Origin of the sequence: Pseudomonas izuensis, assembly GCF_009861505.1 — a bacterium.
In the GTDB taxonomy this organism is placed as follows: Bacteria; Pseudomonadota; Gammaproteobacteria; order Pseudomonadales; family Pseudomonadaceae; genus Aquipseudomonas; species Aquipseudomonas izuensis.
This window is the reverse complement of sequence record NZ_WTFT01000020.1, coordinates 55427-110915: the sequence shown is the minus strand read 5'-3', so window position 1 is coordinate 110915 and position 55489 is coordinate 55427. Positions and strand designations below refer to the sequence as shown.

Below are 55489 nucleotides of genomic sequence, written 5' to 3'. Positions count from 1 at the left end.
GTGCGTGAAGGGCAAATGGTGAACAAGGGTGACACCCTGTTGCGCCTGGATGACACGCGCTACCTGTCGAACAAGGGCGAAAGCGAGGCCGACCGTTATGCACTGACCGCGCAGGTTGAACGGCTGTCGGCGGAAGCGGAAGGCCGCCCCTTCAAGCTGTCGGAAGAAGTGATCGCCAAGGCCCCGCAAGTGGCCGAAGACGAACGCTCGCTGTACGAACAACGGCAACGCCGACTGGCCAGCGAACAACGCACACTGACCGAACAACTGCGGCAAAAAACCCAGGAACTGGCGGAGTTCCGCTCCAAGGCGGGGCAATACGGTTCAAGCCTGGCCCTGGTCAACCAGGAGATGGCCATGTCCGAGCCACTGGTCAAGACCGGTGCCGTGTCCCCGGTGGAGATCCTGCGCCTCAGACGCAGCGCCGTGGAAATCCGCGGCTCGCTGAACGCCACCACCCTGGCGATTCCCCGGGCGGAATCGGCGATGGCCGAGATCAAGAGCAAGATCGACGAGTCGGAACAGACCTTCCGCTCGGAAGCGGCCAAGGAGCTGAATGAGAAACGCACCGACCTGTCGAAAATCACCGCATCGAGCATTGCTATCGACGACCGCGTGACCCGTACCACGGTGATGTCGCCGGTCAAGGGCATCATCAAGGTGCTGAAGGTCAACACCATTGGCGGCGTGGTCCAACCGGGCAGCGACATGGTGGAAATCGTGCCCCTGGAAGACAACCTGTTGATCGAGGCCAAAGTGCGGCCGCAGGACGTCGCATTCCTGCATCCGGGCCAGAAAGCCATGGTCAAGTTCAGTGCCTACGACTACACGATCTATGGCGGCTTGAGTGCCAAGCTTGAACTGATCGGTGCCGACACCATCACCGATGAAAAGGGCAACAGCTTCTACCTGATCCAGGTGCGCACTGATAAGAATCATTTGGGTGGGGATGTGAAACCGTTGCTGATCATTCCGGGGATGGTGGCGACGGTGGACATCATTACCGGGGAGAAGACGGTGCTGGATTACTTGCTCAAACCGGTGCTCAAGGCGCGGACTGAGGCGATGCGGGAAAGGTAGTATCGATCAGAGATTTTTTGGGTGATTGTTCTACCGCCATCGCGAGCAGGCTCGCTCCCACAGGGGATCGCATTTCTACCGGAAGAACCCAGTCAAATGTGGGAGCGAGCCTGCTCGCGATGAGGCCAGCACAAACAACCACTATTTTGGCCCATGATTACGCAGGAAGGTCTCCTCACCCATCGCCGCAATCTGCCCTTCGATCAACGCCTCGAACGGCTTCAACAACGGCTCGAATGAAGCCGGCGCTTCAAGCACCTGCAACGCCTGCACAATCGCCTCCACTGTCGACAGCGCTCCCGGCCCCGGTGCCTTGCGCAGCCGATAACGGGACACGCCGCCCCCGGCCAGGGCCACTCGGGGTAACGCCGCCAGCAGCGGATTCAAGTGCAGCATTTTACGCGCCTTGCGCCAGGTGCCGTCCGGGACCACCAGCAGCAGTGGATCATCGGAGGCGGTGTACGCCTGCATCGGTTGCGCATTGTCGGCGGGAAACAGCAACCGTGCCTGATAACCCGGTTGATTCAATAGCTTCGGTAAATCCTCGAACACCTCGCCGACAATCAGCTCGGCATTGTTCAAGCCCAGCGCCGCCAGCCGCGCGGTGTTCAGCGCGTGATTCACCTCGCTCGGATGTTGCAGCAGCAGCACCCGGGTGCGGCTTTCGAGGCTGGGGATCAGTGGGCACAGGCAATGGCTTTGCGGACGCAGGCAGCGCGGGCATTGAATTCTGGACATCGATTTTATTCCCTCAGGCAGCCTGATTCAGTTGCGCCTTGAGCAGATCGCGGAACGTCTGGATCAACGGCTCGCGGCTGCGGCCCCGGCGCACGATCATCGAGAACGGTGCCTGATACCCGAAGGTCGCCGGCAACAGCACACGCAAGTCGCCCTTGTCGGCCCAGGCCTGGGCGTAGTGCTCCGGCAAGTAACCGATGTAGGCGCCGGACAGCACCAGGATCAGCTGCGCCTCCATACTCTCCACCGTCGCGGCGCTGTGCTTGAAGCCATGGCGAGCCAGTTCGGCCTGGCTCCAGTAGCCGCGACCGACCATGCGCTGCTGGGTGATGACCTGCTCGGGAATACGCCGCTCGTTGAACAGCGGATGCCGCGTGCTGCAATACAACCAGTGCTGTTCACGGTAAAGCGGCATGTACACCAGACCGCTCATGCGCGTGGAAAACGCGCCGATGGCCAAGTCGAGGCGGTTGTCCTGCACGCCCAGTTGCAGTTCATAGGGGCTCATCACCGACAGATGCAAGTGCACCGCCGGGTGTTCCTGGCTGTAGGCGCCGATGGCTTCGGCGAACGGCAAGGCCTTGTCGCTGACGGTGGAGTCGATCACCCCCAGGTTCAACGTGCCGCGCAATTCGCCCTTGAGCGCGGCGGCGTACTGTTCGAACCCTTCCAGCTCGCCCAGCAGGCGCAGGGTTTCCTGATGGAACAACTCGCCCTTGCTGGTCAGGCTGAAACCACCACGGCCGCGATGGCACAGCACCAGGCCCAGTGCCGACTCGAGCTGGCTCATGTAGGTGCTGATGGCCGACGTCGAGAGGTTGAGCTCTTGTTGGGCGTTGGCGAATCCCTGATGCCGCACCACGCTGACGAAGATGCGCAATAGTTTCAGGTCGGGTAAAGCGTTGGCCATGGGATCTGCGAACTCCGCTCGATGCAAGGTCAGATTGGTGGCAACCATTCGGCCGCCTTCGCTGGCAAGCCAGCTCCTACAGATGATGCTGTGCACGACCCAAAACCTGTAGGAGCTGGCTTGCCAGCGAAAAGGCCATTCGACACACCACATCAGCTGCGGAGTGAAGTCTAATCCTCCCCGGACCATTAGTTTAGAAAAATCTGAACTAAGTATTTGCCCGTAGCGATTCTTCCCGGCCACTACATTTCGCAGAATCGGCTCAAAGCGGCGCCCGTACCTTCCGTGAACGGCGTGCCTGCATAAATAAAACAACGACGATGAGGCCTTACCCGTGGAAAAGATTCTTCACCAACCACTGGGCGGCAACGAAATGCCGCGTTTCGGCGGCATCGCCACCATGCTCCGACTCCCCCATGTTCCTACCGCTGCCGGCCTGGACGCTGCCTTCGTTGGCGTGCCCCTGGATATCGGTACTTCGCTGCGCCCCGGCACCCGTTTCGGGCCGCGTGACATCCGCGCCGAATCGGTGATGATCCGCCCGTACAACATGGCCACCGGCGCTGCTCCGTTCGACTCGCTGTCGGTTGCCGACATCGGCGACGTGGCAATCAACACCTTCAACCTGCTGGATGCCGTACGGATCATCGAAGAGTCCTACGACAACATCCTCGAACACGATGTGATCCCGCTGACTCTGGGCGGCGACCACACCATCACCCTGCCGATCCTGCGTGCCATTCACAAGAAGCACGGCAAGGTCGGTCTGGTGCACATCGATGCCCACGCCGATGTGAACGATCACATGTTCGGCGAGAAAATCGCCCACGGCACCACCTTCCGTCGCGCCGTCGAAGAAGGCCTGATCGACCCGGACCGCGTTGTTCAGATCGGTCTGCGTGCCCAGGGCTACACCGCTGACGACTTCAACTGGAGCCGCAACCAGGGCTTCCGTGTGGTGCAGGCCGAAGAGTGCTGGCACAAATCCCTGGAACCACTGATGGCTGAAGTTCGCGAGAAAGTCGGCGGCGGTCCGGTGTACCTGAGCTTCGACATCGACGGTATCGACCCGGCCTGGGCGCCTGGCACCGGCACCCCGGAAATCGGCGGTTTGACCACCATTCAGGCCATCGAGATCGTTCGTGGCTGCCAAGGCCTCGACCTGATCGGTTGCGATCTGGTAGAAGTCTCGCCCGCTTACGACACCACCGGCAACACCTCGCTGCTGGCCGCCAACCTGCTGTACGAAATGCTCTGCGTACTGCCTGGCGTAGTCCACCGCTGAGGATTGGTCATGACCGAACGCGATCAGGTCTTGAAAGCGGCCGCCGATCTGGTATCCGCCTTCGCCCGTAACGATCGCGAAGCCTACTTCGGCGCGTTCAGCGCCGATGCCAGCTTCGTTTTCTACACCCTTGAACAACCGCTGCTGTCGCGCGATGCCTATCAGGCATTGTGGGACAGCTGGCGTGCCGAGGACGGCTTCGAAGTGCTGTCATGCACCTCGAGCAACGCTTTCGTCAGCCTGCAGGGTGACGTGGCGATTTTTATCCATGACGTGGCCACCGAGCTGCGCATGCAAGGGGAGCAGCACTTTAGCCAGGAGCGCGAGACGATTGTTTTCAAAAAACAAGCGTCTGGCCAAGAACAACAAGGCCTATGGCTGGCCTGCCACGAACATTTGTCCGCGATGCCGGAAGGGCTGCCAACCCCTTAGCCAACACGGGTGACGCTCACGCACGATGAGCGCGCCTTTATGATCGGAGCTGATCATGAATAACAACAACAAAGACCAAAGCCTTACGCAAATTGAAACCCACGGGGTCGAGCAGATCCCGGACAACGAACGCACCGCCGGCCCGAAGGACCTGTTCCGAATGATCTTCGGTGGTTCGAACACTTTTGCCACCGCCGTGCTCGGCAGTTTCCCGGTGCTGTTCGGCCTGTCTTTCCAGGCTGGTGCCTGGGCGATTGTGCTGGGCGTGTTGCTCGGTTCGCTGATCCTCGCGCCGATGGGCCTGTTCGGCCCGATCAACGGCACCAACAACGCCGTGTCTTCCGGTGCGCACTTCGGCGTGCATGGGCGGATCGTCGGCTCGTTCCTGTCGCTGTTGACCGCCATCGCCTTCTTCTCGCTCTCGGTGTGGAGTTCGGGTGATGCGCTGATCGGTGGCGCCAAGCGCCTGATCGGCCTGCCGGAAACCGACCTGACCCTGGGCCTGGCCTACGGTCTGTTCGCGATTCTGGTGCTGACCGTGTGCATCTATGGCTTCCGTTTCCTGCTGTGGGTCAACAAGATCGCGGTATGGAGCGCCAGCCTGTTGTTCCTGCTGGGGGCTTTCGCTTTCGCCGGTCCATTCGATGTGAACTACGCCGGCACCGTGAACATGGGGCAACCGGGGTTCTGGGCGGCGTTCATCGGCGCTGCGCTGGTGGCCATGAGCAACCCGATTTCCTTCGGGGCGTTCCTGGGCGACTGGTCGCGCTACATTCCGCGTGACACCTCCAAGCGTCGCATCATGGCCGCTGTGGTGATTTCGCAGATCGCAACCTTCATCCCGTTCCTGTTCGGCCTGGTCACCGCCACCATCGTAGCGGTCAAGGCGCCGGACTACATTGCGGCCAACAACTATGTCGGTGGCCTGCTGGCGGTTTCGCCAAGCTGGTTCTTCCTGCCGGTGTGCCTGATTGCGGTGATCGGCGGCATGTCCACCGGCACCACCTCGCTGTATGGCACCGGGCTGGACATGTCCAGCGTGTTCCCACGCGTGCTGTCGCGGGTCAAGGCCACGCTGCTGATCGGTGTGATGTCGATTGCCTTCATCTTCATCGGTCGCTTCGCGGCGAACCTGGTGCAGAGCGTGTCGACCTTCGCCGTACTGATCATCACCTGCACCACTCCGTGGATGGTGATCATGATCATCGGCCTGTTGGTACGTCGCGGGTTCTACTGCCCGGATGACCTGCAAGTGTTCACCCGCGGCGAGAAAGGTGGCCGTTACTGGTTCACCCACGGCTGGAACTGGCGTGGCCTGGGTGCCTGGATCCCGAGCGCGGCCGTCGGCCTGTGCTTCGTGAACCTGCCGGGGCAATTTGTCGGACCACTGGGCGAAATGGCCGGCGGTATCGATATCAGCCTGCCGGTGACCCTGGGCCTGGCCTCGGTGGTTTACCTGGTCTTGCTGAGTCTGTTCCCGGAACCGACTGCAGTGTTCGGCCCGAACGATCCACGCAGCATGAGCAAGGATTCGCTCGTTAAACCGGCGATGCGACAAGTCGCCTGATAAACGCATTACCTGTGGTCAACGCATGACCTGTAGGAGCGAGGCTTGCCCGCGATGAACGATGACGCGGTCTGCCTGACAGACCGCGGCGTACTTATCGCGGGCAAGCCACGCTCCCACAGGGAACGATGTTTGCCCAGGAATTGATTTTTAGTTCCACATAAAAAAGACAATCGGAGACACGCCATAATGGCTTTGGATTTATTCGTCGTACTCATCTACGCCGCCGCGATGCTGATACTCGGCTACTACGGCATGCGCAAGGCCAAGACCAACGAAGACTTTTTGGTCGCCGGTCGTAACCTCGGCCCGACCCTGTACATGGGCACCATGGCTGCCACCGTCCTCGGCGGCGCGTCCACCGTGGGCACCGTGCGTCTGGGCTACGTGCATGGCATCTCCGGTTTCTGGCTCTGCGCCGCACTGGGTTGCGGGATCGTGGCGCTGAACCTGTTCCTCGCCAAACCGCTGTTGAAACTGAAGATCTACACCGTTACCCAGGTGCTGGAAAAACGCTACAACCCGATGGCCCGCTCCGCGAGCGCGGTCATCATGCTGGCCTACGCATTGATGATCGGCGTCGTTTCGATCCTGGCGATCGGCACCGTGCTGCAAGTACTGTTCGGCCTGCCGTTCTGGATTTCGGTACTGCTCGGTGGTGGCGTCGTGGTGATTTACTCGGCCATCGGCGGCATGTGGTCGCTGACCCTGACCGACATCGTCCAGTTCGTGATCAAGACTGTTGGCCTGATGTTCATCCTGTTGCCAATCTGCATGTACCGCGTTGGCGGCTGGGATCAATTGGTGGCCAAACTGCCGGCGGCGAGCTTCAGCTTCACCACCATCGGCTGGGACACCATCATCACCTACTTCGTGATCTACTTCTTCGGCATCCTGATCGGTCAGGACATCTGGCAACGGGTGTTCACCGTCAAGACCGCCAAAGTGGCTCAGGTTGCCGGTACCGCTGCCGGTATCTACTGCATCATCTACGGTCTGGCCTGCGCCCTGATCGGCATGGCCGCTCACGTACTGATCCCGGATCTGGACAACGTCAACAACGCGTTCGCCGCCATCGTGAAACTGTCCCTGCCGGACGGTATCCGAGGCCTGGTCATCGCCGCGGCACTGGCCGCCATGATGTCCACCGCCAGCGCCGGCCTGTTGGCTGCCGCCACCACCCTGAGCGAAGACCTGCTGCCGAAACTGCGCGGCGGTAAAGCATCGAGCCTGGGCCTGAACCGCCTGGTGACCCTGTTGACCGGTCTTGTCGTACTGGGTATCGCTCTGGTAGTGAACGACGTGATCAGCGCCCTGACCCTGGCCTACAACCTGTTGGTTGGCGGCATGCTGATCCCGCTGATGGGGGCGATTTTCTGGAAACGCGCCACCACCGCCGGCGCCATCGCCAGCATGAGCCTGGGCTTCGCCACTGCCCTGCTGTTCATGTTCAAGGACGGTCTGGACGCCAACACCCCGATCTACTACAGCCTGGTTGCAGGTCTGGTGAGCTTCGTGGTGGTCAGCCTGATGTCCCGTCGCCCGGCACTGGTGACCAGCGCCGCCTAAGCTGAACATAACGACTTGATGCTTTTCTTCGACGGGTGTGGCGTCGGTTGCCACACCCGTTTTTTTTCGTCTGGAGAAAACCCTTGATGAAAATTGTTTCTCGCGATCAGTGGTTCGAGGTCAAACAACTCAGCGACGGCATTCGTTTGATTCACGAGCCTTACATTCGCCCTTTCTACCGCTGCAATCTCTGGCATGTGCAGGGGCGCGACAAGGACCTGCTGCTGGACAGCGGTTCCGGGCTGGTCAGCCTGCGCGAGCAATTGCCGTGGATCACCGAGCGCCCCCTGGTGGCGGTGGCCAGCCACTGCCATTTCGACCACATTGCCGGGCACCACGAGTTTTCCGAACGCCTGGTACACCCGGCCGAAGCGCAGATCCTGGCCGCACCGGACGGCGAAAACGATTTGAGCCGGATGTTTGTCGGTGACGACATGTTCGAGGCGCACCCCGATTGCCCGTTGTGCTATGCCGAATATCGGGTCAAGGCCGCGCCGGCCACGGGTATGATCGAAGAAGGCGATGTGCTGGACCTGGGCAACCGGGTGCTGCAAGTACTGCACACGCCAGGACACTCGCCGGGCGGCATCAGCCTGTATGAAGCGGCCACCGAGACCCTGTTCAGCGGCGACATCATTTACGACGGGCCGCTGATCGAAGACGCTTATCACTCCAACCTCGACGACTATGCACGTAGCCTGCAACGCTTGCGCACCCTGCCGATCCGTACGGTGCATGGCGGGCATTTCGGCAGCTTTTCCGGGGAACATCTGCGCCACATGATTGACGAGTGGCAGCGCTCACACGGCTGAAGCCTGCTGTACTCAAGCCCGGGGCCACCAAAACAATAACGCCCTCGAAGATCACCATGAAAAAAGCTGCCGTTCGTGCCGCCGTGCATCGCTACATCAGCCGCCTGCTGGAAGGTCGGGATGACTTCGACGACAACACCAGTCTGGTGCAGTTGGGATTGGATAAATCGGATATTGAAGAGCTGATCTTCCATCTGGAAGACGAACTCGGCTTGACGGCGTTTACCGCCGAAGAAGACCGGATGCTCAAGACAGCCAGTACGGCGAACGACTTGAGTCGGTTTTTGATGGAGATCGGGCGGCATTGAGACTTGATGTCAAATGCGCCCTGATTAGCAATTAGAATTGATATGGCGAACACACAGCCCTGTGGCGAGGGGATTTATCCCCGTTGGGCTGCGAAGCAGCCCCAAGACCATACAATCGGGCTGTATCTGGCGGACCGCATAAAGCGATTTACGACTGCTTCGCAGCCGAACGGGGATAAATCCCCTCGCCACAGCAACCCCTTCGCTAAGCCCTTCGTGCTTATCGACGACGCTGCTGGCGTCGGCGTTGTTCATCGTCGGTGCGAATGGGCACAGGTTGCAGAGGCGGTTCGATCAAACCGAGCGCGACACCCAGGTCATGCAGCCAGTTTTGGATTTTCTCTTTCATGATGCCCCCTTCAGGGTAGTGCCGAGCGACCGGAATTCTGTAGCCGCTTGAAACTGATAATAGTCCGAAGTCCTGAGCAATGCTCGCCCAAAGTGGCAATGATCTGTTACTGAATCGATCACAATCCGATGGCATTAAATCACGCAATCGCGCGGACCAGGCTTTGCGCCGACGGAAAGAGCGCCTGTTGCTCCTCGATCCACGCATTCAGGTTGGCCCCGACCATGCCCTTGCGCCACATCAGCCAGGTGGTTGCGCTGGCAAACGGTTCAGGCAACGGATGGACCGCCACGCTCTCACGCCCCGGCAGGCTGGCAAGCATCGACTCCGACATCAGCGCCACGCCCGAGCCGGCAATCACACAGGCGAGCATTCCCGGATAGGATTCGATTTCAATCGCCCGGCCCATCGCCGCATGATCATGAGAAAACCAGGACTCCAGGCGCATGCGATAGGAACAGCCCTGACGAAAGGTGAACACCGAACGCCCTTCCACATCCCTTGCACTGAGCACGGGAGGATGATCGGACTCGCTGATCAGCACCAACCGTTCCTCACACAACAACACGCCATCGAGCACGGCCAGTTCCGGTGGTCCGTCCACCAGCGCCGCATCGAGCCGGCCGGTGAGCAAGCCTTCCAGCAACTCACCACTGGGCCCGGACTGCACTTGCAGGTTCACCGCCGGGTAACGCTTGTGATAGCGCGCCAGCAACGCCGGGAGGTGAATGGCGGCGGTGCTGTACATGGTGCCCAGTACGAAGTCCCCGGCCGGTTGTCCACCCTGTACCGCGGCATGGGCTTCGTCGTGCAAGGCAAACAGCCTGGCGGTGTAGTCCAGCAGGACTTTTCCCGCGGGCGACAATTGCAAACGCTGACGCTCGCGAACGAACAGTTCAACGCCCAATTGTTCTTCAAGCTGCTTGAGCCGGGTCGACAGATTGGACGGCACCCGGTGCAGCCGCTCGGCGGCACGGGTGATGGACTCTTCCTGCGCCACCGCCTGGAAAATCCGCAATTGGCTGAATTCCATGGCATTCTCCAAAAAAGAACAAGTCACCCACTATTATTCTTTTCTAGAGAATGTCAATCGACCCAGGCTGGACGGTGCTCAGGACTGCCCAAGCGCTCTGCGCAAACGACGACGCACCCACTGCTCGGCGCTGACAAACGTGATGCCCAAAAGCACCAGAATCGCGCCCATGACGAAGTTCAGGCTCAGTTTTTCGCCCAACAACACCACCCCGAACGTGACGCCGAACAACGGCGTCATGAACGAAAACACCGCCAGGTTCGCCGCCAGATAGCGGCGCAACAACCAGAACCAGATCAGATAGCTGAAGAACGACACCACCACGCCTTGAAACAGCACACTGGCCAGCGCCACGCGGGTCAGGCTGACGTGGGTGATCTGACCACTGAGCAGCGCGATCAACAGCAAACCGAAGAAGCCGACGATCAGTTGGTAAAACAAGGTCAACGTCACCGGTGCCTCCGACAACCGCGAAGCCCGCACCACGACTGTGGTCGCGCCCCACGCCGCCCCGGCCAGCACGCCCAGCGCATCGCCCATCAACATGCGGTAATCGAGATTGTCCCAGGACACACCACCGGCAAATGCGATGGCGATCCCGACGAATGCGAGGAAAATCCCCAGCCATTGCACAGGCCGCAAACGCTCGCTCGGCAACAGCCAGTGCACACCCAGTGCGGTGAAAATCGGCGCAGTGTAGAGGAACACCGACATATGCGCGGCCGTGGTCAATTGCAGGCCTTCGGAAATGAAGAAGAACTCCAGACCGAACAACGCACCGGCCAACAACCCGCCGCGCCAGGTGCTGCCAACCTGATTCCAACCGCCCTTCCAGCAGATCAACAATCCCACCAGCAATGCAGACATGCCCGAGCGCCCGGCCGCCTGCATGACCGGCGCGATGTCGGGCGCCGCCCACTTGATCATGACCTGCTGAACGCCCCAGACCAGGCACAACCCCAACATCACCTGCAGGGCGAATCCATCGGCGCTACGCCGGGTGGCGCTCACCGGAAAACCTCGACAACAACACGATCCATGGCAGTGACTCGGCAGTAAAAGCAAAACCCCGACACGAGGTCGGGGTGCAAATATCGATTATTAACCAGAAGTACAGAAATTACCCCTTGTAGGAGCGAGCTTGTCTCCGGGCGGCGCTCCGACGATGGAGGCCAACGATAACGCGGGTTGTCAGATGCCCAGCGGTGCCCTGAAGTCCATCGTCGGAGCGCCGCCCGGAGACAAGCTCGCTCCTACAAGTGTCGGTGTCAGCTCAGTTCAATGCGATCGGCATGAATGACAATCTGGCCATTCTTGTACAACGCACCAATGGCCTTTTTGAAGTTGCCTTTGCTGACACCGAACATACTGCTGATCACCGTCGGGTCGCTCTTGTCGCTGACTGCCAGGGTGCCATTGTTCTCACGTAACTTGGCGAGGATCTTCGAGTTCAGGCTGGTGGCCGCTTCCTGGCCAACCGGCTGCAGGCTCAGGCTGATCTTGCCGTCGGCACGAACTTCCTTGATGAAGCCCTTCTCTTCTTTGCCCGCGCGCATGAACTTGAAGATTTCGTTCTTGTGGATCAGGCCCCAGTGCTTGTTGTTGATGATCGCCTTGAACCCCATTTCGGTGGCTTCGGCAACCAGCAGGTCGACTTCCTGGCCCGGGGTGTAGTTGGCCGGGGTCTTGTCCAGATAGCGGTCCAGGCGAGCCGTTGCGGTGATGCGGCGGGTGTGCTTGTCGAGATAGACATGCACCACGGCGTATTCGCCGGCCGACATCTGGCGCTTTTCTTCCGAAAACGGCAGCAACAGATCCTTCGGCAGGCCCCAATCGAGGAACACACCGATGCTGTTGACCTCAACAACTTTCAAGCTGGCGAATTCACCGACTTGAACTTTCGGTTTTTCTGTCGTCGCGATAAGTTTGTCATCGCTGTCCAGATAAACAAAAACATTGAGCCAGTCTTCATCTTCGCTGGGAATATCTTTTGGAATATAACGATTAGGCAAAAGTATTTCGCCATCCGCGCCACCGTCCAGATATAAACCGAAGTTAGTGTGTTTAACCACTTGCAAACTGTTGTAACGCCCGACTAAAGCCATGTCCAATACCCTCATTGCGTGGGCGGCATTCTACCCGGTTTTGCCGGCCGCGTTCGGCGGCCGGCCCGGTGGCGCGAGAAAATCCTCCGAAGGCCTTAATTTTCCTGGATTTCGCCGTACCCGAGTGGCCGCTCGTCTGACCACCCCGACAATTTTCGACGCTCTCAACCCAGCCAAAATCGTTATTCTGTCGATCCATGTTTTTATTTAAAACAGCGACTTAGGGGATATTTTCCAATAATAATCCGCCTTTTATCCTGCACCCGTCGTGAATGCTCCACGGGATATTTGCCAAGCAAATTGCAGGTAATTCCTGTACGATGCCTGGCCAAGTTAATTTTCTACAGGTTAATGGCCGCCATGCGCGTAAAAGCATCCACCAGCAAAGCAAAGCCAGCTCCAGCCGTCGAAACCAGCGAATCGATCAATAACCAGATCGCTGCGTTCCTCAAATCCGGCGGTGAAATCCAGCAAATTGCCAAGGGCGTCAGCGGCCAGACGTTCGGCCCGTCCAAGCAGATCACCCTGGGTAAGAAATAAGAGCCAAGAAATAAGAGCCAAAACGTAATACCTCAGGCATCACCTGGTCCACAAGCGCTTTGAGCTTCGAAGCGCTTGGACTGGAACCCTCCCCGCAATCCCCCTCCCAATTCCGCCAGCGCTCATAAAAACCTGCTCAGCCACCAGGCCACGTACTCTTCTCGCTCGCCCTCCCTTGATCGGCTGAACTGCCGGGCTCATCCTGCGTTCACATGAGAATCAGACCCCGAAGCCAGGCTTTCGCAAGGATTCGCCCATGTCTCGCTGGTTAAGGCACATTGCCTTCGTGCTCACACTCATCCTCGCCCTCGGCGCATGCAGTCGAATGGGCCTGGCTTACCGCAACCTCGACGTCATCATTCCCTGGACGCTCAGCGACTACCTGGACATGAACGGCGAACAAAAAAACTGGCTGAATGAACGTCTCAAGGAACACCTGACCTGGCACTGCACCACGCAATTGCCGGGCTATCTGGATTGGCTGGACCGCTTGCAGACCATGGTCGCGACCAACCAGGTCACCGATGCCGCGCTGCAAGCGCGCACCGAAGAGGCCGAACAGGCCATCGCCGAGACCGCCCGGGAAATCACCCCATCGGCCATCGAGTTGCTGCAAGGACTGGATGACAGGCAGGTCGCTGAAATGAACGAGGCTTTCGCCAAGGACCAGCGCAAACGCCAGGCGCAATACCTCAAGCCGCCCCTCGAGCAGCAGATCAAGGACCGTGGCGAGCGCATGGAGAAACGCCTGGGTGATTGGCTCGGGCCACTCAGCCCCACGCAACAACAGCGTGTCGTCGCGTGGTCCAATGCCCTGGGTGACCAGAATACGCAATGGATCGCCAACCGTGTCCACTGGCAGAAACAGTTCAGTGCGGCGGTGGCGCAACGTCACGGCCCTGAATTCCCACAGCGAATCGAGACACTTCTGGTGAATCGTGAGCGCTTGTGGACACCGGAATACCGCCAGGCTTTCGCCAAGACCGAAGCCCTGGCGCGTTCGCTGTTTGTGGATTTGATGGCCGAAAGCACGCCAGAGCAGCGTCAGCGATTGCTGACAAAAATCGAGGGTGTGAGGAAGGATTTCAGCGATTTGAAATGCCTGAAGGCGGCAAAAAAAGGTTGATGGCAATACACATGACCTGTAGGAGCTGGCTTGCCAGCGAATCCAGACACCTCGGTGTGTCAGTGACACTGTCTTCGCTGGCAAGCCAGAGCTCCTACATTGGATTTTGCGTAGAATCAGGCAATCTGCGCCTTCGAAGCCACCTCATCAAACGTCACTTCATCCAGCGCATCCAGCTGCTCATCAAGCACCTGACGAGGGTGATCATTACCGGGAATGCTGCTGTCGATCAGGCTCAACAGCCTCGAACCACGCAAGGTCAGAATGTAGTTGGAGCCAGTGCCGCCCTGCTCCTGGGGCCTGGGTTCGATATAGCCTCGTGCCAACAGTAATTTTTCGTACTCACCGGCCACTGCTTTCAGGTGATCGAGGTTTTCAGGCTCCTCGCCCTGCGCAGCTTTTTCGGCCGCGTATCGCTCGGCATAGGCCCGTGGCGTGAAGCTGGCTTCGCTGTTCTGCACTTCGTGCAGCAAGCGTTCAATCAAATCCCAGTTATAAGTCGTCATCCTGATTCAACCTCCGCTGCCCGTGAGTGATAGGGCCTTCATAGTTTGTGACCGGCTCGCCCGGCAGCCGTTCAGCTCAGGTTTTTACTGCTACCGACCGGCGGTATGTCGAATTACGCCATGGCGAAACGACTAGGCTGTGTAAATCCCCTCCCAGCCCCACGCAGGAGAAATCATCATGAACATTCAGAATCATCCCGTCGTGTCCCGGGAAGAATGGCTCGCCGCCCGCAAGCAGCACCTGGCCCACGAAAAGGCGTTCACCAAGGAGCGAGACCGACTCAGCGCCGAACGCCGCGCCTTGCCCTGGGTGAAAATCGACAAGGACTACCGCTTCCAGGGCCCGCAGGGCGAACTGAAATTCGCTGACCTGTTCGGCGGCCGCAGCCAACTGGTCATTTACCACTTTATGTTCGCAAAGGGCTGGGATGAGGGTTGCCCTGGTTGCTCGTTCCTCAGCGATCACATCGACGGCGCCAACCAGCATCTGGCCCACCACGACGTAGCCGTGGTGGCGGTATCCCATGCACCATTCGACGAATTCCAGGCCTTCAAACGACGCATGGGCTGGACATTCGACTGGGTGTCATCGGCGGGCAGCGATTTCAACTACGACTTTGGCGTCACCGCCCGCGCCGAAGACGTCGCCGCCGACAAGGCTACCTACAACTACGAAAAAACCGACGGCTCCGAAGAAGAACTCCCAGGTCTCAGCGTGTTTTATCGCAACGAGGCCGGCGAGATTTTCCATACCTATTCAACTTACGCTCGGGGACTGGATTTGCTGGTCGGCGCCTACAACTACCTCGACCTGACGCCCAAGGGCAGGAATGAAGAGGAAATCATGGAGTGGGTGAGACATCACGATAAATATGAGAATGCAGAGAAATCCAGTTGCTGCCATAGCGGATAAACCGAGCACACCGCAGTACCCCTTGTAGGAGCGAGCCTGCTCGCGATAACGGACCGTCAGCCACATTGTTTGCGACTGATGCACCGCTATCGCGAGCAGGCTCACTCCTACAAGGATCGCTGAACTTTTTCAGTCCTTGAACCCTCAACCGGTTAACCCGCCTTAACCGGAACTGAGGCCTGACGAATGAAAATCCTGCTGAAACTCACCCTCGCCGCCACCCTCGCCTGCGCCCTGCCCGTCTGGGCCTGCACGCCGGAGGAAGCCACCGCCAAGCGCGAACAACTAGCGAAGGAAGTCACCCGGCTCACCGAGCAGAACCCGGCCAAAGCCAAGGAAATCAACGATGAGTTACAGAAGATGGACCTGAAGACTGCCGCCAAGGATCTGCCGGACAAGTGCCAGCTGATCGATCAGCGTCTGAAAGAGTTGGGAGCGGCAGAGAAGAAAACCGAAAGCTGACCGGGATTACACCTTCAAGCCAAGCTCCGCCGACAGCCGGGCCGTGACCCCTTTGATCAAGGGAATCAGCTCGGCCATTTTTTCCAGCGGCATATACGGCACGGTGCTGGCGATGCTGATGCCGGCGACAATGCGTTTGCTGGCATCGCGAATCGGCGCCGCCACACAGCGGATCGACGGTTCGTTATCTTCCAGATCGAAAGCGTAGCCACCGGCCACGTACTCGAGCATGCGCTGCTGAAACTGCTCCCAGGATTGCTCCGGGTGCTGTGGCCAGAACTGATTTTTCCCACCGGCAGGTAGACTGACTTCGTACAAACGCTGCCACTCTTGCGGCGTGTCGTCGAGCATCAGTGCCTTGCCTATCCCGGTGCGCGCCAACGGCATGCGATGGCCGACCCGTGAACGCATTTCCGGGCCGTTGCGCCCTGGATTCTTATGCAGGTACAACACCTCATCGCCTTCGCGGATCGCCAGGTGAATGGTGTCGCCGGTCAACGCCGACAGCTCATCCAGGTACGGCCCGGCCAGGGTCACCAGCGGCAACTCTTCCCGCGCCTGAAACCCCAGCTCGATCAGCTTCGGTCCCAACAAATAGCCGACTTGCGGCACCACCCGCAGGTAACGCTCATCCACCAGGCAACTGGCCAGGCGATGGGTGGTGCTGCGCGTGGTGCCGATCAGCCGGGCGATTTCCTTGAGATCGCGGGCGCCGCTGGCCACGGCCTGAACCACACCCAGGCCGCGAAGCAGGGTCTGGGTACCGGTCGGCGCGGTCTCCTTGGCGATTTTTGGGGCGTCTTCCTGCATATCCAGCCTTTACCGTTGAGCGAGTGAACGGGCGGCATTATGGTCGGCCTACCGCTGCCACTACAACTTGATACGCTCGACCTTGCCCACCAACAAGATGTAGGAAAGCGCACCGATCAATGCCAGAACCGAGACATAGGTAATCGCCGGAAAAGCCTTAGCGAAGGGCTTTCCAGGCAGCCACGTAGGCCTTGGCATTGGCCGCCACTTGCTCCGGTGTCATGCCCGGTTTGAACAGACCGGAACCGAGGCCGAAACCTTTGACGCCAGCGTCGATAAACGCCCGCATGTTGTCCGGGGTGATGCCGCCGACCGGCGCCAGGATTGTTCCCGTCGGCAGCACCGCCAGCCAGGCCTTGACGACCGCCGGCCCCATTTGCTCGGCCGGGAACATCTTCAGCACGTCCGCGCCCTCAGCCAGAGCCGCGAAGGCTTCGGTCGGCGTGGCGACACCCGGCGACAGGTACAGACCGGCCGCTTTCGCCGCGCGCAGCACCTTGGGATCGCTGTGGGGCATGACGATCACCTGGCCACCTGCCGCCTTCACCTGCTCGACCTGCTCCGGCGTCAGCACCGTGCCCGCGCCGATCAGGCAATCGGCGGGCAAGGAACTGCGCAGGATGCGGATACTTTCGTACGGCTCGGGGGAATTGAGCGGTACTTCAATGACGCGAAATCCGGCCGCGTACAGGACTTCTCCGACGGCGACGGCTTCTTGCGGATGCAGGCCGCGCAGGATCGCGATCAGACCGTTTTGCGCCAGTGCTTGTTTGAGCATGTCAGGACTCCAGTCAGGGTTAACGGGATGGGGTTGCGGCGACCAGCCCGGCGGCGACCGCCAATTGCCATAGCCCGCGTTCGGTGGCCTGCTCGGCCAAAGTTACCCGGGCAAAACCGCAGGCGCCGAGGGCACGGCTGTAGCGGCTGCACAGTTGGGCATTGCCGATCAGGATGATCGAAGGCAGGTGCACGCTGTTGCGTCGGCGGTGCTGAACGCTGGCCAGGGCCGAGAGCTCATGGCCGAGCAGCAGACCGGACAAATAATCCGCTTGCGCCGTAGCGCTCAGTTCACCGGTCAAGCCCAGGCTGCGGGCGCTGAACAGGGTCGATAGCACGCCGATTTCGCCGTCCGCCGACAAGGCGACCTGCACGCCACGATCGAAAGCTTCGCCATCGAACGACCCGCCGCGCTGCTGGGTGCGCCCCAGGATGCTGTGTTCACTGAGGACGGCGAAGACTTCGCCGGTCATGAAGGTGTCGAAGTGCACGATGCAGCCGTCGCTCACTTCCACCCATTTCGAATGACTGCCCGGCAGGCCGATCAACAGATTGGTACTCGCGTCTCTCGACAGGGTTTGCAGCACACCGAGCACCTGGGTTTCTTCGCCGCGCATCACATTGGGCAGGTGCGAACGCTGTATCACCCCCGGCACGATGTGCACATCGACACCGCGAAGGCTACGAACAATTTGTAGGGAGGTTCCGAGATTGGCAACGTTCGCCGGTGTATCGCGGTAGGCCGCTTCGCGCCAGCCCTGGGCGCTGCCGACCATGCCGCAGGCGATCACCGGCAAATCGGGTTGGGCGTCGAGCCAGTCACCGCAGGCCTCATCGAAGGCCAGTTCAAAACCGTCGGTGCATTCACGACCGGCGATGAATCGCGGCGCCTTGGGCAACTGCATGATCCCCGACGACAGCGAACGCTGTTCGAGCACCTGGCCATCTGCGGCAAGTTTGTAAGCACGTAATGAGGTTGTCCCCCAATCGAGTGCGATCAATTGCGCCAGCATCGCTTCACCTGTTCTGTTTTTTGGCAGTGAGTGAAGGGGACTATAAATCTGGAGGAAGAAAAATCTCAATATATAAATACCAATCCCATATATTGATACACAAACAAAAAAGATCGCAGCCTTCGGCAGCTCCTACATTTGGAATGCGTTCCCCTGTAGGAGCTGCCGAAGGCTGCGATCTTTTAAGGCCGATCAGTTTCCTTCAGCGAACTCGCGCAACACCTTCCCGTCCATGCGATAGCGAACCCACTCTTCCTGCGGCTGCGCGCCCAGGGATTTGTAGAATTCGATGGCCGGGGTGTTCCACTCCAGCACGCTCCATTCGAAACGGCCGCAGTCATTGGCACAGGCGATCTTGGCCAGATGTCGCAACAAGGTTTTACCCGCACCGCCACCGCGCTGGTCAGGGGTGATGTAGAGGTCTTCGAGGTACAGGCAGTTGCTGCCAAGCCAGGTGGAATAACTGAAGAAGAACACCGCGAAACCGATCGCCACGCCTTCACGCAGGCAAATCAAGCCATGGGCGGTGGCACCTTCGCTGAACAGGCTGCGTTCGATGTCGGCCACGCTGGCGATGACTTCATGCCGGGCACGTTCGTAGTCGGCCAGTTCTGTGATGAACGCGAGAATTTGCGGGGCATCACTGGGGGTCGCCGGGCGGATTTCGATCGTCATGGACGTGCCTTGTCAGAAATGGAAAACGCCATACTAAGTCGGCGCGGGATCTGTGGCGAGATGGCTCCGCATTTGTAGGAGCGAGCTCGCTCGCGATGGTCGTTAACGATTACGTTTGCGGCCTGATTAAACGCGGTGCCCTTGCGATTTTCGCGAGCGAGTTCGCTCCTACAGGGGCGTTTACTCCGGCCTGCGCTAATCCTGAAATCGTGAACCTCGGACCTAACATAAGCGCCTTGCATGATAGATAGATGACCTGTGCATTTATCAGGTCAAGGAACCGCGTCATGTCTACCGCAACACCCCCCGTCTCCGGCAAGTTGTTCGGCTTGTTTTGCCTGGCCAGTTACCTGCTCTCGCTGTCCTACGGATCGACCTTTTTGCTGTCGCTGCTGATCGGTTCGCGCGGGGGTAACGAGCACGATGCCGGCAGCGTGATATCGGCGGCGATGCTCAGCACTTTTGTTGCGGTGATTGCCTCCGGACACCTGTCCGACCTGCTTGGCGCGGCACGTTCGGTGGCACTGTTCGGCGTCCTGCTGGTAGCCGCCAGCCTGGGTTTCGCACTGACGCCGGGCTTCGGCAATCTGTTGCTGTTTTTCGGGCTGCTGCTGGGTTTGGGCTGGGGCGTGTTCTACACCCTCGGGCCGATCATCGTTGCAAGCCTGGTCACCCCCTCGCAGCGCGCCAAATACTTTGCCTTGTTGTCGGGCAGCATGATGACCGGGATCGGCAGCGGTCCATTGCTGGGACGCGCCGCGAGCGCCCTGGGCTATCCGGTGACGGCGGCGTTCTATCTCGCCGCGCTGGCGAGCCTGATTGGCGTGCTGCTGTTTTGGCAGTTGGATCGACACCTGAAAAACGCCTCGTTGCAATCGACCACGGTGTCACGGATTTCCTGGCTCGCCGCGGGGCAAGTGCTGTCGTCCCGGGCGCTGTTCCCGATCATCATGGTTGGCCTGGGCGGTTGTGTTTTCGGTGGGTTGTCGAGTTTCCAGACCAGCTACGCCGCGGCACGCTCGCTCGACTATTCGCTGTTCTTCCTCGGCTTCATGAGTGCCGCGATCAGCAGCCGCATGCTGATCGCCGGCATCGTGGTCAAGCGCGATCCGTTGCGTGCGTCGTGCGTGCTGTCGGGGCTGATGATGGGCTCGATCCTGCTGTTTGGCTTCGTGGTCGACAATGGCTTGAGCTACTTGCTTGCGGCGGTGATGCTCGGGGTCGGTTACGGGCTGACTTATTCGGTCATCAACGGCTTGGCCGCCAATGAAGCACCGAATGGCACCACCGCACAATCCTTGCTGCTGTTCAGTTTGTCCTACTTCATCGGTGTGTTCGGCTTCCCGCTGCTCGCCGGGAAAATCATCGTTGAGCACGGGATGGCAACGTTGTTGCTCACCGTGCTGGCGATCGCCTCGGTCAACTGGCTGATCACCGTGGGGCGCCTGATCTGGCGCAGGGTCGTCACCGCCAGGGCATTGCAACAGGCCTGAACCATTCGTCGTTCATCAGGCACCAATTCGAAACGGGGGCGGACCAACATCAGGTAAGGACTCTAAATCAAGGGAGACACCTCCATGATCTTGTCGCGGCTGACCGCCCTCACCCTCGCCGTCCTGCTGTCCCCGCTCGCCACCGCCGCGACCTACACGTCCGGTACCGGCCCGACCAACCCGGTCGAAAGCCCCAAGGCCCCCGCCATCCAGAGCGCCCCCGGCATGAACACCAATGGCACAGGCGTCGATAGTAGCCTGCCACCGTCCACGGGCACCGACCCGCGGACTCAAGGCAATGACGCGGGCCGTCAGGGCGGTTTGAACCTGCCGGATACTCGAACACCCGAAAACGCCGGCTCTGGCATCGGCTCGAAAATCACTACTGGTGGTTCGGACTCCGAAGGCGGCGTGAGCCAGTAATCGGGTTTGCCAACATAAGCCAGGAGAAATCCCATGCCTCGTGGAAGCAAAGACAAATACACCGCCGAGCAGAAACGCAAGGCCGAACACATCGAAGACAGTTATGAGCGCAAAGGCGTGTCCAGGGACGAAGCCGAGGCGCGCGCTTGGGCCACGGTCAACAAGCAGTCTGGAGGCGGCGAACGGGCCGGTGGTTCGGGCCGCAAGAAGCCGGCCAGTGCGAAGTCGGAAGATCGCAAGGAGTCGGCACGACGCGCGGTGGCGAGCCGTAAAGGGCATTCGCGCAATAGCCAGGCTTCGCGTGATACCCAGACCGTGGACAGTTTGAGAAAGGAGGCGCGGGCGAAGGATATTCCGGGGCGGTCCAGCATGCGTAAACAGGAGTTGATCGAGGCGTTACGCAAGGCTGGATAAAGCCAGATTCATGTGTTGAATTTTTGGGCCCCTTCGCGAGCAGGCTCGCTCCCACAAGGGATTTGTGTCGTTCACAGATCCCCTGTGGGAGCGAGCCTGCTCGCGAAAGCGATGGATCAGGCGCCGAAGGTATTCCTGATTAATTCGTCCACCTCAGCAGCCCCCGGCGAAGTCGCAGGCCCCCACCGGGTCACTGCCAACGCGGCCGCCGCATTCGCCCGACGCGCCGCATCGAACGCCGACAACCCTTGCGCCAACCCCGCCACAAACACCCCGGCATGGGCATCGCCAGCGCCATTGCTGTCTACCGCTTCCACCTTGAAGCCCGGCACATGTCGACGCTCGGTACCCTGACTGATCCAGCAACCTTGGGGTCCGTCGCGCACCACCATCAACACCTTGGCCGGCAGATGCCCGGCCAGGCGAGCCAGCGCTTCACCGATGTCCGACGCCCCGGTAAACCGCAGCGCCTCGACGCTGTTGCTGGTCCACAGATCAATGCGCGGCAACAAGGCGGTCATCAATGGCGCATCCGGCGAATCCACCAACGGCCCCGGATCGAACACCACGTTAATGTCGCTCGGCAGATCCAGCACCCAGTCCACCAGCGCCTGTGCCTTGCCGACATGCAGCAGGCTATAACCGCTGACGCAGACATAATCCCCCGCCTCGGCCGGCACGCTGGCCAGGTCTTCGGCCGTCACTTCGCCTTCGGCACCGATGTAGGACACAAAACTGCGCTCGGCTGAAGCGTCGGTGATCGCCACGCATATCCCGGTATCGCGCTCGGCGGGATGAGCGATACCGATGTGGATACCTTCGGCGAGCATCGCTGCGCGGGCCAGGTCGCCGAAACGCCCTGTGCCGTGACGACCGAGGTAGACCACCGGCAAGCCATTACGCTGCGCGGCGGCCATCACGTTGAAGCCGCCGCCCGCCTCGAAACTGGCGGACTGCGCCAGCGCGTCACCGCCTGCTTGCGGCAACTGATCCACAGCCATGACCAGATCGATGATGACCTGGCCGGTATACAACATCTTAGGCATGAGCATTCTCGACCCGCGCAGCGCGACGATCCTTCGCCCCGCCAAGTACACAGTAAATCCCGCCGGCAACCACAAAGGTCACGATCCAGCCGAGGCCGTTATGGCCCAACCAGGAGTCGGACAGGAAGCCTTTGAACCAGACATTTTCCGCCGTGGTGCCGATGGTGGTGAAGCTGAAACCGAGCACGATCGCCACCGCCCAGGCACCGAACGCGCGCCACTCGACGCCACCGCGATACCAGTAGGCGCTGCTCGGGCTGACGTCTAGCAAATCTACGGGGCTGTAATAATGGCGATGAATCAGGTCGACGACGAAGATCCCGACCCACGCCGTGATTGGCACCGCCAGCAGCGAAATGAAGGTAATGAAAGGACCGTAGAAACTGTCGGCGATCAGCATGAAGTAGATGGAGCCAGCGAAGATCGCGACGATATCCACCACCACCGCGTAGACACGCTTGACCTTCAGGCCGAGGGTCAGCGTGGTCAGGCCGGCGGAGTACACCGACAGGTTATTCGACAACAGCAGGCCGCCGAATGCGGTGATCAGGTACGGCACGGCCATCCAGGTCGGCAACATGTCGCGGATGGCGATGATCGGGTCGGTAGCCTGGGCCAGGTCGTTGTTGCCCACCGACAGCAGGCCGCCGAGGGTGATCAACAGGACCAGCGGAATCCCCGCGCCGAATGCCGCCGACGCCACCAGGCGCACGGCTTTGACGCTGCGGTGCTGATAACGCGACATGTCCGCGCCGGCGTTGGCCCAACCAATCCCGGTGCCAGCCGCCATGGTGCCGATACCGATGATCATCGCGCTCATTGGCGCAGGCGTGGCGTTGAACACCGCGCTCCAGTCGATGGTGGCGCAGAGGAAGCCGCCGACCAGGATGTTCAGCGCGCCGAACACGTAAGTCGCCCACTTCTGAATCACCAGCAAGGTGGCGTGGCCGAGGCCGGACACCGATAAGGTCAGGAGCACGAAAATCGCGATGAACACCAGCGTCAGCAGTGGCGCACTTTTCGCTTCCACCGGCGAGCCGAACAGGATCGAGCACAGCGACAGCAGCACGAACGCGGCCGTGGTGGTGTTGACGGTTTCCCAGCCCAGGCGTGACATCAGTGACACCAGGGTCGGGCCGATGTTTCCGCGCACGCCGAAGATGGCACGTGACAGCGTCAGGCTTGGAGCGCGGCCACGACGACCGGCAATGGAGATGATCCCGACCACCGCGAAAGAACCCGCAGCGCCAAGGATCGCGACGATGATCGCCTGCCAGATCGCCAACCCGCGAAACGCCACGAGGGTCGCGCCCAACGGTAGGCCAAGGATGGAAATGTTGGCCGCGAACCAGACCCAGAACAGCTGCAACGGATGACCCTTGCACTCGGCTTCCGGCACCGGTTCGATGCCACGGGTTTCCAGTTGCCCGGCGTTCTGCCCGGCGTTCGATGAACTCATGAAAAATGCTCCTGTTGCCATTTGTTGTGGTTGTGGGCAATGAGGGAAATCGACACAACGTCCCGGCGGTCCTGGCCGTGTTGGTGCGTTCCGTTGCGGGTTATCAAATTGGATCGGCGGTGCTGCCATCGCGGGCAAGCCCGCTCCCACAAGGATTGTGCAAACCTTAAGGTACACACCGTACCTGTGGGAGCGGGCTTGCCCGCGATGGCGCCAGTCCTGTTAACGCAATGCCAATAGTCCCTGCACCAGCGGCCCAAGCTCCAGATGATTGACGGCCTTGACCTTCTCGATCATCGCCACCGGCCAACACTCGAGCCCCAGGCAAGCCCCCAGCATCGCCCCCAGAATCGCCGCGATGGTATCGGTGTCGCCACCCAGGCTCGCCGCCATGCATAACGCTTCGAAGGCATTCATTTCGCCGATGGCCACTTGCTGGGCCAAGGCAAACGACACGACCACCGACTCCTGGGAAGCCACCGAGGTGCCGATCACGTCGTACAGCAAATCGGCGAGCATCCGCTTGTCACTGTCGACGCTGATGGTCCGCGCCCAGCTGATGCGCGAAGCAATGCGTCCACCGGCAACCCAGTGGCCACGGCTTTGCGCTTGCTGGGCGATGTGCTGGCCGAGGTTTAACGCCTCGCCCAGGTCCAGGCCGTTGATTCCGGCCGAGACCACCGCCGCCACCGCCGCCGCGCTGGAAATGCCCAGTGTGGTGTTGTGGGTGACCTGGCAAGCCTGCACCACGGCGTCGATGAAACGTTCGGGATCGGCCACGTCCGCGGCAATCCCGACCGGTGTGATACGCATTGCCGCGCCATTGGTGGTGCCGTAGCGCCCCGCCTCTTCCGGCGAATGGCCGGCGAGGATCATCTCGATCGCGCGTTTGGTCGAAGGGCCGAGCAGATCCTGCGAGCCCTTGGCCTGCATCTCGGCTTCCCACTCGATGAGCCGCTGGGCGAGCAGCGCCGGTTCGATCCGGCCCTTGCCGTCGAGCAACAGCTGACCGACCAGGACTGCCTGCTCGGTATCGTCCGTGATCGAGCCCTTGGGCATGTTGGCGGCAATTGGCTGATGGGGACCGGCATCCTGCAGGTCAATGATTTCGCCGAAACGCGCCTTGATCTCGTCGCGGCTCAGGGATTGCGTCGGCATACCCAAGGCATCGCCCAGGGCCAGGCCGTAGAACGCGCCCAGGGCACGATTGAACCCAGTCATTTCATCGTTCCAAATTGCAGGTGCAGACGAAAATGCACAGGGTCGAGCAAGCTTTCCACCTGCTCCATGAAGCGGTTTTGCCGGTCGTAGGTGGTGCGCAAGGCCTTGAGGAACACCGTGCCGACCGGACGTCCCAACAGTTCGGCGTCTTCGGCGTTCAATGGTTCGGCGCCGATCCATTGATCGCCGCGTTCACCGATATAGCCGTAGGCGGCCAGGGTGATGGTCAGGGAGTTGTCGATCAAACCGACCCGCGGCAGGCCTTCCAGGCCTCCGGTGGCGGGCATCAATGAGCGTTCGAGGGAGACCAGCGTGCCGTCGTTGGAACGGCGGCGGCGGTCGAGGGTGATGAATTGGTCGGTGCCGAAACGTGGCAGCAGGTCAGGACGGGTCACCGCCTCCAGCCGCAGCACTTCGGTATTGACCAGCGCGCCGCTGTCGGCCAGGGCCTGGGCCCAACCGCTGCGCTGGTCGAGCGCCACACCGTCGAACGTGACGATGGAGCCCACCCCGCTTTGCGTCGCGATGTAGTTGCGCCGTTTCAATTCGGCCAGGGCTTCACGCAAAGTACCTCGGCTGACTTTGAATTCTTGAGCCAACTGATGCTCACCCGGCAAATGAAAACCGTCTTCCAGTAGACCGCTTTCAATGCGCCGGATGAGTTCGTCGACCACCCGTTGTTTCTTGTCGAATCGTACCTGTCTAATCATGTACAAATTGATACCCGAATCGGGTTGGGGCGGGCAAGGGATATTTGGGGGGAGATGACGGAAGGAGTGTTGTTCGGGGAGTGCCCCCTGTGGGAGCGAGCCTGCTCGCGAAGGCGTCGGCACATTCAGCATCTATGTGTCTGACACTCCGCTTTCGCGAGCAGGCTCGCTCCTACAGGGGTTGTGGACTAAGGCTCAAGACCGATGCGGAAGAACTCGCCGCCGCTCCACACACCTAGCCAACGCTGCCCGTCGATCTCACGACTCACGGCCAGTTCCACCATCTGATAGAACACGTTGCGATGTATCAACGCTTCAAGGTTGCTGCGCACATGCACATAAGGCGCCGGTTCTTGAGTGTCGGGATCGATCATCACGCGAATCGGGTGCTCGGCACCGGCCTCGGCGGTCTCATCGACGTTGGTGGTGAAACGCAGGACTTGCGCCTCGCCCTCGCCTGCCACCTCCAGTGCAATCGCCACAAAGGGCGCGTCGTCGACCTTGATGCCGACTTTCTCGACCGGGGTAATGAGAAAGTAATCATCGCCGTCGCGGCGAATGATGGTGGAGAACAATTTGACCATCGGCTTGCGCCCGATCGGCGTGCCCAGGTAATACCAGGTGCCGTCGCGGGCGATGCGCATGTCGATGTCGCCACAAAAGTCGGGGTTCCACAGGTGGACCGGTGGCAAGCCTTGGGTTTTGGGGATTTGCCCCAACAGATCGTTGGCTTTTTGCGGGCCACTCATGGCGATCTCCTTGGATTACTGGTCACTGAGCCCTAACAGGCCACGAGCATATTGCTCAAGCGGCGGGCCCATCAGGTCTTCTGGTTTTTCATCGTGGAACGTCAGCAAACCGCCACGACTCTTGATACGTGCAGTATCAATCAAATACTGGGTGCTGGTCTCGATCAACATGATCTGAATCACACCGGTGTCGATGCCGAGGCGATCCAGGGCTTCCTGATCCAGCCACTCATCCGAGTTGCCGATACGGTCATCGGACTTGGCAAAACGGGTATAGAGCAAGTAATGGGCTCCGACCGCACGGGCTTCGCTCATGGCCTGGTCAAGACCTTCCGGCGTGTGCGCGCGGCGGACCATCGGGAAGTATTCGACAAAACCGTCGAAGGCGACTTCGGCGATCACGTTAGGTCGAGGGTAAATCGCGCTGCCCGGCGGCACAAAGGCGCCTTGGGCAATGTAGACAAACGAGTCCGGCTGAATGCGCAGATTATTCACGCGACGGCTATCGCTGTGATCCAGCAGACCTGCGTCGCTCATATGGTAGCGAGTCCCTTCGGCCATATCGCTGACATTCATGCAGCCACCGAGCGCCAAAACGGCCAGCAGCAAAACCAGGCTACGCATCCTATCCTCCAGAGGCCGGTGACGGAAAACCGGCGAATGGCCATTGGATGCAGCTTCCGCGCCAGCTCATGTTCATCACTGCCTGATAAAACGCCATCGCGGGCAAGCCTTGCTCCCACAGGATTCGAGCAGCCACAATTTTTGTGATCAACTCAAATCCTGTGGGAGCAAAGCTTGCTCGCGATGAGGCCCGATCAGCCGCCAATAATCTTCATGATCGTCGCACCACCGGAAAACGCTACTTCCTGCTTGTCACCCAGGGCTTTCACCAAGAGTCTCTGCAGGGCAGGCAATGCCTGATGACGCGGTTTGTCCAGTAAATCGCCGATATAGTGGCGGTTGCTCGACGACAGGCAGCCATGCAGCCATCCCGTGGAAGAAAGACGTAAACGTGAACAGGTGCGACAGAACGGCACGCTTTCGTTGGCGATCACGCCGAAATGCCCCAGTCCCGGAATTTCATAGCGCACCGCCGTCGCATCCACCGGCGCATCAGCCTGCAGATACTCATAGCGTTCGCCGATCAGGCTCAGCAACTGTTGAAGGCTGACGAACTGTTGCAGGAAAGCGTTGGAGTCGCTGGCCAGGTGGCCCATGCGCATCAGTTCGATGAAGCGCAGCTCGTAGCCACGCTCCAGGCAGTAATCGAGCAGCGGCATCACCTGATCGAGGTTCTGACCGCGTAACGGCACCATGTTGACCTTGATCTTGATGCCAGCCGCACGGGCCTGAACCATACCGTCGAGCACAGTGGCCAGATCGCCGCCACGGGCAATGCCGCGGAATGCACTGGCGTCCAGGGTATCGAGGGAAACGTTGATACGCCGAATGCCGGCATCCACCAGCAACGGCAGCTTTTTCGCCAGCAATTGACCGTTGGTAGTCAGGCTGATGTCTTGCAGCCCCATCTGCCCGACGGCGATCATGAAAGTTTCGAGTTTCGGGCTGACCAGTGGCTCACCCCCGGTGATGCGCAAGCGCTCGATGCCCGCGGCCTCGATCAGATAGGCCACACCGCGCGCCATGGCTTCGGCCGACAGCTCATCCTGCGCAGCCACCAGCCGCTTCCCGTTGGGCACGCAGTAGGTACAGGCGTAATTGCAGGCTGAGGTCAGGCTGACTCGCAAATTGCGAAAACGCCTGCCTTGACGATCAACGATCATGATCACTCCGGCGGAAGGATATTCGGACCGCTAAAACTTGACTTACAAATCAAGTTTTAGCAAGTCCCATGCCTGAGTATATTCCTGCGGTACGGCGCCAAGTAGCGAAATAATGGCGCCATCAGGCTGCTGAATGGCTCAGCTGCTCGGGGTGTCGGTGTCGCGCTTGCGCTTGTTGCCCATGCGCACGCCGATGTCCATCAGGAACTGGAAGAAGCCTTCCTGATCTTCCAGCACATTGCTCCAGAACGGCGAGTGGTACAGCGCCACGGCACCATGCACCAACGCCCAGGATGCGCAGTAATGGAAGTAAGGCGGCACGTCTTCGAGCTTGCCTTCGCTGATCCGGCCCTTGATCAGCAAGGTCAGGCGTTCGAAGTTCGAGGCACGGATCTTGTGCAGCTCCTCGATCATCTCCGGCACCTGGTTGCCCTTCACCACCTTTTCTTCCAGGCGATCGAACAAGCGATAACGTTGCGGATCGCGCATGCGGAATTCGAAATAGGCGCGGGACAGGGCTTCTTTGTCCTTGTCGACGTCGGCGGAGTGCAGCAGCTCGTTCAAATCGCGCTCGTAATCGAGCATCAGGCGCAAGTAGATCTCGGCCTTGGATTTGAAGTGCTTGTAGATCGTGCCTTTGCCGATACCGACGGCATCAGCGATCATCTCGACGGTGACGCTATCTTCACCTTGTTCGAGGAACAGCTTGAGCGCGGTATCGAGAATTTCTTGCTCGCGGCGACGAAACTCACGGACCTTACGAGGTTCTTTATGCATAAGAAAAGGTCTGTAGGGGTCAAAATTCGAAGCCGCGTATTATGCCTAAATTGCGCAAAAATGCACGGATCATCCGACCATATCTGTGTTTCTTGATGATTTCCCGCAGGGTCGCCACTGGATGAGAACTCTTCTGAAGCGCCCGTATTCCAAATTTGTTTAAAAACCGGGGCCGACAAACTGGACTCGGTGAAATACTGATCAATACTTGAACTGTCGGCGGGGCATCTCCCCCAAGTGTCGCGCCGATATTGGTACCAACGGACCGCGTACCATTGTTTTACTCCTAATGGTCTTAACCCGGATTCACCCCCCAGAACCCGGGTTTTTTTTGCCTGCGATTTAACCTTTCAGATGTGCCAGCGGGAACAGCCGCTTGAAATTCTCCGTCGTCTGCTCGGCAAATCGCTCATAGGTCTCACCCCGCAACATTGCCAGAAATTCCGCTACTTCGCGTACGTACTGCGGCAGGTTCGGCTTGCCTCGGTGCGGGATGGGTGCCAGGTACGGTGAGTCGGTTTCCACCAGCAACCGGTCGGCCGGCACCTTGCTCGCCACATCACGCAACGCGTCCGCATTGCGGAATGTGACAATCCCGGAGAGGGAAATGTAATAACCCATGTCCAGAGCGGCTTTCGCCATGTCCCAGTCCTCGGTGAAGCAATGCAGTACGCCCGCCTGGGGCAGCGCCGCTTCACGCAACAGGTTCAAGGTATCGGCGCGGGCGCCACGGGTATGGATGATGACCGGTTTACCAGTCTGCTGTGCGGCTTGCAGGTGCAATCTGAAGGACGCTTGCTGCAGCGCTGCCGCTTCCGGCTCGTAGTGGTAGTCCAGGCCGGTTTCACCGATGGCGACCACGCGCGGATGATTGAGCTCCTGCAACAGCCAATCCAGCGCAGGCGCCGCACCGGGTTGCACATCCAGAGGATGCACGCCAACCGAACAATCGACATCGTCATAGCGCTCGGCCAGGGCTTTGACGTCGGCGGCGTTGTCGGCACTGACGCCGATACACAGGAAGTGCCCTACCCCGCGCTGGCGGGCCGCATCGAGGGCAGCATCCAGGGAACCGTCATGGGCGGCGAGGTCGAGGCGATCAAGGTGACAATGGGAATCTACGAGCATAAAAGGGCTGCAACTTACATCGTATGAGTGGGACGGTCGGACTTCAGGGCTCCGGCCAGGTGGGTTTCGATTCGACTGCGCGCGGTGTCGTCGCCTTCATTGAACTGCACGCCGACGCCAGCGGCGCGGTTACCCTGGGCGCCTTTCGGGGTAACCCAGGCGACCTTGCCGGCCACGGGGATCTTCTCCGGCTCATCAAACAAGTGCAGCAGCATAAATACCTCATCACCCAACCTGTAACTCTTGTTGGTCGGGATAAACAGGCCACCGTTCTTGATGAATGGCATGTAGGCCGCGTACAGCACTGACTTGTCCTGGATGGTCAGGGACAAAATGCCATTGCGCGGCCCGGAGCTGACGGGTTCATTCATGCTGACCTCCACGGCTGATGCTCAGAGTCTAGGCGTGAACGGTTATCTCTGGGTAGGCAAAGACGCCCATTGCACCAGCAGCGCCTCCAGCAACAACACCCGATTGAGGTTGGCCTTGCTCAGCACTTTCTGGCGCTGGGCGAGGATCCAGTCCTGGATGTTCAGGACCTTATCCTGCCCGGTTTTCTGCGCCAGGTATTGAATCACCTTGCGCATGTCCGTCAACCCGAGCCCTTCTTCATCCTGGGTCAATTGATAGCGAAGGATCAGGCTCGACCAATCGCAGAACCAGTCGAACAGCAGCAACAACGGAATTGCGTTCCAACCTTCGGCCAGTTGCGTCGGTGATTGCTGCTGCTTGAGCAGCTTCTTCACCCCATCGACCACCTGCGCGCGCTGCTCGCGCACGCCCTGGGCGTGCAGGTTGACGGCGGCCAATGGCGAACCGGCGGCCAGGGTCAGCAATTCGATACGCTCTTCTTCCGAGCAGTCCGGCAGTGCCTTGGCCAGCCAGGCCAGACTCATGGTCTCACTCGGCAGCGGGCAAGCCTGTTGCACACAGCGGCTCTTGATGGTCGGCAGCAGACGACTGGGCTGATGGCTGACCAGTAGCAATACCGTATCGCCGGACGGCTCTTCCAGGCTTTTGAGCAAGGCGTTGGCGGCGTTGATGTTCATCGACTCTACGGGCTCGATCAACACCACCTTGCGCCCGCCCAGTTGCGCGGTCTGCACGACGAAGCTGACCAGATCGCGAACCTGATCGACCTTGATCGCCTTGTCGGCCTCTTCAGGTTCCAGAATGTAGTTATCGGGGTGGCTGCCGGCCTTGAGCAACAGGCAGGATTTACATTCGCCACACGCACCCTGAGCCGTTGGGCGCTGGCACAGCAATCTGGCCATCAAGCGCTCGGCCAGCGCCCGTTTGCCGATCCCGGCCGGGCCATGCAACAGATAGGCGTGAGCGTGCTGCGCACGACCGGCCAACTGCTGCCACAAACCGTCCTGCCAGGGATAGGCTTCAGCCACGGGTCAACTCCAGCAGACGCGGCAACAAACCATCCAGGGATTGTTGAACCTGTGCCAGCGGTTGCGCGGCGTCGATCAGCACGTAACGTGCCGGCTCTGCCGCCGCACGCTTGAGGAAGGCACTGCGCACGGCATCGAAGAATGCCCGACCTTCCAATTCGAAGCGATCCAGGCGTCCACGGGCACTGGCTCGGGCCAGACCCACCTCAACCGGCAGGTCGAAGATCAGGGTCAGGTCGGGACGCAGGTCGCCCTGAACGAAGGTTTCCAGCGTGGCAATACGTTCCAGTGACAAGCCGCGGCCGCCGCCCTGGTAAGCGTAGGTCGAATCAGTAAACCGATCACACAGGACCACGGCACCGCGGGCCAGTGCCGGGCGAATCACCTCGGCCAGGTGCTGGGCACGTGCAGCGAACACCAACAGCAATTCAGTGTCCGGATTCATCACTTCGTCGACCGGCGCCAACAGCACTTCGCGGATGCGCTCGGCCAGAGGCGTACCACCTGGTTCGCGGGTCAGCACGACCTCGATCCCGGCGGCGCGCAGGCGCTCGGCGAGGTATTCGCGATTGGTGCTCTTGCCAGCGCCTTCGGGGCCTTCAAGAGTAATAAACAAGCCAGTCACAGGCAGTCCTTAGTCAGAGTCATTGCGGGCTTTTCGGGGTGTTTGCTTCCGGCTCGGGGGCGGACGCAGGTGCAGGTTCAGGCGCGGGTTCTTGCGGCGGTACCGACGGCAGAGCCTCGGGCGCGGTATCGGGCGAAGCGGCCGGGATCGGTGTCTGATCCTGTTCAGCCTGAGTTTGCGGCGCCTGGGATTCGGCCCCCCCAACCCGGGATTCCTCAGCCGGGGTTTGCGGTGTTTCAGGTGCGGTGACCGGCGCCGGGCTGGAGCGATAATCGGCGCGGCGCTTGAGCTGGAACTCTCGCACAGCGTTGTTATGGGCGTCCAGGTCATCGGAGAACACATGGCTGCCATCGCCACGCGCCACGAAATAAAGGCTGTTGCCCGCCACCGGATTCAGCGCCGCATGAATCGCCTCGCGACCGACCATCGCAATCGGGGTTGGCGGCAGACCGGCAATCACATAAGTGTTGTACGGCGTCGGCTCCTTGAGATGCGCGCGAGTCAACTTTCCGCTGTATCGATCACCGAGGCCGTAGATCACCGTCGGATCGGTCTGCAACAGCATGCCGATAGCCATGCGCCGCACGAACACGCCGGCAATCTGCCCACGCTCCTGCGGCACGCCGGTTTCCTTCTCCACCAGCGAGGCCATGATCAGCGCTTGATAGGGTTCCGTGTACGGCACATCGGCCGAGCGCTGATCCCATTCCTTGGCAAGCACTTCGTCGAGGCGGTCGTAGGCTGTTTTCAGCAACTCGGCGTCGGTCATGCCACGCACGAAGCGGTAAGTGTCGGGGAAGAATCGCCCCTCGGGGAAAATCCCGGTGTGGCCGAGCTTGTCCATGACCTGGCTGTCGCTCAAGCCGGCAAGGGTATGCTCGAGCTTTTCCTCTTTGGCCAGGGCTGCACGGACCTGATGGAAATTCCAGCCCTCGACCAGGGTCACGCTGTACTGCACCATTTCCCCACGCTTCCACAGTTCGATCAGACCTTCGACGGTCATGCCGGGAACCATGCGGTATTCGCCGCTGTGGAGTGGTTGTTTAGGCAGGTTGAAACGCCAGTACACCCGCAACCAGAAAGCGTCCTTGATGACGCCATCGGCTTCGAGTCGCAGAAAAGTGCGATTCGGCGTGGTGCCTTTGGGCACCTCCAGCAGCTTTTCCTGAGTAATGTTCAGCGGCTGGACCAGCGCCGAATGAATTTTCCAGGCGGAAGCGCCCAACATCAGCCCCGCCAGAACCAGTCCGGTTTCCAGCAGCAGCAAGAATTTACGTCTCACGTATCAAGCATCCAGTAGCGCGCGGGCAATGGTTTGGAGTTTACGGGTGAGCGGCCCAACCGGCCAGCTCAGTGCGGCATAGGCATGCACCGGCCAAACGCCATACACACTGTTGCAGACAAAGACTTCGTCAGCGCCTTGCAGCTGCTCAAGCGTGATATCGGTGACTTGTATGGGGATGCCCAAAGATTCGGCCTGAGACAATAACTCGGCACGCATCACACCTTCTACACCGCAGCAGCTCAAATCCGCTGTGATCAACACGCCGTCACGCACCATGAACAGGTTACTGAACACGCCCTCGATCACGCGACCGGCCTGATCGAGCATCAAGCCTTCGGCATGTTCGGTGTCCTGCCATTCGGCGCGCGCCATCACCTGTTCAAGACGGTTCAAGTGCTTGAGCCCGGCGAGCAGGGGTTGAATGGAAAGTCGTGTGATGCACGGGAACAGGCGAATGCCCTGCTCTGCATGGGCAGCCGGGTAAACCGCAGGAGGATTGCCCGACAGGATACGACGGGCCGGGGCCGAAGGATCGAAAGCGTAGCCGCGCAGGCTGTCGCTGCGGGTAACGATCAATTTGAGCACACCTTCGTTCAGTTGCTCGGCATAGGTCAACACTTCCGCGACCACAGCAGCATGATCCAGATTGATTGCCAACCGCCGGCAGCCCCTGGCCAGCCGAACCATATGACGATCCAGCAGGACTGGAAAGCCTTCATGCACGGCAATAGTCTCGAACAGACCATCACCGTAAGCCAGGCCGCGATCCTTCAGCGACAAAGCGTCAGCCGGCTGACCGTCGACCCAGCTGTCCATCAGCCTGCGAACCGACGGAACACCAGCGAGCCGTTGGTGCCGCCAAATCCGAAGGAGTTGGACAGGACCACGTCGATGTCCATGTTGCGCGCAGTGTGCGGCACGAAATCGAGATCACAGCCTTCGTCCGGCTCATCAAGGTTGATGGTCGGTGGCGCTACCTGGCTGTTGATCGCCAGCACGCTGAAGATCGCTTCGACGGCGCCCGCCGCACCCAACAGGTGACCGGTCATGGACTTGGTCGAACTGACGGCCAGCTTGTAGGCGTGTTCGCCGAACACGGTCTTGATCGCCTGGGCTTCGGCGAGGTCGCCGGCAGGGGTCGAAGTGCCGTGGGCATTAACGTATTGCACTTGATCGCCATTGATCTTCGCATCGCGCAAGGCATTGGTGATGCAACGTGCAGCACCCGCGCCATCGGCTGGCGGCGAAGTCATGTGGTAGGCGTCACCACTGGTGCCAAAGCCAATCAGCTCGGCATAGATGGTCGCGCCGCGGGCCTTGGCGTGTTCCAGCTCTTCCAGAACCAGCGCACCGGCGCCATCGGACAGCACGAAGCCATCACGGCCCTTGTCCCATGGACGGCTGGCACGGGTTGGCTCGTCGTTACGGGTCGACAGTGCACGGGAGGCACCGAAGCCGCCCATGCCCAGACCGCAAGCCGCCATCTCGGCACCGCCGGCAATCATCACGTCGGCTTCGTCGTACATGATGTTGCGGGCTGCCATGCCAATGCAGTGTGTACCGGTGGTACAAGCCGTGGCGATGGCGTAGTTGGGCCCCTGTGCCCCCAGATGGATCGACAGGAAGCCGGAAATCATATTGATGATCGAGCCAGGCACGAAGAAAGGAGAAATCCGTCGTGGACCGGTCTCGTGCAGCGTGCGGCTGGTTTCTTCGATATTGGTCAGGCCGCCGATACCCGAACCCATGGCAACGCCGATGCGCTCACGGTTGGCGTCGGTGACCTCCAGACCGGCATTGCGTACTGCCTGAAAGCCTGCGGCCAGACCGTATTGAATGAACAGGTCGAGTTTGCGAGCTTCCTTGACCGACAGGTATTCCTCGACATTGAAGCCCTTTACCGAGCCGCCAAAACGGGTGGAATAGGCAGAAAGGTCGGTGTGTTCGATCAGACCAATGCCACTGCGGCCAGCCAGAATGCCCTGCCAACTGCTCGGCACATCCGTGCCCAGTGGCGACAACATACCCATACCGGTGACTACGACGCGTCTACGCGACACAGCACTCTCCTTTTTTCAAATGACGACTTTGCATCAGGCCTAAAGAAAAAACCGCACGCCATGTGGCAGTGCGGTTTTTCCATGACAGCGAGCAACGATTACAAACTATTACGCCTGGTGGGCAGTAACGTAATCGATAGCAGCTTGTACAGTAGTGATCTTCTCGGCTTCTTCGTCAGGGATTTCGGTCTCGAATTCCTCTTCCAGAGCCATCACCAGCTCAACGGTGTCAAGGGAGTCAGCACCCAGGTCTTCAACGAAGGAAGCGGTGTTGACCACTTCTTCTTCTTTAACGCCCAGTTGCTCGGCAACGATTTTCTTGACGCGCTCTTCGATGGTGCTCATACCTTGTTTTCACTCCTAATGGACAAATTCAGGCAGCTGGCCAGTGGGTAAGTGTATAGAAAGACTTTTCAGCTTTTCAACTGAAAGCTTCACTCCTCAAACCCGGTGACCCTCTGCCTATAAATAGATTGCAGCTTTATAACGGATTTTAGACAGCTCGTATGACATTTTTTTGAAGCAATCCGTCACATTTAACTTACATGTACATCCCGCCGTTCACCGGGATTGTAGCCCCGGTCACGTAGGCTGCACCGTCGGATGCAAGAAAAGCGACCACAGAGGCGATTTCTTGAGCTTGCCCCAGACGACCCAGCGGAATCTGCGTCTGCAAGGCTTCACGCTGCGCTTCCGGCAGTTCGCGAGTCATATCGGTGTCGATGAACCCTGGGGTCACCGAGTTGACCGTAATCGAACGCGAACCGACTTCACGTGCCAGCGCACGGCTGAAACCTTCCAGACCGGCCTTGGCGGCGGCATAGTTTACTTGGCCTGCGTTGCCCATGGCACCCACAACCGAACCAATACTGATAATTCGTCCCCAACGGGCCTTGGTCATACCGCGCAAAACACCCTTGGACAGGCGATACAGACTGTTCAGGTTGGTATCGACGACGTCATACCATTCGTCGTCTTTCATGCGCATCATCAGGTTATCGCGGGTGATACCGGCGTTATTCACCAGGATCGCCGGTGCACCGAACTGCTCCTGGATGCTCGCCAGCACAGCCGACACGGATTCGTCGCTGGTGACATTGAGCTCCAGGCCAGTGCCCTGAATGCCGTTTTCCTTGAGGGTGGCGGCAATGCGCTCGGCACCCGAGGCAGAGGTCGCGGTGCCGACAACGATGGCACCCTGACGACCCAGTTCCAGAGCGATAGCCTGGCCGATACCGCGGCTCGCACCGGTGACCAGTGCAACTTTACCTTGCAGACTCATGCAAGTTTCTCCTGATTCAGGCCAGCGCTGCGCGGGCGGCAGCGAAAGCGTCTGGGGTATTGAGATTGGAAGTCGATACGCCATCGGCGCAGCGTTTGTTCAGGCCTGCCAGCACTTTGCCAGGGCCGCACTCGACCAGATTGGTCGCGCCTTTGGCTGCCAGCGCCTGGACCGATTCGACCCAGCGAACAGGCTTGTAAAGCTGCTCGAGCAGGTCACGCTTGAGGGTTTCCAGATCGGCCGGCACATCGGCGCTGACGTTCTGTACCACAGGAATCTGCGGCGCTTGCCAGTCGATGGCGGCGATGGATTCGGCGAAACGCTCGGCCGCCGGACGCATCAATTCACAATGGGATGGCACGCTGACAGGCAACGGCATGGCGCGCTTTGCACCACGAGCCTTGCAGCCTTCGATGGCGCGCTCGACCGCAGCCTTGGCACCGGCAATAACCACTTGGCCCGGGGAGTTGAAGTTGACGGCACTGACCACGTCACCTTGCGCCGCTTCGGCGCAGGCCGCCAGGACGTCGGCATCCTCCAGCCCCAGGATGGCAGCCATGCCGCCTTGTCCGGCCGGTACGGCTTCCTGCATCAGTTGACCACGGCGTTCGACCAGCTTCACCGCATCGCCCAGGCTCAGACTGCCTGCCGCGACCAGTGCGCTGTATTCACCCAGGCTGTGACCGGCAACGTAAGCCGGGCGCGCGCCACCTTCGGCCAGCCACAAGCGCCACAGGGCGATCGAGGCGGTCAGGATGGCCGGCTGGGTTTTATCGGTTTGATTGAGCTGCTCTTCCGGCCCTTGTTGGGTCAGTGCCCACAGGTCGTAACCCAGAGCATCGGAAGCTTCTTTGAATGTTTCGAGGACAACCGGATGTTGCGCGCCCAACTCGGCCAGCATGCCGAGGGACTGCGAACCCTGTCCTGGAAAGACGAATGCGAGGGAAGCAGACATGTAACAAGCCCCTAATGATCTTGTCGTCGGAGAATTGACGTCCCGCTTGGGGGGACGCAAGAAACTGACAGTTGGATGGCCAAATGAATTGAGCGGTCACATTTAAGCATTGTCCGACGAAAACGCCTAAAGCAACAAATCCTCCAGACGACCGTGAATACGCTGCGGCAGGTTTTCCTGAATCTCGATCAAGGCACGGGAAATTGCACTCTGAAACCCCTGTACCCCGGCAGAACCGTGGCTTTTTACGACGATACCCTGCAAACCGAGGAAGCTGGCACCGTTATGCCGCGCAGGCGCCAGGTCGGCCTGCAGACGCTTCATCAGCGGCAAGGCCAATGCACCAACCATGCGCGATGGCAGGCTCTTCTTGAATAACGCCTCGATGCGCCCGGCAATCATGGTCGCCAGCCCCTCGCTGGATTTGAGCAGGATGTTGCCAACAAAACCGTCGCACACCACCACATCCGCCTCGCCGCGGTACAAACCGTCACCTTCGACGAATCCGATGTAGTTGATACCACGTGCGCGTTGCAGCAAGGTTGCAGCCAGCTTGACCTGCTGGTTGCCTTTGATGTCTTCGGTGCCGATGTTCAGCAATGCCACGCGCGGACGAACGATGCCCAGGGTTTCCGCGGCAACCGAGCCCATCACCGCAAACTGCAGCAGATGCTCGGCACTGCAATCGACGTTGGCACCCAGATCGAGCAACTGGCAATAACCCTTCTGCGTCGGAATCGCTGCGACCATGGCCGGCCGATCGATCCCCGGCAGGGTCTTGAGCACGAATCGCGACAGCGCCATCAATGCCCCGGTATTGCCGGCACTGACAATGGCCTGGACCTTGCCATCGCGCAACAACTCAAGCGCCACGCGCATCGACGAGTCGGGCTTTCCGCGCAGGGCCTGCGCAGGCTTTTCATCCATGGTGATGACTTCGGACGCCGGTGCAATCGACAGGCGCGCGCGATCCACAGCCGATTGGCCAGCGATCAATTCTTCAAGGAGGGAGGGTTGACCGACGAGGGTCAGATGCAACGAGGGCGTAGCAGATAGACAAGCAATGCTGGCCTGAACAATGCTGCGGGGACCGAAGTCCCCGCCCATTGCGTCAATCGCGATGACTTGAGCGGACAAGTGATTACTCGTCAGCGCCCTTGTCGATCACTTTACGGCCACGGTATACGCCTTCTGGCGATACGTGGTGACGCAGGTGAACTTCACCGGTGGTTTTTTCTACAGACAGGGTGCTAGCCTCGAGAGCGTCGTGCGAACGGCGCATGTCACGGGCAGAGCGGGATTTTTTGTTCTGCTGAACAGCCATAATTGATTAACTCCTAAACGTTTGGGTCACGCTTTAACTGCGCCAATACACTGAACGGGTTGGACCGCGTTACCTCGTCCTCGCTCGGTTCGGGCTCATCTGCTCCCGCCGGCTGCTGGCATTCTTCCGGATGATGAGCAGGCACAATGGGCAAGGCGAGCAGAAGCTCCTCCTCGATCAGTGACTGCAGATCCAATGGATCTTCGCCCAGTTCCAGCACGTCATAACCTTTCGGCAACGACTGGGTATTCGCACCCTCCTTCACCACAGCATAACTGCATTCGCTATGGATCGGCAGGGTGACCAGCTCAAGACAACGCTGGCAAACCATTTTGACTTCAGTGTCGATAAAGCTGTGGATGACCACAGATTTACGTTCATCTCGTTCAAAAACGAATTTAGCCTGCACCGTACCGACATTGTCGGAAAGCGGGTCGCAGAGTCTCTCCAAATCGGCCAGCAGCATTTCACCTTGGAGGGTGGTGCCACGGTCAGCCAATTTGCGCGGGTCAACGTGAGGTGGAATCGGGTCATTCAACATAGGCGCAGCATTATAGGGATGCACCCGCCCATGTCAAAGGAAATTCAGCCCTGTCCGTCACTTGCACGGCTCCGCTAGAATCCGCACCTGCCTTCAGGAGATGCCCATGCTGCCTTTATTACTCGCTTCCAGCTCGGTCTATCGCCGGGAATTGCTGGCCCGCTTGCAGTTACCGTTCATCTGCAGCTCGCCGGACATTGACGAAAGCCATCGCCCTGGCGAGTCCGCCGTCGATCTGGTGAAACGCCTCGCCGAGGCAAAGGCACGGGCACTGAGCGACAGCCATGGCGCTCACCTGATCATCGGCTCAGACCAGGTTGCCGTGCTGGGCGACCGGATCATCGGCAAACCCCACACCTTCGAAAAAGCCCGCGAACAACTGCTGGCCTCCAGCGGCGCCAGCGTGACCTTTCTGACCGGCCTGGCCCTGCTCAATAGCCAAACCGGCCATTGCCAGGTCGACTGGGTGCCCTTCACGGTACACATGCGCACTCTCGACACGGCACGCATCGAACGCTATCTGCACGCGGAACAGCCCTACGATTGCGCTGGCAGCTTCAAGGCCGAAGGCCTGGGGGTCAGCCTGTTCAAGAGCACCGAAGGCCCTGATGCCACCAGCCTGATCGGCTTGCCATTGATCCGCCTCGTGGACATGCTGCTGAATGAAGGCGTGCAAATCCCCTGAACAGCAAAAACCGGCCAGAAGCCGGTTTTTTTATGCCGTAATGACGCTTATCGCAGCGATGGCCCCTGAAACCCCATCCACATCGCCAAATGCTCAGCCACACTGGCGCCGAGCTTTTTCGAGAAGCGATCGAACGGCGATTCCTGAACCGTGAAGTCCACCAGCTCTTTCTCGCCAATCACATCACGCGCAACCGAACTGGCATTGCCCAGGCCATCGATCAGCCCCAGCGGCAGTGCCTGCTCGCCTGACCAGACCAGCCCGGAGAACAGCTCCGGATGCTCTTTGTCCTTCAGACGTTCGCCACGGCCCTGCTTGACGCTATTGATGAATTGCTTGTGAGTCGTATCAAGCACGCCCTGCCAGAAGGCAGTTTCTTCAGGCTTCTGTGGCTGGAACGGATCGAGGAACGATTTGTGCTCGCCGGCATTGTAGGTGCGACGTTCGACACCCAGCTTCTCCATGGTACCGACAAAGCCATAGCCCGCCGCGGTCACACCAATGGAGCCCACCAGGCTCGCCTTGTCGGCGTAGATCTGATCGGCAGCACTGGCAATGTAGTAAGCACCGGAAGCACCGAGATCGGAGATAACCGCATACAATTTGGTATCCGGGTGCAGGCCGCGTAGACGGCGGATTTCGTCATAGACATAACCCGACTGCACCGGACTTCCACCCGGGCTGTTGATACGCAGGATGACACCCTTGACCTTGTCATCCTCGAAGGCGGCACGCAGGCTGCCCACGATGTTGTCAGCACTGGCCGGCTCCTTGTCGGCGATCATGCCGGTCACGTCAATCAGCGCCGTATAGTTACCGCTGCGCGTGGCCGCCTTTTCCATGTCCATCAATGGCGAGAACAGCGCCAGCGCAATAAACAGGTACACAAAAGTCAGAAGCTTGAAGAAAATGCCCCAGCGGCGAGACCGGCGCTGCTCCTGCACGCTGGCCAGCAGTGTTTTTTCCAGCAGCTTCCAGCTCTTTTCGTCACCGCTCTCTGCGCTCGCCCTGGCAGGCGCTTTCCATTCGTCGGCCATACTATCCACCCCGGCAAAAACTTATTAGGCCCGCTGACTCAGCCAGGCATGCAATTCTGAAAAGCGATCAATGGCCAGCCGCGGCTCGAACAACTTCAGCGCCTCGATCGATTGGGCACCATAGCTGACGGCCACCGAATCCATGCCGGCATTGCGCGCCATCTGCAAATCGAAAGACGAGTCGCCAACCATCAACGCCTGCTCCGGGCGAACCTCGCAATGGGCAAGAATCTGCTCAAGCATCAACGGATGCGGCTTGCTGGCGGTCTCATCGGCTGCACGAGTGATGTCGAAGTAATTTTCCCAACCGTGAGACTTCAGCACCCGATCCAGCCCGCGACGCGCCTTGCCGGTTGCCACAGCCAGATGATAATCCTCGGCACGAAACGCCTCGATCGACTCGACTACCCCTTCGAACAACGGAGAAGGCACAGCCTCCGAAGCGATGTAGTGGTCCGCATAATGCTGACGAAACGCTACGAGTTCGGCATCGCCGATGTCGGGATACAACGTGCGAATCGCCTCAGGCAACCCCAGACCGATGATGCCCTTGACGGCAAAATCATCGCGCAACTCAAAACCGGATCGCTCGGATGCCACATGCATCGCTTCGACAATCCGACCAATGGAATCGGCCAGCGTGCCATCCCAATCGAAAATCAGCAGCTTGTAATCAGATGGGTGCACTCAGGCGCTCCACGGTCTTGGCCCACATTTCATCGACTGGCGCCTGGAGCTTCAGCTCGCCACCATCGGGCAGCGGCACGGTCAGCATATAGGCGTGCAGGAACAGGCGCTTACCGCCCAGGTCACGGATTTCCTTGCTGAAATCGTCATCGCCGTACTTGGTGTCGCCGGCGATGCAGTGCCCGGCGTGCAAGGTATGGACGCGAATCTGGTGAGTCCGGCCGGTAATCGGCTTGGCTTCGATCATGGTGGCAAAGTCACCGAAGCGGCGCAGGACCTTGAACACGGTCACGGACTCCTTGCCCTCCTCCTCGTCGACCTCGACCATACGCTCACCGGAGCGCAGATTGCTCTTGCCCAGCGGCGCACGGATTTGCTTGATCGAAGACGCCCAATTACCGCGAACCAGTGCCATGTAGCGCTTGTCGACACCATCGCCGCGCAGTGCCGTATGCAAGTGACGCAGCATGCTGCGTTTTTTGGCAATCATCAGCAGGCCGGAGGTGTCACGGTCGAGACGGTGAACCAGCTCAAGCTCCTTGCAATCCGGGCGCAATTGGCGAAAAGCTTCGATCACACCGTAATTCAAGCCACTGCCGCCGTGCACGGCAATTCCGCACGGCTTGTTGACCACGATCAGCGCCTTGTCTTCATAGACAATCGAGGCTTCGAGGCGCTGCAGCAGCCCTTGGGCGAGGGGCACCGGCTCGTCACGTTCAGGCACGCGAACCGGCGGCACGCGCACGATATCGCCCGCCTGCAGCTTGTATTCGGGCTTGATCCGGCCCTTGTTCACCCGCACTTCGCCTTTGCGCAAAATGCGGTAAATCAAGGTCTTGGGCACGCCTTTGAGCCGAGCGAGAAGGAAGTTATCAATACGTTGGCCGGCATATTCCGGCGAGACCTCAAGCAGTTGTACGCCTGGGGTCGGGGGGGCAGTAGTCGTCATGGCGCGGATGATATCAATTTTTTATGGAATTGAAGCACTTAATCATTACTGCTATAGTCGCGAACGTCGCCAAAAGCGGCCTGGACAGCGGACCAACGGTCAAAAACCGGCCCTGACCAACGCAATTCACCAGGACGCGAGGCCGTCCTACGGGGCTTTCGCTACGTAACGGTGGAGTTTTCAGCTGTAACGAGCGCAGGTGACATGAGGCCTGAATCACGCCGCAAAGCAGAGTTTTCACTCGCCACGCGAGCCCATATTCACGGCCAGTTCACAAAGTGCAGTCAGCTGCGAATGACCCCGAGCGAACACTTCGGAAACAACGCCTAAATTAGCCATGATGCGTGACCTCCCCTTTCGGAGCTCACGGTAAATGCCAACCCGCTGCGGATTCTGCGCGCGGCAGCACCCGAATTATCAGGGATACGTGTAGGGTGGAGATGCACAACCGCTGGACTGTGTAGCAATAGGCTTTATCAAGACGCTTCATCTCGTCCACAGCCGCCGGTTGATTCCTCCTCCTGACTGAGTGCTTAAGTAGCCACAGCAAGCAGGACGCGTACGTCGCGATGCAGGCCCACATTGGCCGGACATCGCTGGACACGGGAATGGCCAACCACTCCCGACGCACCTGACACCGACCGTGAGAAGTCGTGTGTGCCGAACGCCGTTTCCGGCAGCCCGGAAACCGACGGTACTACATGAAAAGAATGCTGATTAACGCAACTCAACCCGAAGAGTTGCGTGTTGCACTGGTAGATGGCCAGCGCCTCTACGACCTGGACATCGAATCCGGTGCACGCGAGCAGAAGAAGGCCAACATCTATAAAGGCCGGATCACTCGCATCGAACCAAGCCTTGAAGCTGCCTTTGTCGATTTCGGCTCTGAGCGCCACGGCTTCCTGCCCCTCAAAGAAATCTCCCGCGAATACTTCAAGAAAGCCCCCGAAGGCCGCGTCAACATCAAGGACGTCCTGAGCGAAGGCCAGGAAGTCATCGTTCAGGTCGAAAAAGAAGAACGTGGCAACAAGGGTGCAGCCCTGACCACCTTCATCAGCCTGGCCGGTCGTTACCTGGTACTGATGCCGAACAACCCGCGTGCCGGTGGCATCTCCCGTCGCATCGAAGGCGAAGAGCGCAATGAACTGCGTGAAGCCCTGAACGGCCTGGTTGCCCCGGCTGACATGGGTCTGATCGTGCGCACTGCCGGCCTGGGCCGCAGCAGTGAAGAAATGCAGTGGGACCTCGATTACCTGCTGCAACTCTGGACCGCCATCAAAGAGGCGTCGCTGGATCGTTCCGCGCCATTCCTGATCTACCAGGAAAGCAACGTGATCATCCGCGCCATCCGCGATTACCTGCGCCAGGACATCGGCGAAGTGCTGATCGACAGCGTTGAAGCCCAGGACGAAGCCCTGACCTTCATCCGCCAGGTCATGCCGCAGTACGCCAGCAAGATCAAGCTGTACGAAGACAGCGTTCCACTGTTCAACCGTTTCCAGATCGAAAGCCAGATCGAAACCGCCTTCCAGCGCGTCGTCGAACTGCCTTCGGGCGGCTCCATCGTCATCGATCCGACCGAAGCCCTGGTGTCCATCGACATCAACTCGGCGCGTGCCACCAAAGGCAGCGACATCGAAGAAACTGCCCTGCAGACCAACCTTGAAGCCGCCGAAGAAATCGCCCGTCAGTTGCGCCTGCGTGACATCGGCGGCCTGATCGTCATCGACTTCATCGACATGACCCCTGCCAAGAACCAGCGCGCCGTGGAAGAGAAAGTCCGCGAATGCCTGGAAGCCGACCGCGCTCGCGTGCAAGTCGGCCGTATCTCGCGCTTCGGCCTGCTGGAAATGTCCCGTCAGCGCCTGCGCCCATCCCTGGGTGAAAGCAGCGGCATCGTTTGCCCGCGCTGCAGCGGCACCGGCATCATCCGTGACGTCGAATCGCTGTCGCTGGCGATCCTGCGCCTGATCGAAGAAGAAGCCCTGAAAGACCGCACCGCCGAAGTGCGCGCCCAGGTGCCGATTCCGGTAGCCGCGTTCCTGCTCAACGAAAAACGCAACTCGATCACCAAGATCGAACTGCGCACCCGTGCCCGCATCGTCATTCTGCCGAACGATCACCTCGAAACGCCGCACTTCGAAGTTCAGCGTCTGCGTGATGACAGCCCGGAAGCCGCCACCAACCAGTCCAGCTACGAAATCGCCGCTGCCGCTGCCGAAGTGGAAGAAGTCCAGCCAGCCGCTGCGACCCGCACCCTGGTTCGCCAGGAAGCCGCGGTCAAGACGGCTCCAGCCCGCGCCAATGCTCCGGTTCCGACCGAAGTCGTCGCTCCGGTTGCCGCGCCGGTCGCCGCGCCAGAGCCAAGCCTGTTCAAAGGCCTGGTGAAATCGCTGGTCAGCCTGTTCGCCTCCAAGGAAGAGCCTGCCGCTCCGGTCGTGGTTGAAAAACCGGCTGCCGAGCGTCCTGCCCGCAACGAAGAGCGTCGCACCGGTCGTCAGCAGAGCCGCAACCGTAATGGTCGCCGCGATGAAGAACGCAAGCCTCGCGAAGAACGTGCACCGCGTGAAGAGCGCGCACCACGGGAACCACGCGAAGAGCGCCAGCCTCGCGAAGTCCGCGAAGTCCGCGAAGAAACGCCAGCAGTCGCTCGTGAAGAACGCGCTCCACGTCCACCGCGTGAAGAACGTGCACCGCGTGCTCCACGTGAAGATCGCAAGCCACGCGGCGAGCGTGAAGAGCGTGTACGCGAACTGCGCGAACCTCTGGATGCCGCTCCAGCCGCTGCTGCAGCTGCCGTTGCTGCTACCGAAGAACGCCCAGCCCGCCAGCCACGCGAAGAACGTGCTCCACGCCCACCGCGTGAAGAGCGTCAACCGCGTGCCGAGCAAGCGGCGGCTGCCGTTGCCGAAGAAGAGCTGCCGACCAACGAAGAGCAACTGCAGGAAGAGGGTCAGGACGGCGCCGAAGGCGATCGCCCACGCCGTCGCTCCCGTGGTCAGCGTCGTCGCAGCAACCGTCGCGAGCGTCAGCGTGATGCCAATGGCAACGTGATCGAAGGTTCGGATGAGTCCGAGTCCGGCGAAGGCAGCGAAGCACCAAGCACTGCCGATCTGGCCGCCGGCCTGGCTGTTACCGCAGCCGTTGCCAGCTCCGTGATCAGCGCTCCGGCCGAAGCACAAGCCAACGAGCAAGCCGAACGCGCCACTGCCGCCACCCAGGAAACGGCTCCGGTCGAAACACCGGTCGTCGAAGCGACAACGCCGGTTGAAGCCACTGCATCGCCGGAAATCGAACTGGCACCTGAGGCACAGCCTGTGGTTGAAGCTGCCGCCGAGCCTGCCATCGTCGTCGAAGCACCTGCCGTGGCTGCAGAACCTGTGATCGAAACCGTGACTGAAGCCGTTCGTGAAGTTCGCGAAGAGCAAACGGCATTCAACTGGGTTGCCGAGCCAGCTGTTGCCGAGGCACCAGCACCTGTCGCTGAAGCCGAAGTGGCTGAAGCGATGGTCTCCGAGCCAGTGGTTGCCGCTGCCGAACCTGCTCCGGCAGTCGAAGCGCCGGTTGTTGCCCAAGCGCCTGCTCCAGTGGTCGAAACCGCCCCTGTCAGCGCCCTGACGCCAAGCGGCCGAGCGCCGAACGATCCACGTGAAGTGCGTCGTCGCAAGCGTGAAGCCGAGCGTCTGCAGAAGGAAGCCGAACTGGCTGCCGCTGCTGCTCCGGCGCAAGACGTTGTCGCTGCCGAGCCGGCGCCGGTTGTTGCTGACGTGGTCGAGGCAGCACCTGCCCCGGCTGCCGAAGTCGCTGCCGAGCCCGCTGAAACCGTGATCCACGAAGCCCCGCGCTCCGTTCAGGAAGCGGTAGAGCAACACGAACAGGCCAAGGAAAAAGAGCACGAGCCTAAACCGCTCGCCTGATTCCATCAGCCACTAAAAAGCCCCGCCTGGTAACGCCAGGCGGGGCTTTTTTATGTCTGAAGCACATCAGTCCCTTGTGGGAGCGAGCCTGCTCGCTCCCACACTGGATTTGCGCCTACTTGAAGACCAGCTTTTCAGGCACATCCACATCCCACAACACACCGGGATCATCTACCGCCACCTCAACGACCCGCCCTTGGGCAAACAACGCCTTGGCCCCACGATCACCCGACAACGCCATCAATCCCGGGCCGAAGTCGCGCCCAAAACCCACCGGGTGCCCGTATTCGCCTTCCTGCACCGGCACGCTGATGCAGTCATCCACTACCTGCGCCGTGACCTGCTCAATACTGGATGGCAGGATGAACGGCATATCCCCCAGCACCATCAGCCAGCCATTGAGCTGCGCACACGTTGCTACCCCGGCCGCAATGCTGTCCCCCATTCCGGTCGATTCGACCAGCGCGATCTCGCAACCATAGGCCTTGGCCATGCGGATGACTTGCGGGCGATCCGCGGTCGTCACCAGGACACGCCTGTCCAGTTCAGGCGGCAGATTCACCAGCACGTGTTCGATCACCGAGCGGACAGCGCCATCACGCCCCGTACAGTCCGCCAGCAGCTTGTCCTTTTCATCGCCCGCGACCTGTCGAAACCGACTGCCCTGCCCCGCGGCCAGAACGATGACACCGATAGGTTCACTCATGCCCCCTCCCGCAACGTCTTTTTCTGTTTCAGCTCCACGCCATTCTTGATCGCCACAATTTCGGCCATCAGCGACAAGGCGATTTCCGCCGGGCTATGGCTGCCGATATGCAGGCCGATCGGACCGTGCAGCCGCTCGATGGCCTGTGGCGACAAGCCCAGTTGAGCCAGGTTTTCCCGGCGTTTCTGGCTATTGACCCGCGAGCCCAGCGCGCCGACATAAAAAGCCCTGGAGTCGAGGGCCGTGAGTAGCGCCATGTCATCCAGGCGCGGATCATGAGTCAGGGCGACGATGGCCGTGCGTTCGTCGGTCTGAATGTTCAGCACCGCTTCGTCGGGCATGCCGGAGACAAATCGGCCATGCTGCGCCTCCCAGCCGTAGACGAATTCGCTGCGCGGATCGCAGATCAACACTTCAAAATCCAGCAGCCTGGCCATCTCGGCGACATAACGTGACAGTTGCCCCGCACCAATCAGCAGCAAACGCCATCGCGGACCGTAGATTGCGCGCAAGGTCTGCCCGTCAAACCTCAGCGTGTCCGTTTTGCTGGCCGGCTGCAACACCACTTCACCGGTCGCGATATCCAGCGAACGCGCCACGATCTCATGAGCCTCACAGCGCGCCAGCAGCTCGGCAACCCATGCCGGGTCGCCTACGCGCTCCTCGGTCAACCGCAATGTGCCACCGCAGGGCAAACCGAAGCGCGCCGCTTCCTCACGGCTCACTCCATAGGTGATCAGTTGCACCGGCGGGCCGTCGGCCGGAATACGACCATCGTGCAACCGTGCAATCAGGTCATCCTCGACACAGCCACCGGATACCGAACCAATCACCACGCCATCCTCGCGCAGCGCCAGCATGGCGCCAGGGGCCCGGGGCGCAGTGCCCCAGGTCTGGACCACGCTATACAACACCACCCTCTGACCGGCGCGACGCCACTCCAGCACGCTGCGCAGGACATTCAGATCGACGCTGTCCATCAGGCTCCAGCCTTGTTCCAGCCCTGCAGCTGGTAACGGACCGGCAGGTCGCGAATGCGTTTGCCGGTGGCGGCAAAGATCGCATTACACAGCGCCGGGGCAATTGGCGGCACACCCGGCTCGCCGACACCCCCCAAGGGCACCGTGCCCGGTGGCGTGACCAGATGCACGGCGACTTCCTTCGGCGCCAGAGACATGCGCGCCACCTCGTACATGTGGAAGTTGTCCTGCTGGACCTTGCCGTCCTTGAAGCTGATCTCGCCCAGCACCGCGTTACCCAGGCCCATGACGCAGGCGCCCTCGAACTGTGCGCGGATCCGCTCGGGGTTGATCTGCGGCCCGCAATCCACAGCGATGTCGGCCTTGTGTACGATCAATGTGCCATCATCTTTGACTTCGACCTCGATCACCGCCGCCACGTAGGTCACGAAGCTGTAATGCACCGCCAGGCCAAGGCCTCGCCCCTTCGGCAATTCACGCCCCCAACCGGCGGCTTTGGCGGCGGTTTCCAGCACTGTGCGCAACCGCGCGGTGTCGATTGGATAACGTTCGGGCGATTCGCCGTAGTTCCACTCTTCACTCAAGGTACGCGGATCGATCTGACGGTCCGGACCGAGCAACTTGATCTGGTACTTGAGCGGGTCTTGCTTGGCCTTGTGCGCCAACTCGTCGATGAAGCTTTGAATCGCGAAGCCATGTGGGATGTTCGACACCGAGCGGTACCAGCCCACGCGGGTATGGATGGCCGCTTCAGGGTTTTCCAGGCGGATGTTGGGAATGGCGTAGGCCATGTTGGTGAAGCCCATGCCCAGCTCGAACGCCGCCTCGTGGTTCATGCCCGGCGCAAACAACGCGGTGATGCTCGGTGCCACCGTACGGTGCAACCAGCCGGACGGCAGGCCATCCTTGTTCAGGCTGGCTTTGAGGTATTCGGCGGATACGGTATGGAAATACGAACAATGGATATCGTCTTCACGGGTCCATTGCACGCGAACCGCTTTTCCGGGGAACTCCTTGGCCAGGATGGCCGCTTCAATGATGAAGTCAGGCTTTGACTTGCGACCGAAACCGCCGCCGAGCAAGGTGACATTGAAGGTGACGTTGTCGAATGGCAGGCCCAGGCGCTCGCCGATCCGTTCGCGGGTGACTTGTGGTGCCTGGCTCGGGCCCCAGGCTTCGCACGTGCCATCCTTGAACCGGGCGATGGCGACCATCGGCTCCATCGGCGACTGAGACAAATGCGGCAGGTAGTAAGACGCTTCCAGCGTGCTGTCGGCGCTGCCCATGGCTTCGTCGATGTTGCCGGTATTGCGCACGACTTTGCCCGGTTTGAGGGACGCTGCTTCCAGCTCCTTGCGGTAGGCGATCGAATCGTAACTGGCGTTGGCACCGTCATCCCATTCGATTTTCAGTGCCTCGCGGCCCTTGATCGCCGCCCAGGTATTGTTGGCCACCACGGCGACGCCGCCCAGCGGCTGAAACTCCGACGGCAGCGGACGGCTCTCGATCTGCACGACCTTGACCACGCCGGGGACTTTCATCGCCGCCGAAGCATCGAAACTCTTGACCTTGCCGCCATATACCGCTGGCCGGGCAATGGTGGCGAACAGCATGCCGTCGAAATGCACGTCGGCCCCATACACGGCGCGACCGTTGACGATGTCATCACCGTCGATGGCCTTGTTGCCTTCCTTGCCGATGTAGCGGAATTCCGATGGCTGCTTGAGCCGCAGACTGTCACGCGCCGGCACGGCCAGGGCGCTGGCAGCGGCGGCCAGGGCGCCATACTCCAGTTCACGACCGGAAGGTTTGTGAACGACTTTATGCAGTTGCGCGTGGCATTCGTCGACTGGTACTTGCCACTGGTCGGCAGCGGCCTGTTCCAGCATGGTCCGCGCGGCGGCACCACAACGGCGCATCGGCTCATACCAGTGGCGCATGCTGCGCGAACCGTCGGTGTCCTGGTTGCCGAAGCGGGCTTCGTCGCCCGGCGCCTGCCGCACTTTGACCCGAGCCCAATCGGCTTCCAGCTCATCGGCGACGACCATGGTCAGGCTGGTGCGTACCCCCTGGCCCATTTCCGATCGGTTGCAAACCACAGTCACCGTGCCATCAGTGGCGATGCTGACGTACACCTTGGGGTCATCGACCCAACCGTTGGGCATGCCATCGGCACCGAATTTCTTCTCTTTTTCTTCGGCAAAAACGTCTTGCCAGCCCCAGCTCGCGGCGACTACCAGGGCACCGGTCGCGCCCACACCTTTCAGGAAACCACGACGGCTGAGGTTGCTCAGGGCAAAATCATTCGGTAACCGGCTCATGCCTTGGCCTCCTTCAGGTGGGTGGAGGCCTGGCGGATGGCGATCTTGATGCGGTTGTAGGTACCGCAACGGCAGATGTTGCCGATCATTGCCTCCTCGATCTGTTCGTCGCTTGGGTTCGGATTGGTCTTGAGCAATGCGGTGGCGGACATGATTTGCCCACCCTGGCAGTAACCGCACTGGGCTACGGCGGTATCGAGCCAGGCTTGCTGCACGACTTTGCCGACCGGGTCGGCGTGCAGGTTGTCGATGGTGGTGATGTTCTGCCCGACAACGGAACCGATCGGCGTGATGCAACTACGCGCCGGGGCGCCTTCGATGTGAATAGTGCAGGCACCGCACAGGCCCATGCCGCAGCCGAACTTGGTGCCGTTGTAGCCGGCGACGTCCCGGATCGCCCAAAGTAGCGGCATGTCCTCGGTGACGTCGAGTTGATGGTCTTGACCATTGAGCTTCAGGGTAATCATGGGCACGCCCGCATAGTATTGGGTTATGGGGTCGAGCAATCTGCCGCCGAAAATCGGCGGTTGGCATCACGCAGATCGGCTCAGGCTAAAGGGGCTCTCTTATGCCGACGAAACCGTCTGCACCGGGCCTTTGATGAGGAAATGCCTTGCATCGTTAGCTCGCTAAGTTAACGCAGCATTAACAAAAAAGCCCTGCACTGTTCATCAGTGCAGGGCTTTGGATTGAACCTTAAAAGCTTAGCTTCAATACCGGTTCGGCTCCATTTCCAGGTCGACATGGAAACGCTCGGAAATGTCTTTCTGGATGCGCTGCGCCAGGTTCAGCAGTTGCAGGCCGGTGGCATCGCCGTAGTTAACCAATACCAGCGCCTGCATTTTATGCACGCCGGCATCGGCTTCGCGAAAACCTTTCCACCCTGCCCGTTCGATCAGCCATCCGGCGGCCAGTTTCATCTGTCCGTCGGGTTGCGGGTAGGCCACCAGATCCGGGTATTCGCCTTTGAGCTGTGCAACCAGCGCCGCCGACACCAAGGGATTCTTGAAGAAACTGCCGGCGTTGCCCAGTACCGCCGGGTCCGGAAGTTTTTCGTTGCGAATGCTGCAAATGGCCTGGCTGACATCACTGGCCGTCGGATGCTCGATGCCTTGCTCGGTCAGGCGTTGACGCACCGGGCCGTATTCCAGATGCAGGTGCGCGGTGCGGTCGAGAATGAAACGCACGCGCAGGATCAACCAGCGTCCCGGTTCCTGTTTGAACAGGCTGTCACGGTAAGCGAAGTTGCATTCTTCCAGGGTGAACTCGCGCAACTCGCCACTCTGGCGATCGAGGGCGGTCAGGCCGGCGAACACGTCCTTGATCTCGACCCCGTAGGCACCGATGTTCTGCATCGGCGCCGCACCGACGGTGCCAGGGATCAGGCTGAGATTTTCCAGGCCTGACAACCCCTGCACCAGGGTGTGTTGCACGAACGGGTGCCATGGCTCGCCGGCCTCCGCTTCAATCACCACTTTGTTGCCGTCGTCGCTCACCACGCGAATCCCGCGTGTGGCCATGCGCAGCACCAGTGACTGGATATCGGCCGTCAACAGCAAGTTGCTGCCACCGCCAATCACCAATAGCGGCACGTCATGCGCTTGTGCATAGGCCAAGGCCTCACGCACGTCGGCATCGCTATGGGCCTCGGCAAACAGGCGGGCCTGAACGTCCACGCCGAAACTGTTGTACGGCTTGAGCGAAACCTGTGAGCGCACCTGCAGACTCATAACCGTCCCTTCAATTCGATCACCAGCAAATCGCTCGCACGCTCGATCAGGTCCAGCACCTGCTCGAAACCCTGGTCGCCGTCGTAGTACGGGTCCGGCACCTCATCGACATCTGACTGATAACGGCGCAGGAACAAGTCCAGCTCGGCCTTGCCTTTGTCCGGCTGCAAAGCCTTGAGGTTGCGAAGGTTGCTGTTGTCCATCGCCAAAATCAGGTCATAAGTGGCGAAATCGGCACGAGTCACTTGCTGGGCGCGCTGGGTCGACAGGTCGTAGCCACGCAGCTTCGCTGCAGCCTGGCTGCGCTTGTCCGGCGCCTTGCCGACGTGCCAGTCACCGGTACCGGCGGAGGCGACTTCGACTTGATCGGCCAGGCCCGCCTCACGAAGTTTGTGCCGCAGCACGCCCTCGGCGGTGGGTGACCGGCAGATGTTGCCCAAGCAGACAAACAGAACCCGCATCAGGCCTCCAGCAGGCGACGAACGCGCTCAAGGTCTTCAACGGTATCGACACCGGCCGGCGGCGCGATCAGCGCGTCGGCGACATGAATCCGTACGCCGTGCCAGAGAGCCCGTAGTTGCTCCAGGCATTCAGTGTTTTCCAGCCAGCACGGGCCCCAACTGACGAAGTCATGCAGGAAACCGGCGCGGTAGGCATAAATGCCGATGTGGCGACGATACGGCACGCCTTCCGGCAACTGGTCGCGACTCTGGGCAAAGGCATCCCGTGCCCATGGCAATGTAGCGCGACTGAAAGTCAGTGCCAGGCCATTGAGGTCGCTGACGACCTTGACCACGTTGGGATTGAACAGGGTTTCCACGTCTTCGATCGGCTCGGCCAGGGTGGCCATGCGCGTTTCGGTATGGGTCGCCAGGTTGGCGGCGACCTGATCGATCACGCTCGGCGGGATCAACGGTTCGTCACCCTGGACGTTAACGATGATGGCGTCAGGTGCCAGGCCCAGTTTCGCCGCGACTTCCGCCAGGCGATCGGTGCCGGAGTTGTGATCCTCGCGGGTCATCACGACTTCAGCGCCAAACCCGATGCAGGCCTCGAGGATGCGCGCATCGTCAGTCGCAACTACTACGCGCTGGGCGCTGCTTCTGCTCGCCTGCTCCCAGACGTGCTGAATCATCGGCTTGCCGGCAATCAGCAGCAACGGTTTGCCCGGCAAACGGGTGGAGGCGTAGCGTGCAGGAATGACAACGGTAAAGGCTTTGGTCATTTATCCAGGCGCTCGTCGGTGGTCAGGGTGCGGGCTTCGGTTTCGAGCATTACCGGGATACCGTCGCGAATCGGGTACGCCAGGCCGGCGCCCTTGCTGATCAGCTCGGTCTTGTCGGCGCTGAGCTTGAGCGGGCCTTTGCAGACCGGGCAAGCGAGGATGTCGAGCAATTTGGTGTCCATGAACATTCCCTGGATAAAAACGGATTTAAGGCAACAGACGCGCCGGCAACAGGCGCATCAACTGTGTATCGAACCAGGCCTCGAAAGCCGGTGACGGCACAGCATCCACCGCCAGGTACCACCAATCGGCGGCGGCGAAAGCACGGCACTTCACTGCGTCCTTTTCGGTCATCACCAACGGCAATGACGGGGTGAAATTCAAGGCCTGCACGCTGTATTCGGCGTGGTCGGCGAATGCATGCGCGATTGGCTTCCAGTGTAGCGTTTCGAGGGTCTTGAAGAAACGCCGGGGGTTGCCGATCCCGGCCACGGCGTGCATCGCCTGGCCTGCGGGAAAGTGTTCGAGGGAACGTCGTTCGCCGCTGCGCAGATTGATGAGTGCCGTCGGTTGCAACTGGAAGGCAAAACCGTCGCTACGGTCAGCCGTGGCGCCGTTATAAAGCACCGCATCGACACTTTGCAGGCGCTCGACCGGTTCACGCAACGGTCCGGCCGGCAGGCAGCGCTGGTTACCCAGGCCACGGGCAGCGTCGATCAGCACCAGTTCCAGATCCCGGGCCAGTCGGTAATGCTGCATGCCATCATCGGACAGGATGAGGTCCAGCGGCTCGCTTGCCAGCAAGGCTTGGACGGCGCGGCTGCGGTCCGGGTCGATCATCAACGGTACGCCGGTGCGCTGGACGATCAACAGCGGTTCGTCGCCGGCAACGCCTGCGCTTTGATCCGCCTCGACCCGCCACGGCAATTGCGGCGGTTTTGCACCATAACCGCGGCTGACCACGCCGACCCGCAAGCCGCTACGCTGGCAATGCTGGATCATCCACAGGATCAGCGGTGTCTTGCCGGTACCGCCGACCGTGATGTTTCCGACCACGATCAGCGGCACCGGCGGCTGATAGATTTCACCCTCGCCCGCCAGGAAGCGCTTGCGCTTGTTGTTGACCACGCGTCGATACAGCCATTCCAGTGGCTGCAGCAGCTTCAGGGCCGGATGCCCCCGGTACCACGCGGCGAGCAGGCGTTCGGACATGGCCATCAGGGCGCGGGCGGCGCCGCCTCGACTGTGGTCATGCGCAAGTGGCTGAAACCAAGCTTGCCGGCGGCGTCCATGGCAGTAATCACGGACTGATGCTGGGATTTGCCGTCGGCACTGATGGACAGCGGTCGACTGGTGTCGCCATTGGACTCTTTCTGCAGCGCGTCCATCAGGGTCGCCAAATCACTTTTGGGCAAAATCTGATTATTCACCGAGAACACGCCGTCAGCGCTGATGGCGATATCCAGCTGTTTGGACTGATCCTCGGCAGGTGAGCCGCTGACCGCTTCCGGCAGATCGACACGCAACTGGGTTTCACGGGTGAACGTAGTGGTCACCACGAAA

The 55489-nt window shown here is 60.1% G+C and carries 62 protein-coding genes (2 of these 62 cut by a window edge); 17 read left to right on the top strand and 45 right to left on the bottom strand.

Annotation, left to right across the window (positions count from 1 at the left end):
- Window positions 1-1080, top strand: partial view of an HlyD family type I secretion periplasmic adaptor subunit gene (locus GPL81_RS18685; RefSeq protein WP_096512881.1) — the 3' portion only. It extends 288 nt beyond the left edge of the window; only the last 1080 of its 1368 coding nucleotides appear in the window; its start codon lies beyond the left edge, outside the window; it ends in the stop codon at window positions 1078-1080.
- A gap of 141 nt (window positions 1081-1221) precedes the next feature.
- On the opposite strand, the gene GPL81_RS18680 is transcribed toward GPL81_RS18685, so the two are convergent.
- Together GPL81_RS18680 and GPL81_RS18675 are read right to left on the bottom strand one after the other, a co-directional pair.
- Window positions 1222-1818 carry a tRNA-uridine aminocarboxypropyltransferase gene (locus GPL81_RS18680; RefSeq protein ID WP_160107901.1) on the bottom strand — a complete coding sequence of 199 codons (597 nt, stop codon included), beginning with the start codon at window positions 1816-1818 and terminating at the stop codon, window positions 1222-1224.
- Between the two features lie 13 nt (window positions 1819-1831).
- Window positions 1832-2728 (bottom strand): LysR family transcriptional regulator, encoded by an 897-nt coding sequence (locus GPL81_RS18675; protein WP_096515527.1) that lies wholly within the window; start codon window positions 2726-2728, stop codon window positions 1832-1834.
- A gap of 334 nt (window positions 2729-3062) precedes the next feature.
- Between GPL81_RS18675 and speB the strand changes: the two genes are divergently transcribed.
- The 6 genes from speB (at window position 3063) to GPL81_RS18645 (ending at window position 8701) form a co-directional block, all read left to right on the top strand.
- Window positions 3063-4013, top strand: coding sequence for an agmatinase (gene speB / locus GPL81_RS18670; RefSeq protein ID WP_096512883.1), 951 nt, complete (start codon window positions 3063-3065; stop codon window positions 4011-4013).
- A 9-nt stretch (window positions 4014-4022) separates the two neighbouring features.
- A complete protein-coding gene (locus tag GPL81_RS18665) occupies window positions 4023-4445 on the top strand; it encodes a YybH family protein (RefSeq protein ID WP_096512884.1) in 423 nt (140 codons plus the stop codon).
- A gap of 55 nt (window positions 4446-4500) precedes the next feature.
- Complete coding sequence (locus GPL81_RS18660; protein WP_160107900.1) at window positions 4501-6012, top strand: purine-cytosine permease family protein; 1512 nt, start codon at window positions 4501-4503, stop codon at window positions 6010-6012.
- A 189-nt stretch (window positions 6013-6201) separates the two neighbouring features.
- Window positions 6202-7581 (top strand): sodium:solute symporter family protein, encoded by a 1380-nt coding sequence (locus GPL81_RS18655; RefSeq protein ID WP_160107899.1) that lies wholly within the window; start codon window positions 6202-6204, stop codon window positions 7579-7581.
- A gap of 86 nt (window positions 7582-7667) precedes the next feature.
- Window positions 7668-8393, top strand: a complete 726-nt coding sequence (locus GPL81_RS18650; protein WP_160107898.1) for an MBL fold metallo-hydrolase — start codon at window positions 7668-7670, stop codon at window positions 8391-8393.
- Between the two features lie 56 nt (window positions 8394-8449).
- Window positions 8450-8701, top strand: coding sequence for an acyl carrier protein (locus GPL81_RS18645; protein WP_160107897.1), 252 nt, complete (start codon window positions 8450-8452; stop codon window positions 8699-8701).
- Between the two features lie 220 nt (window positions 8702-8921).
- Here the strand turns inward: GPL81_RS18645 and GPL81_RS31735 are convergent, their stop codons facing one another.
- The 4 genes from GPL81_RS31735 to GPL81_RS18630 all read right to left on the bottom strand — a co-directional run bounded on the left by GPL81_RS31735 (window position 8922) and on the right by GPL81_RS18630 (window position 12188).
- The gene (locus GPL81_RS31735; RefSeq protein WP_007914492.1) at window positions 8922-9050 is read right to left on the bottom strand and encodes a PA1414 family protein; all 129 of its coding nucleotides are present in this window, start codon (window positions 9048-9050) and stop codon (window positions 8922-8924) included.
- A gap of 139 nt (window positions 9051-9189) precedes the next feature.
- Entirely contained in the window at window positions 9190-10083 is an 894-nt protein-coding gene (ptrR, locus tag GPL81_RS18640) for a putrescine utilization regulator PtrR (protein WP_096512889.1), read from the bottom strand.
- A 78-nt stretch (window positions 10084-10161) separates the two neighbouring features.
- Complete coding sequence (locus GPL81_RS18635; RefSeq protein WP_160107896.1) at window positions 10162-11094, bottom strand: DMT family transporter; 933 nt, start codon at window positions 11092-11094, stop codon at window positions 10162-10164.
- 257 nt (window positions 11095-11351) lie between these two features.
- Complete coding sequence (locus tag GPL81_RS18630; RefSeq protein WP_160107895.1) at window positions 11352-12188, bottom strand: CvfB family protein; 837 nt, start codon at window positions 12186-12188, stop codon at window positions 11352-11354.
- Here GPL81_RS18630 and GPL81_RS18625 point away from each other — a divergent pair.
- The 3 genes from GPL81_RS18625 to GPL81_RS18615 all read left to right on the top strand — a co-directional run bounded on the left by GPL81_RS18625 (window position 12187) and on the right by GPL81_RS18615 (window position 13854).
- Entirely contained in the window at window positions 12187-12399 is a 213-nt protein-coding gene (locus GPL81_RS18625; protein WP_160107894.1) for a hypothetical protein, read from the top strand. The two genes, GPL81_RS18630 and GPL81_RS18625, sit on opposite strands and share 2 nt — an antisense overlap.
- A 140-nt stretch (window positions 12400-12539) precedes the next feature.
- Entirely contained in the window at window positions 12540-12728 is a 189-nt protein-coding gene (locus GPL81_RS18620; protein WP_028621608.1) for a hypothetical protein, read from the top strand.
- A 256-nt stretch (window positions 12729-12984) separates the two neighbouring features.
- Complete coding sequence (locus GPL81_RS18615) at window positions 12985-13854, top strand: DUF6279 family lipoprotein (RefSeq protein ID WP_160107893.1); 870 nt, start codon at window positions 12985-12987, stop codon at window positions 13852-13854.
- A 116-nt stretch (window positions 13855-13970) separates the two neighbouring features.
- Here GPL81_RS18615 and GPL81_RS18610 read toward each other — a convergent pair whose 3' ends face one another.
- On the bottom strand, window positions 13971-14360 hold the full coding sequence (locus tag GPL81_RS18610; protein ID WP_160107892.1) for a transcriptional regulator: 390 nt from the start codon (window positions 14358-14360) through the stop codon (window positions 13971-13973).
- 178 nt (window positions 14361-14538) lie between these two features.
- On the opposite strand from GPL81_RS18610, the gene GPL81_RS18605 reads away from it, so the two are divergent.
- Together GPL81_RS18605 and GPL81_RS18600 are read left to right on the top strand one after the other, a co-directional pair.
- The gene (locus GPL81_RS18605; protein WP_160107891.1) at window positions 14539-15273 is read left to right on the top strand and encodes a DUF899 domain-containing protein; all 735 of its coding nucleotides are present in this window, start codon (window positions 14539-14541) and stop codon (window positions 15271-15273) included.
- A gap of 186 nt (window positions 15274-15459) precedes the next feature.
- Complete coding sequence (locus GPL81_RS18600; protein ID WP_160107890.1) at window positions 15460-15735, top strand: hypothetical protein; 276 nt, start codon at window positions 15460-15462, stop codon at window positions 15733-15735.
- 6 nt (window positions 15736-15741) lie between these two features.
- On the opposite strand, the gene GPL81_RS18595 is transcribed toward GPL81_RS18600, so the two are convergent.
- The 4 genes from GPL81_RS18595 to GPL81_RS18575 form a co-directional block, all read right to left on the bottom strand.
- Window positions 15742-16545 carry an IclR family transcriptional regulator gene (locus GPL81_RS18595; RefSeq protein ID WP_160107889.1) on the bottom strand — a complete coding sequence of 268 codons (804 nt, stop codon included), beginning with the start codon at window positions 16543-16545 and terminating at the stop codon, window positions 15742-15744.
- Between the two features lie 157 nt (window positions 16546-16702).
- Window positions 16703-17323 (bottom strand): 2-dehydro-3-deoxy-6-phosphogalactonate aldolase, encoded by a 621-nt coding sequence (locus GPL81_RS18585; RefSeq protein ID WP_160107887.1) that lies wholly within the window; start codon window positions 17321-17323, stop codon window positions 16703-16705.
- 19 nt (window positions 17324-17342) lie between these two features.
- On the bottom strand, window positions 17343-18335 hold the full coding sequence (locus GPL81_RS18580; RefSeq protein WP_160107886.1) for a 2-dehydro-3-deoxygalactonokinase: 993 nt from the start codon (window positions 18333-18335) through the stop codon (window positions 17343-17345).
- 192 nt (window positions 18336-18527) lie between these two features.
- Window positions 18528-19010 (bottom strand): GNAT family N-acetyltransferase, encoded by a 483-nt coding sequence (locus GPL81_RS18575; RefSeq protein ID WP_160107885.1) that lies wholly within the window; start codon window positions 19008-19010, stop codon window positions 18528-18530.
- A 287-nt stretch (window positions 19011-19297) separates the two neighbouring features.
- Here GPL81_RS18575 and GPL81_RS18570 point away from each other — a divergent pair, with 287 nt between their 5' ends.
- The 3 genes from GPL81_RS18570 to GPL81_RS18560 all read left to right on the top strand — a co-directional run bounded on the left by GPL81_RS18570 (window position 19298) and on the right by GPL81_RS18560 (window position 21340).
- Window positions 19298-20503, top strand: coding sequence for an MFS transporter (locus GPL81_RS18570; protein WP_160107884.1), 1206 nt, complete (start codon window positions 19298-19300; stop codon window positions 20501-20503).
- 84 nt (window positions 20504-20587) lie between these two features.
- Window positions 20588-20926: a hypothetical protein gene (locus GPL81_RS18565; protein ID WP_160107883.1), complete on the top strand. Its 339-nt coding sequence runs from the start codon at window positions 20588-20590 to the stop codon at window positions 20924-20926.
- A gap of 33 nt (window positions 20927-20959) precedes the next feature.
- Window positions 20960-21340: a Rho termination factor N-terminal domain-containing protein gene (locus GPL81_RS18560; protein WP_160107882.1), complete on the top strand. Its 381-nt coding sequence runs from the start codon at window positions 20960-20962 to the stop codon at window positions 21338-21340.
- Between the two features lie 116 nt (window positions 21341-21456).
- Here GPL81_RS18560 and GPL81_RS18555 read toward each other — a convergent pair whose 3' ends face one another.
- The 21 genes from GPL81_RS18555 to GPL81_RS18455 all read right to left on the bottom strand — a co-directional run bounded on the left by GPL81_RS18555 (window position 21457) and on the right by GPL81_RS18455 (window position 39689).
- Window positions 21457-22386: a PfkB family carbohydrate kinase gene (locus GPL81_RS18555; RefSeq protein WP_160107881.1), complete on the bottom strand. Its 930-nt coding sequence runs from the start codon at window positions 22384-22386 to the stop codon at window positions 21457-21459.
- Window positions 22379-23845, bottom strand: a complete 1467-nt coding sequence (locus GPL81_RS18550) for a purine-cytosine permease family protein (RefSeq protein WP_160107880.1) — start codon at window positions 23843-23845, stop codon at window positions 22379-22381. The genes GPL81_RS18555 and GPL81_RS18550 overlap by 8 nt, the downstream gene beginning before the upstream one ends.
- Before the next feature lie 222 nt (window positions 23846-24067).
- A complete protein-coding gene (locus GPL81_RS18545; RefSeq protein ID WP_160107879.1) occupies window positions 24068-25066 on the bottom strand; it encodes an ADP-ribosylglycohydrolase family protein in 999 nt (332 codons plus the stop codon).
- Window positions 25063-25776, bottom strand: a complete 714-nt coding sequence (locus tag GPL81_RS18540; protein WP_160107878.1) for a GntR family transcriptional regulator — start codon at window positions 25774-25776, stop codon at window positions 25063-25065. The genes GPL81_RS18545 and GPL81_RS18540 overlap by 4 nt, the downstream gene beginning before the upstream one ends.
- 188 nt (window positions 25777-25964) lie before the next feature.
- Entirely contained in the window at window positions 25965-26525 is a 561-nt protein-coding gene (locus tag GPL81_RS18535; protein ID WP_160107877.1) for a DUF1285 domain-containing protein, read from the bottom strand.
- A 15-nt stretch (window positions 26526-26540) separates the two neighbouring features.
- The gene (locus tag GPL81_RS18530) at window positions 26541-27149 is read right to left on the bottom strand and encodes a DUF4823 domain-containing protein (protein WP_096512907.1); all 609 of its coding nucleotides are present in this window, start codon (window positions 27147-27149) and stop codon (window positions 26541-26543) included.
- Between the two features lie 194 nt (window positions 27150-27343).
- A complete protein-coding gene (locus GPL81_RS18525; RefSeq protein ID WP_160107876.1) occupies window positions 27344-28312 on the bottom strand; it encodes a GTP 3',8-cyclase MoaA in 969 nt (322 codons plus the stop codon).
- A 138-nt stretch (window positions 28313-28450) separates the two neighbouring features.
- Window positions 28451-29089 carry a TetR/AcrR family transcriptional regulator gene (locus tag GPL81_RS18520; RefSeq protein ID WP_034149949.1) on the bottom strand — a complete coding sequence of 213 codons (639 nt, stop codon included), beginning with the start codon at window positions 29087-29089 and terminating at the stop codon, window positions 28451-28453.
- 342 nt (window positions 29090-29431) lie between these two features.
- Entirely contained in the window at window positions 29432-30217 is a 786-nt protein-coding gene (locus tag GPL81_RS18515; protein ID WP_160107875.1) for a TatD family hydrolase, read from the bottom strand.
- A 14-nt stretch (window positions 30218-30231) separates the two neighbouring features.
- Window positions 30232-30588 (bottom strand): PilZ domain-containing protein, encoded by a 357-nt coding sequence (locus GPL81_RS18510; protein ID WP_160107874.1) that lies wholly within the window; start codon window positions 30586-30588, stop codon window positions 30232-30234.
- A 42-nt stretch (window positions 30589-30630) separates the two neighbouring features.
- Complete coding sequence (locus GPL81_RS18505; protein ID WP_160107873.1) at window positions 30631-31617, bottom strand: DNA polymerase III subunit delta'; 987 nt, start codon at window positions 31615-31617, stop codon at window positions 30631-30633.
- Window positions 31610-32242 (bottom strand): dTMP kinase, encoded by a 633-nt coding sequence (gene tmk / locus GPL81_RS18500; protein ID WP_096512912.1) that lies wholly within the window; start codon window positions 32240-32242, stop codon window positions 31610-31612. The genes GPL81_RS18505 and tmk overlap by 8 nt, the downstream gene beginning before the upstream one ends.
- Window positions 32243-32261: 19 nt before the next feature.
- Window positions 32262-33524, bottom strand: a complete 1263-nt coding sequence (mltG, locus tag GPL81_RS18495; protein ID WP_160107872.1) for an endolytic transglycosylase MltG — start codon at window positions 33522-33524, stop codon at window positions 32262-32264.
- Window positions 33525-33527: 3 nt separating this feature from the next.
- Window positions 33528-34343 carry an aminodeoxychorismate lyase gene (gene pabC, locus GPL81_RS18490; RefSeq protein ID WP_160107871.1) on the bottom strand — a complete coding sequence of 272 codons (816 nt, stop codon included), beginning with the start codon at window positions 34341-34343 and terminating at the stop codon, window positions 33528-33530.
- Window positions 34343-35587: a beta-ketoacyl-ACP synthase II gene (fabF, locus tag GPL81_RS18485; RefSeq protein ID WP_160107870.1), complete on the bottom strand. Its 1245-nt coding sequence runs from the start codon at window positions 35585-35587 to the stop codon at window positions 34343-34345. Before fabF ends, pabC begins: the two co-directional genes overlap by 1 nt.
- A 108-nt stretch (window positions 35588-35695) precedes the next feature.
- The gene (gene acpP, locus GPL81_RS18480) at window positions 35696-35932 is read right to left on the bottom strand and encodes an acyl carrier protein (RefSeq protein ID WP_007987170.1); all 237 of its coding nucleotides are present in this window, start codon (window positions 35930-35932) and stop codon (window positions 35696-35698) included.
- Between the two features lie 196 nt (window positions 35933-36128).
- Window positions 36129-36869 (bottom strand): 3-oxoacyl-ACP reductase FabG, encoded by a 741-nt coding sequence (gene fabG / locus GPL81_RS18475; protein WP_096512916.1) that lies wholly within the window; start codon window positions 36867-36869, stop codon window positions 36129-36131.
- 16 nt (window positions 36870-36885) lie between these two features.
- Window positions 36886-37824, bottom strand: a complete 939-nt coding sequence (fabD, locus tag GPL81_RS18470) for an ACP S-malonyltransferase (protein ID WP_096512917.1) — start codon at window positions 37822-37824, stop codon at window positions 36886-36888.
- Window positions 37825-37950: 126 nt separating this feature from the next.
- Window positions 37951-38961, bottom strand: coding sequence for a phosphate acyltransferase PlsX (gene plsX / locus GPL81_RS18465; protein ID WP_096512918.1), 1011 nt, complete (start codon window positions 38959-38961; stop codon window positions 37951-37953).
- Between the two features lie 4 nt (window positions 38962-38965).
- Window positions 38966-39148: a 50S ribosomal protein L32 gene (gene rpmF, locus GPL81_RS18460; protein WP_003179396.1), complete on the bottom strand. Its 183-nt coding sequence runs from the start codon at window positions 39146-39148 to the stop codon at window positions 38966-38968.
- A gap of 13 nt (window positions 39149-39161) precedes the next feature.
- Entirely contained in the window at window positions 39162-39689 is a 528-nt protein-coding gene (locus GPL81_RS18455; RefSeq protein ID WP_007942001.1) for a YceD family protein, read from the bottom strand.
- A gap of 106 nt (window positions 39690-39795) precedes the next feature.
- Here GPL81_RS18455 and GPL81_RS18450 point away from each other — a divergent pair, with 106 nt between their 5' ends.
- On the top strand, window positions 39796-40374 hold the full coding sequence (locus tag GPL81_RS18450; protein ID WP_160107869.1) for a Maf family protein: 579 nt from the start codon (window positions 39796-39798) through the stop codon (window positions 40372-40374).
- Between the two features lie 47 nt (window positions 40375-40421).
- On the opposite strand, the gene GPL81_RS18445 is transcribed toward GPL81_RS18450, so the two are convergent.
- The 3 genes from GPL81_RS18445 to rluC are packed head-to-tail and all read right to left on the bottom strand — an operon-like array spanning window position 40422 to window position 43047.
- Window positions 40422-41411, bottom strand: a complete 990-nt coding sequence (locus GPL81_RS18445) for a S49 family peptidase (RefSeq protein ID WP_160107868.1) — start codon at window positions 41409-41411, stop codon at window positions 40422-40424.
- Window positions 41412-41435: 24 nt separating this feature from the next.
- Entirely contained in the window at window positions 41436-42098 is a 663-nt protein-coding gene (locus GPL81_RS18440; protein WP_160107867.1) for an HAD-IA family hydrolase, read from the bottom strand.
- Window positions 42085-43047, bottom strand: a complete 963-nt coding sequence (gene rluC, locus GPL81_RS18435) for a 23S rRNA pseudouridine(955/2504/2580) synthase RluC (RefSeq protein WP_160107866.1) — start codon at window positions 43045-43047, stop codon at window positions 42085-42087. The genes GPL81_RS18440 and rluC overlap by 14 nt, the downstream gene beginning before the upstream one ends.
- A gap of 701 nt (window positions 43048-43748) precedes the next feature.
- Here rluC and rne point away from each other — a divergent pair.
- Window positions 43749-46964, top strand: a complete 3216-nt coding sequence (gene rne, locus GPL81_RS18430; RefSeq protein ID WP_160107865.1) for a ribonuclease E — start codon at window positions 43749-43751, stop codon at window positions 46962-46964.
- Between the two features lie 115 nt (window positions 46965-47079).
- On the opposite strand, the gene GPL81_RS18425 is transcribed toward rne, so the two are convergent.
- From GPL81_RS18425 to GPL81_RS18380, 10 genes are all read right to left on the bottom strand, one after another.
- Window positions 47080-47670: a nucleotidyltransferase family protein gene (locus GPL81_RS18425; protein ID WP_160107864.1), complete on the bottom strand. Its 591-nt coding sequence runs from the start codon at window positions 47668-47670 to the stop codon at window positions 47080-47082.
- Window positions 47667-48650, bottom strand: a complete 984-nt coding sequence (locus GPL81_RS18420) for an XdhC family protein (RefSeq protein ID WP_160107863.1) — start codon at window positions 48648-48650, stop codon at window positions 47667-47669. The genes GPL81_RS18425 and GPL81_RS18420 overlap by 4 nt, the downstream gene beginning before the upstream one ends.
- Window positions 48650-50971, bottom strand: coding sequence for a xanthine dehydrogenase family protein molybdopterin-binding subunit (locus GPL81_RS18415; protein ID WP_160107862.1), 2322 nt, complete (start codon window positions 50969-50971; stop codon window positions 48650-48652). Before GPL81_RS18415 ends, GPL81_RS18420 begins: the two co-directional genes overlap by 1 nt.
- The gene (locus tag GPL81_RS18410; RefSeq protein WP_160107861.1) at window positions 50968-51438 is read right to left on the bottom strand and encodes a (2Fe-2S)-binding protein; all 471 of its coding nucleotides are present in this window, start codon (window positions 51436-51438) and stop codon (window positions 50968-50970) included. Before GPL81_RS18410 ends, GPL81_RS18415 begins: the two co-directional genes overlap by 4 nt.
- Before the next feature lie 243 nt (window positions 51439-51681).
- Window positions 51682-52701 carry a UDP-N-acetylmuramate dehydrogenase gene (gene murB, locus GPL81_RS18405; RefSeq protein WP_160107860.1) on the bottom strand — a complete coding sequence of 340 codons (1020 nt, stop codon included), beginning with the start codon at window positions 52699-52701 and terminating at the stop codon, window positions 51682-51684.
- A complete protein-coding gene (locus GPL81_RS18400) occupies window positions 52698-53162 on the bottom strand; it encodes a low molecular weight protein-tyrosine-phosphatase (RefSeq protein ID WP_121103712.1) in 465 nt (154 codons plus the stop codon). Before GPL81_RS18400 ends, murB begins: the two co-directional genes overlap by 4 nt.
- Window positions 53162-53926, bottom strand: a complete 765-nt coding sequence (gene kdsB, locus GPL81_RS18395) for a 3-deoxy-manno-octulosonate cytidylyltransferase (protein ID WP_160107859.1) — start codon at window positions 53924-53926, stop codon at window positions 53162-53164. The genes GPL81_RS18400 and kdsB overlap by 1 nt, the downstream gene beginning before the upstream one ends.
- The gene (locus GPL81_RS18390; protein ID WP_007945752.1) at window positions 53923-54108 is read right to left on the bottom strand and encodes a Trm112 family protein; all 186 of its coding nucleotides are present in this window, start codon (window positions 54106-54108) and stop codon (window positions 53923-53925) included. Before GPL81_RS18390 ends, kdsB begins: the two co-directional genes overlap by 4 nt.
- Before the next feature lie 25 nt (window positions 54109-54133).
- The gene (lpxK, locus tag GPL81_RS18385; protein WP_160107858.1) at window positions 54134-55144 is read right to left on the bottom strand and encodes a tetraacyldisaccharide 4'-kinase; all 1011 of its coding nucleotides are present in this window, start codon (window positions 55142-55144) and stop codon (window positions 54134-54136) included.
- On the bottom strand, window positions 55144-55489 hold the 3' portion of the coding sequence (locus GPL81_RS18380) for an ExbD/TolR family protein (protein ID WP_160107857.1). It continues 83 nt past the right edge of the window; the window shows 346 of its 429 coding nt (coding positions 84-429); its start codon lies off the right edge, out of view — the gene reads right to left on this strand; its stop codon occupies window positions 55144-55146. The genes lpxK and GPL81_RS18380 overlap by 1 nt, the downstream gene beginning before the upstream one ends.

Excerpts from the sequence above, each read along its gene's own strand:
- GPL81_RS18665 (WP_096512884.1), top strand. The coding sequence starts at position 4,023 with ATGACCGAACGCGATCAGGTCTTGAAAGCGGCCGCCGATCTGGTATCC.
- GPL81_RS18425 (WP_160107864.1), bottom strand. The coding sequence starts at position 47,670 with ATGAGTGAACCTATCGGTGTCATCGTTCTGGCCGCGGGGCAGGGCAGT.
- GPL81_RS18530 (WP_096512907.1), bottom strand. The coding sequence starts at position 27,149 with ATGCGTAGCCTGGTTTTGCTGCTGGCCGTTTTGGCGCTCGGTGGCTGC.
- GPL81_RS18610 (WP_160107892.1), bottom strand. The coding sequence starts at position 14,360 with ATGACGACTTATAACTGGGATTTGATTGAACGCTTGCTGCACGAAGTG.
- GPL81_RS18525 (WP_160107876.1), bottom strand. The coding sequence starts at position 28,312 with ATGATCGTTGATCGTCAAGGCAGGCGTTTTCGCAATTTGCGAGTCAGC.
- GPL81_RS18515 (WP_160107875.1), bottom strand. The coding sequence starts at position 30,217 with ATGCTCGTAGATTCCCATTGTCACCTTGATCGCCTCGACCTCGCCGCC.
- GPL81_RS18620 (WP_028621608.1), top strand. The coding sequence starts at position 12,540 with ATGGCCGCCATGCGCGTAAAAGCATCCACCAGCAAAGCAAAGCCAGCT.
- GPL81_RS18400 (WP_121103712.1), bottom strand. The coding sequence starts at position 53,162 with ATGCGGGTTCTGTTTGTCTGCTTGGGCAACATCTGCCGGTCACCCACC.
- GPL81_RS18445 (WP_160107868.1), bottom strand. The coding sequence starts at position 41,411 with ATGGCCGACGAATGGAAAGCGCCTGCCAGGGCGAGCGCAGAGAGCGGT.
- GPL81_RS18540 (WP_160107878.1), bottom strand. The coding sequence starts at position 25,776 with ATGATTAGACAGGTACGATTCGACAAGAAACAACGGGTGGTCGACGAA.
- ptrR (WP_096512889.1), bottom strand. The coding sequence starts at position 10,083 with ATGGAATTCAGCCAATTGCGGATTTTCCAGGCGGTGGCGCAGGAAGAG.
- GPL81_RS18585 (WP_160107887.1), bottom strand. The coding sequence starts at position 17,323 with ATGCTCAAACAAGCACTGGCGCAAAACGGTCTGATCGCGATCCTGCGC.
- GPL81_RS18415 (WP_160107862.1), bottom strand. The coding sequence starts at position 50,971 with ATGAGCCGGTTACCGAATGATTTTGCCCTGAGCAACCTCAGCCGTCGT.
- GPL81_RS18550 (WP_160107880.1), bottom strand. The coding sequence starts at position 23,845 with ATGAGTTCATCGAACGCCGGGCAGAACGCCGGGCAACTGGAAACCCGT.
- GPL81_RS31735 (WP_007914492.1), bottom strand. The coding sequence starts at position 9,050 with ATGAAAGAGAAAATCCAAAACTGGCTGCATGACCTGGGTGTCGCGCTC.
- rne (WP_160107865.1), top strand. The coding sequence starts at position 43,749 with ATGAAAAGAATGCTGATTAACGCAACTCAACCCGAAGAGTTGCGTGTT.
- GPL81_RS18645 (WP_160107897.1), top strand. The coding sequence starts at position 8,450 with ATGAAAAAAGCTGCCGTTCGTGCCGCCGTGCATCGCTACATCAGCCGC.
- acpP (WP_007987170.1), bottom strand. The coding sequence starts at position 35,932 with ATGAGCACCATCGAAGAGCGCGTCAAGAAAATCGTTGCCGAGCAACTG.
- GPL81_RS18630 (WP_160107895.1), bottom strand. The coding sequence starts at position 12,188 with ATGGCTTTAGTCGGGCGTTACAACAGTTTGCAAGTGGTTAAACACACT.
- GPL81_RS18625 (WP_160107894.1), top strand. The coding sequence starts at position 12,187 with ATGTCCAATACCCTCATTGCGTGGGCGGCATTCTACCCGGTTTTGCCG.
- GPL81_RS18555 (WP_160107881.1), bottom strand. The coding sequence starts at position 22,386 with ATGCCTAAGATGTTGTATACCGGCCAGGTCATCATCGATCTGGTCATG.
- GPL81_RS18565 (WP_160107883.1), top strand. The coding sequence starts at position 20,588 with ATGATCTTGTCGCGGCTGACCGCCCTCACCCTCGCCGTCCTGCTGTCC.
- fabG (WP_096512916.1), bottom strand. The coding sequence starts at position 36,869 with ATGAGTCTGCAAGGTAAAGTTGCACTGGTCACCGGTGCGAGCCGCGGT.
- GPL81_RS18615 (WP_160107893.1), top strand. The coding sequence starts at position 12,985 with ATGTCTCGCTGGTTAAGGCACATTGCCTTCGTGCTCACACTCATCCTC.
- GPL81_RS18680 (WP_160107901.1), bottom strand. The coding sequence starts at position 1,818 with ATGTCCAGAATTCAATGCCCGCGCTGCCTGCGTCCGCAAAGCCATTGC.
- kdsB (WP_160107859.1), bottom strand. The coding sequence starts at position 53,926 with ATGACCAAAGCCTTTACCGTTGTCATTCCTGCACGCTACGCCTCCACC.
- lpxK (WP_160107858.1), bottom strand. The coding sequence starts at position 55,144 with ATGGCCATGTCCGAACGCCTGCTCGCCGCGTGGTACCGGGGGCATCCG.
- GPL81_RS18510 (WP_160107874.1), bottom strand. The coding sequence starts at position 30,588 with ATGAATGAACCCGTCAGCTCCGGGCCGCGCAATGGCATTTTGTCCCTG.
- GPL81_RS18575 (WP_160107885.1), bottom strand. The coding sequence starts at position 19,010 with ATGACGATCGAAATCCGCCCGGCGACCCCCAGTGATGCCCCGCAAATT.
- GPL81_RS18410 (WP_160107861.1), bottom strand. The coding sequence starts at position 51,438 with ATGATTACCCTGAAGCTCAATGGTCAAGACCATCAACTCGACGTCACC.
- GPL81_RS18675 (WP_096515527.1), bottom strand. The coding sequence starts at position 2,728 with ATGGCCAACGCTTTACCCGACCTGAAACTATTGCGCATCTTCGTCAGC.
- GPL81_RS18570 (WP_160107884.1), top strand. The coding sequence starts at position 19,298 with ATGTCTACCGCAACACCCCCCGTCTCCGGCAAGTTGTTCGGCTTGTTT.
- GPL81_RS18655 (WP_160107899.1), top strand. The coding sequence starts at position 6,202 with ATGGCTTTGGATTTATTCGTCGTACTCATCTACGCCGCCGCGATGCTG.
- murB (WP_160107860.1), bottom strand. The coding sequence starts at position 52,701 with ATGAGTCTGCAGGTGCGCTCACAGGTTTCGCTCAAGCCGTACAACAGT.
- GPL81_RS18580 (WP_160107886.1), bottom strand. The coding sequence starts at position 18,335 with ATGCTGGCGCAATTGATCGCACTCGATTGGGGGACAACCTCATTACGT.
- GPL81_RS18595 (WP_160107889.1), bottom strand. The coding sequence starts at position 16,545 with ATGCAGGAAGACGCCCCAAAAATCGCCAAGGAGACCGCGCCGACCGGT.
- fabD (WP_096512917.1), bottom strand. The coding sequence starts at position 37,824 with ATGTCTGCTTCCCTCGCATTCGTCTTTCCAGGACAGGGTTCGCAGTCC.
- GPL81_RS18605 (WP_160107891.1), top strand. The coding sequence starts at position 14,539 with ATGAACATTCAGAATCATCCCGTCGTGTCCCGGGAAGAATGGCTCGCC.
- GPL81_RS18600 (WP_160107890.1), top strand. The coding sequence starts at position 15,460 with ATGAAAATCCTGCTGAAACTCACCCTCGCCGCCACCCTCGCCTGCGCC.
- GPL81_RS18450 (WP_160107869.1), top strand. The coding sequence starts at position 39,796 with ATGCTGCCTTTATTACTCGCTTCCAGCTCGGTCTATCGCCGGGAATTG.
- GPL81_RS18560 (WP_160107882.1), top strand. The coding sequence starts at position 20,960 with ATGCCTCGTGGAAGCAAAGACAAATACACCGCCGAGCAGAAACGCAAG.
- GPL81_RS18420 (WP_160107863.1), bottom strand. The coding sequence starts at position 48,650 with ATGGACAGCGTCGATCTGAATGTCCTGCGCAGCGTGCTGGAGTGGCGT.
- GPL81_RS18520 (WP_034149949.1), bottom strand. The coding sequence starts at position 29,089 with ATGCATAAAGAACCTCGTAAGGTCCGTGAGTTTCGTCGCCGCGAGCAA.
- GPL81_RS18535 (WP_160107877.1), bottom strand. The coding sequence starts at position 26,525 with ATGAGTGGCCCGCAAAAAGCCAACGATCTGTTGGGGCAAATCCCCAAA.
- rpmF (WP_003179396.1), bottom strand. The coding sequence starts at position 39,148 with ATGGCTGTTCAGCAGAACAAAAAATCCCGCTCTGCCCGTGACATGCGC.
- rluC (WP_160107866.1), bottom strand. The coding sequence starts at position 43,047 with ATGACGACTACTGCCCCCCCGACCCCAGGCGTACAACTGCTTGAGGTC.
- GPL81_RS18545 (WP_160107879.1), bottom strand. The coding sequence starts at position 25,066 with ATGACTGGGTTCAATCGTGCCCTGGGCGCGTTCTACGGCCTGGCCCTG.
- GPL81_RS18660 (WP_160107900.1), top strand. The coding sequence starts at position 4,501 with ATGAATAACAACAACAAAGACCAAAGCCTTACGCAAATTGAAACCCAC.
- GPL81_RS18455 (WP_007942001.1), bottom strand. The coding sequence starts at position 39,689 with ATGTTGAATGACCCGATTCCACCTCACGTTGACCCGCGCAAATTGGCT.
- GPL81_RS18390 (WP_007945752.1), bottom strand. The coding sequence starts at position 54,108 with ATGGACACCAAATTGCTCGACATCCTCGCTTGCCCGGTCTGCAAAGGC.
- GPL81_RS18650 (WP_160107898.1), top strand. The coding sequence starts at position 7,668 with ATGAAAATTGTTTCTCGCGATCAGTGGTTCGAGGTCAAACAACTCAGC.
- pabC (WP_160107871.1), bottom strand. The coding sequence starts at position 34,343 with ATGGACAGCTGGGTCGACGGTCAGCCGGCTGACGCTTTGTCGCTGAAG.